The following is a 55358-nucleotide window of genomic DNA, read 5'->3' on the forward strand; positions in this document are numbered from 1 at the left end:
GCCGAGGCCTTCCTCGGCCGGCTGGAAGATCAGGTGTACTGTACCGTCGAAATTCTTCGTTTCGGCGAGGTAGCGCGCGGTGCCGAGCAGCATGGTGGTGTGGCCGTCATGGCCGCAGCCGTGGAAGCGACCGGGGATTTTCGAGCTCCATTTCAGATTGGTGTTCTCCTCCATCGGCAACGCGTCCATGTCGGCACGCAGGCCGATCCGCTTGCCGCCCGTACCCTTGCCCTTGATGACGCCGATCACGCCGGTGCCGCCGAGACCGCGATGCACCTCGATGCCCCAGCTCTTCAGCTTGTCGGCGACGATGCCGGAGGTGCGCACTTCTTCGAAGCCGATTTCCGGATGGGCGTGAAGGTCGCGCCTGATAGCTGTGAGTTCGTCGGCATAGCCGTCGATGCGGTCGATCGTGGGCATGTGTTCTGTCCAGTTAGCGTGAGGAAGGGATGAAAACCGGGCCGTTCGGCTTGATGCGAATGCCCGGCCGCAGGCGCGTCCACGGCAGCGTAGCAGTGTCAGCGGGCATCGCGCCGGGGGCAGCGCAGATCATCAGCTTTTCTGCGATCGGCTCGAAATCGGCGCGGAAGTGCACCGAGCTCTTGTTGACCAAAATCTTCTCTTCGGTCGGCTCGATGCCGACATAGCGGTACATAGCCTGATCGGCGAGCTGCGCCTTGTGCGAGGAGACGACGACGCGGACGTCGCCGATGCGAAGGCAGGCCGACGGGCCCATCTCCATCTCGCGGCCGCCATAATAGGGCCCGGGCGCAATGAAGCGGCCGTCGGAGAGTTTTTCGACCACGAAGGTCTCACGATAGGGCTCGTCGCCGGGAATGCCGGACTTGCCGCCGAGCGACAGCGTCACGCTGGCACCGACGCCGGCTGCATGCGCGGCCTTGGCCGATTCCGGATCGTAGATCGCGCCGGTCGCGGCGCTGGCCTTGTTGCGTACCAGCGCGCGTAGCATTCCGGTGGTGTCGGAATCGCCGCCGGCGCCGGGATTGTCCTGGGTGTCGGCGATGATGATCGGCTTGCTCGCGCCCTTCGAGAGTTCCATCGCGTGGCGCACGCCGTCATCGGGTGACCAGATCTTGCCGTCGAAATCGTCCTCGTGGCTTTCGATCAGCTTCACGATCGCATCCGCCGCGTGGTCGGCATCGGCTTGCGTCTTGCCATAGGCGAACACGCTCGGCCCGCAATCGCGGAAATCGGCGGCGGGGAAGCCGGGCGCGAAGGACAGCGTCGGAACCGCATCGCTCTCCAGTGCCGCAAGCTTTTCGTAGATGCCCTTGGTCGGCTGGTCGTTGGTGCACTGCCAGCTGATCGGGATCAAGAACGGCAATTGCCGGAAGGCCTTTGCGAAACGCCGCTTTGTCTTCAGAAGCAATGCGAGGTGTCGCGCGGAGGCGCGGCCGGTCTCGGCCATGTCGACATGGGGATAGGTGCGGTAGGCGATCAGCGCATCCGCATGCTCCATCATGTCGGGGGTGACGTTGGCGTGGAGATCGAGGCTGGTGACCAGTGGAATGTCCCTGCCGATGACACGGCGCACGCGCGCCAGGATCTCGCCTTCGCCATCGTCGAAATGTTCCGTGACCATCGCTCCGTGCAGATCGAGATAGACGGCGTCGATCGGGCCGGCGGCTGCGATGCCGTCGATCATCGCCTGGACGATACGCTCGAAGGCGTCCCTGGTGACATGCGCCGAGGGGCTCGCGCCGCAGGCAATCGTCGGAACGAGTTCCCAGCCGAGGGCTTCGGCGCTGTCGACGAAACCGGCGAGGCCGACATTGATTCGGCGCATCACCCTCAGCACGTCGGGACCTTGAGTCATCGCCGGCCAGCCGCCGCCGTGCTGGAAGTCCGCGAAAGTCGCCTTCGTCGGAGCGAAGGTGTTGGTCTCGTGCAGGAAGCCGCCGACGGCGATACGTGTCATCAACTCAAGTCCAGCAATTGAAAGTGCGCGACGTTAGCCCTGTGCTTGCGGCGAGAGCAAGCCGGGAAGCAATCGCGCCATGCATAGGGTCAAGTTGTTTTGGGAATACTGCGGATGCGGTGTTCGTTGGAGCCAAAGATGGCACCAAGCTCTCGGTGTCGTCCCGGCGAAGGCCGGGACCCATAACCCCAGGGAGCAGTTTGGCGAAGACGGGATGTTTGGGATTGGCGCCACACGCGATCGATAGATCGCGCGGTATGGGTCCCGGCCTTCGCCGGGACGACACCGAAGAGTGTTGCTACAGAGGGGCCGCCACGCCCTCGGCCACCGGCCGGAAGTTCGCAAAATCCCAGCCGCGGCCTGGCGCTGCCTCGAGCAAGGCTTTGGTGTACGCCTCCTTCGGATGCGTCAGCACTTCGGCGGCCGGGCCCTGCTCGACGACGCGGCCGTGCTGCATCACCACGACCTCGTCGCAGATCTGTGCTGCGACGCGCAGATCGTGAGTGATGAACAGGATGGCGATGCCGAGCCGCTTCTGGATCTCGTCGAACAGGTCCAGCACCTGCGCCTGCACGGAGACGTCGAGGGCGGAGACCGCCTCGTCCGCGACCAGCACGTCGGGATCGAGCGCGAGCGCGCGGGCGATCGCAATGCGCTGACGCTGGCCGCCGGAGAACTGGTGCGGATAGCGCGTGACCGCATCGGCGGGCAGGCCGACCAGCTCGAGCAATTCGCGGGCACGCTTCATTGCGTCGGCATGCAAGACGCCGTAATTGATCGGGCCTTCCGCGATGCTTTCGCCGACGGTGACGCGCGGGTTGAGCGAGCGGTAGGGGTCCTGGAACACGATCTGGATCTTCTTCCGATGCGGCTGCAAAAGCCGCCGCGAGATGTCCGAGATCTCGCGGCCGGAGAGGCGCACGCCGCCGGAGGTCGGATCGATCAGACGGACGATGCAGCGCGCCACGGTCGATTTGCCCGAGCCGCTCTCGCCGACGATGCCGAGCGTGCGGCCCTTGCGCAGCGTCAGCGTAACCTTGTCGGCGGCGACGACTTCGCGGCCCTTACCGAAGAACGAGCGCTCGCGGTAGACCTTGCCGAGTTCGTTGGCCTCCAGCACCACCGGTTCCTTGGTCTCGGGCCGTGCTGCGCGCGGCACCAGGCTCGGCACTGCGGAGAGCAGGTTGCGGGTGTACTCCATGGTCGGATTGCGCAGGATGGAGTCGAGCGTTCCGGTCTCGACCAGTCGGCCCTGCCGCATCACCGCGACGCGGTCGGCGATCTCGGCGACCACGCCCATGTCATGGGTGATGAACAACACGGCGGTTCCGTGATCGCGCTGGAGATCGCGGATCAGGGTCAAAATCTGCTTCTGCGTGGTGACGTCGAGCGCGGTGGTCGGCTCGTCCGCGATGAGCAACTTCGGTTCGAGCACGAGCGCCATCGCGATCATGATGCGCTGGCGCTGACCGCCGGAGAGTCGGTGAGGGTAGGAGGCGAAGATACGCTCAACCTGGGGCAGGCGCACCTGCTCCATCATGTCGAGGATGCGCTTCTTGCGCGCCTTCGCATCGAGTTTGGTGTGCGCGCGCAGAACCTCGTCGATCTGGCGGCCAACCGGCATCACCGGATTGAGCGCCGTCATCGGCTCCTGGAAGATCATCGCCATCCGCGTCGCGCGGAGCTGCCGCAGGCGGCGGTCGGTCGCGGTGAGAATCTCTTCGCCGACCAGCTTGACGCTGCCGCCGGTAGGAATCAGCGTGCCCTTCGGCAGCAGACCCATGGTGGTCAGCGAGGTCACCGACTTGCCCGAGCCGCTTTCGCCGACGAGGCACAGCGTCTCGCGCTCGTGCACCTGGATCGAGATGCCGTCGATGATGTTTGCAGCATTCGGCTTCTTGCCGACGGAGACGACGAGGTTGTTGATGTCGAGGATGGGGCTGGTCATCACTTGATCGGTCATCATTTGCCTTCCCGCTGCTTCATGCGCGGATCGAGTGCGTCGCGGGCGGCGTCGCCGATCAAATTGATGCTTAGGATGGCGATCGAGAGCAGCAGGCCCGGCCAGAAGATCAGCGTCGGCTTGAGCTGGAAGTACTGACGGCCCTCGGCCATGATGTTGCCCCAGGTCGGCGTTTCCGGCGAGATGCCGGCGCCGAGGAAGGAGAGGATAGCCTCGGTGAGGATCGCGGATGCGCAGACGTAACTGCCCTGCACGATGAGCGGTGCGATCGTGTTCGGCATCAAATGCCGCCACATGATCTTTGGCAGGGATGTGCCGACTGAGATCGCAGCTTCAACATAGGGCTCCTCGCGCGCCGATAGCACGACCGAGCGCACCAGGCGTGCCACGCGCGGAACTTCGGGAATGGTGATCGCGATCAGCACGGTCCAGAGGCTGGCGCCGGACAGCGACACCACGGCGATCGCCAGCAGGATGCTCGGCATTGCCATCAGGCCGTCCATGATCCGCATCATGACGGAATCGACCAGCTTGAAGAAGCCGGAGACGAGGCCGATCGCCAACCCGATGACGATCGACATGATCGCCGAGCCGATGCCGATCAGAAGCGAAATGCGTCCGCCATACATGACGCGCGACAACAGGTCCCGGCCATAGGCGTCGGTGCCGAGCAGGAATTGCGCCGAAGAGGGCTTCAGTCGCTGCGAGGGCGCAAGCTGGATCGGATCATACGGCGCGATCAACGGCGCCAGGATCGAGATCAGCACAACCAACGCCAGGCAGATGGTCGCTGCCGCGATGATCGGCGTCGAGGTCAGGAATCCGAAGCGCGGCCGTAGCGGCGACGTGATCGGGATGGACGACTGAGGAAGGGTATCGACCGACATTTTTGTTGTTATCCTTGCCTCAGTACCGGATCCGGGGATCGAGCAGCGTGTAGGCGACGTCGATCAGGAGATTGACGACGACATAGATCAACGACGTCAGCAAAATCATAGCCTGGATCACCGGATAGTCGCGCGCCAGCACCGCATCCACCGTGAGGCGGCCGATGCCGGGGATGTTGAACACGCTCTCGGTGACGACGACCCCGGAGATCAAAAGCGCAAAGCCGGTACCGATCACCGTGATCACGGGCACGGCGGCGTTGCGCAGCGCATGGCGCATCATCACGGCGACTTCGTTGATGCCTTTTGCGCGCGCGGTGCGGACGTAGTCCTCGCCGAGCACGTCGAGCATCGCCGCGCGCGTCATGCGCGCGATCAACGCGATGTAGATGAAGGACAGCGCGCAGGTGGGCAAGATGATACGCTCGAAGAATGGCCCAAACCCGTTCGAGATGCTGCGGAAGCCCTGCACCGGCACCCAGCGCAGGTCGATCGCGAAGACCTCGATCAGGATGTAGCCGACCACGAAAACCGGGACCGAGAAGCCGAGCACCGACAGGCCCATCACGAAGCGGTCGATCCAGGTGCCGTGCTTCCAGGCCGCGATGACGCCCAGGGGAACGGCGACGATGACGGCCAGGATGATGGTCGACAGCGCAATCGAGATCGACGGCTCGACCCGCTGGCCGATCATCTTCATCACCGGAAGGTTGGAGATGAGTGACGTTCCGAGGTCGCCATGCAGCAGCTTGTTCAGCCAGGTGATGAACTGCACGATCAGCGGCTCGTTGAGACCGAGCGAGGTGCGGATCCGCTCGAGCCGCTCCGGCGTGGCGTTGTCGCCGGCAAGAATCGCGGCGGGATCGCCCGGGGTGAGGCGGAGCAGGAGGAAGACGAATAGCGCCACTACGCCCATCACGGGCACGGCGGCGAGAATTCGGCGAAGGAGATATCCGAGCAAGTTGGATCCCGTCAGATTAGAGTCAAATCAGAGACAGCGGCTGGAGCCTGGGTTCTGCCACCAGCCTAACATTTCAGCAATTCCCATGCCATCCGAGCCGCAGTTTTTGCAGTGCGGTCACCTTGCTTTGGTGACTTGGCCCGGTTTTGGTGTCGTGGCCCGCCCTTTACTCGAGAGTCGCGAGCAGCCCCGCCATCAGCCGGCCGCGTTCGACCAGACTTTCGACCTCGATATACTCTTCGAGCGTGTGGCCGTTGCCGCCACGCACGCCCAGGCCGTCGAGAGTCGGGATGCCCATTGCGCCCGTGAAATTGCCGTCGGAGCCGCCGCCGGAGCTCGCATGCGGCAGTTCAGCGCCGAGCGACTTGGCGATCCCGCGCGCCTTTTCATAAAGCGCCATGGTGCCGGCATCAGGCTCCCATACCGGACGTGTCACGCCACGGGTCACCTTGAAGGTGACGTCATTGGTTGTACCGGAGAGCGCCAGCATCCTCTGGACGCCGCGATCGAGGTCGGCTTGGCGCTTGGCCATCGAGAGCGCTTCGCCGGTGGCGGTCGTGGCAACGCAATTGACCCATTGCCCCCCGTGCACGACGCCGACCGAAAACGTGCAGTCTTCGCCCGTCATCGCGTCGATGGCGAGGATTTGCCGCGCCATCTCGCGGATGGCCGAGCGGCCCGCCGACAAGGTCGCGCCGGCGTGGCTCGGTCGCCCGGTCGCCTCGAGATTGAACCGCGCGATGGCGTAACGTCCGGTGGTGACGCCGTTGTCGGCGCGGCCGGGCTCGGGCACCAGCACATATTTGTTGCGCGCGGCTTGCGCCTCGATGATATCGCGCGTGGAGGGTGTGCCGACTTCCTCGTCGGCCGTGAACAGCACGGTGATCGGCAGCGGCGTCGTGAACGAAGCGCGGGCCAGTTGGCGGATCGCTTCCAGCGAAAGATAATTGCCGCCCTTCATGTCGTAGATGCCGGGTCCGTAGCACTTGCTGCCCTCGCGACGCCATTTCAGCTTCTCGATGGTGCCCGTGGGGTGGACGGTATCCATATGTCCGGCAATCAGGATGCCCGGCTCGCCTTGCTTCGGATGCGGAAAGCGTGCGCGGATCACGCCGCCAAAACCCTGGCGACCGGCGATGCGCTCGATCGTCGCACCCATGATCGCCATCTCCCGCGCTGCGATATCGAGCATGCGGTTCACGGCGCTCGCATCCCAGGTCGGGCTTTCGCATTCCACCCAGCCGCGCAGGCCCTGGAGCATCGCTTCGGAATCGAAAGGAAGATTGGCTGGATTCATCTCAATGTCTCTCGGACTTCGGAACATGGAACGCGCATTGCATTGGCGTGGGGCAGGACAGGCGGAGAGCGTTGTAGAGCCAAACCGATCCTTGGGGAGCCCGTGCGCGCGCCGCTTGGGCTTGCAGCGAAACCGGATTGACGCGCTCGACACTGTCTGCAAGTCTCGAAAAGATAAAGGCATTGCATGAGGTTAGTTCGCCTAAAGAACGAACCGGATGCTCAATCAATAACCTGCCTTTGAACAGTTTCACGTCAGGAGAACTTTTATGTTTAAGTTGATGCGCCGGGGGCCTCGCGCGTTCGCCTCCAAACTTGCGCTGTCGGTCGTCGCGCTTTCGACCGCACTGGCCTCGCCGGTGCTTGCGGCCGGCAAGACCATCACGGCGGTGATGCACTCGGATCTGCGCATCATCGATCCGATCTTCACCACGGCCTACATCACGCGCGATCATGGCTACATGATCTACGACACGCTCTTGGCGCCCGATTCGAACTTCAAGATCCAGCCGCAGATGGCGGACTGGAAGATCTCCGACGACAAGCTCACCTATACGTTCACGCTGCGCGACGGCCTGAAGTGGCATGACGGTGCGCCGGTGACGGCGGAGGACTGCGTGGCCTCGCTCAAGCGCTGGGCCGCGGTCGACGGCATGGGCCAGAAGCTACTCGACTTCACCGCGAGCATCGAAGCGACCGATGCCAAGACCATCACGCTTAAGCTGAAGGAGCCCTACGGCCTCGTGCTCGACTCCATCGGCAAGCCGTCCTCCCGCGTTGCCTTCATGATGCCGAAGCGCCTCGCCGAGACGCCGCCGGACAAGCAGATCCCCGAGCAGATCGGCTCGGGTCCATTCAAGTTCGTGCAGTCGGAATTCCAGCCGGGCGTGAAGGCGGTCTACGTCAAGAACACCGATTACGTGCCGCGCAAGGAGCCGTCGAGCTGGACCTCCGGCGGCAAGGTGGTGAAGGTCGACCGAGTCGAGTGGATCACCATGCCGGACTCGCAGACCGCGGTGAACGCCTTGCAGTCGGGCGACATCGACTTCGTGGAAAATCTGCCTTACGACATGCTCCCGTTGCTGGAAGCGAACAAGGAGATCACGATCGAGGTCTCGAACAAGTTCGGTTTCCAGACGCTCGGCCGGATGAACTTCCTTTATCCGCCATTCGATAATGTCAAAGTGCGCCGTGCTGCCTTTCTGGCGATAAACCAGAAGGACGTTCTCGACGCGCTCGTCGGCAACGCCAAATATCAGAAGATCTGTGGCGCCTTCTTCGTGTGCGATACGCCGTTCGCGACAGAGGCCGGTGCCGAGACCCTGGTGAAGGGCAACGGCATGGCCGAAGCCAAGAAGGCGCTCGCCGAATCCGGCTATGACGGCACCCCGATCGTGATCATGGCCCCCGGCGATGTCACGACGCTGAAGGCGCAGCCGATCGTTGCGGCTCAGTTGCTGCGCGAGGCCGGCTTCAAAGTCGACCTGCAGGCGACCGATTGGCAGACGGTGGTGAGCCGCCGCGCCAGCCAGAAGCCTCCGAAGGAGGGCGGCTGGAACATGTTCTTCACCAACTGGGTCGCGGCCGACGTCTCCAACCCGATCGCCAATCTCTCGATCGGCGGCCAGGGCAAGAAGGGCTGGTTCGGCTGGGCCGAGAACGCCAAGATCGAAAAGCTCAAGGACGACTTCGTTCGTGCCGCCTCGCTCGACGATCAGAAGAAGATCGCCGCTGACATCCAGAAGGAAGCCTATGAGCAGGTGATTTACATCCCGCTGGGGCAGTACCTCCTGCCGAGCGGCTGGCGCAAATCGCTAACCGGCGTGCTCGACGGTCCCGCGACCCCGCTGTTCTGGAACGTCGACAAGTCGGAGTAGGGCGAAGGCTCTTCCTTTCGTCCGGATCATCATGCGGCGCCGCTGTCACCAGCGGCGCCGTTCACGAGGAGAGCTTCAATGGTCCAACTCATGCGCCGGGGACGTCGGTCGTTCGCCTCCATCCTTGCGCTGTCAGTCGTGGCGCTTCCGGCACTGGCCTCGTCGGTTCTTGCCGCAGGTAAGACCATTACCGCCGTAATGCATTCGGATCTGCGCATCCTCGATCCGATCTTCACCAGCGCCTACATCTCGCGTGATCATGGCTACATGGTCTACGACACGCTGATCACGACCGATTCGAACTTCAAGATCCAACCGCAGATGGCGGACTGGAAGATCTCCGACGACAAGCTGACCTACACCTTCACGCTGCGCGACGGCCTGAAGTGGCATGACGGTGCGTCGGTCACCGCGGAAGATTGCGTTGCTTCCCTGCAACGCTGGGCCGCCGTCGATGGCATGGGACAGCAGATGATGCTGTTCACCGCGAGCATCGAGGCGACCGACCCCAAGACCATCACGCTGAAGCTGAAAGAGCCGTACGCGCTCTTGCTGGAATCGATCGGCAAGCCGTCCTCCCGGGTCGCTTTCATGATGCCGAAGCGTCTCGCCGAGACGCCGGTGGACAAGCAGATCCCCGAGCAGATCGGGTCCGGCCCTTTCAAGTTCGTGCAGGGTGAATTCCAGCCAGGGGTGAAGTCAGTCTACATCAAGAACGCCGACTACGTGCCGCGCAAGGAGCCGGCGAACTGGACCGCCGGCGGCAAGGTGGTAAAGGTCGACCGCGTCGAATGGATCACGATGCCGGACGCCCAGACGGCGTTGAACGCGCTTCAGTCTGGTGACATCGATTTCATGGAAAATCCTGCCTTCGAAATGTTGCCCAGCATCGAAGCCGACAAGCAGCTCAAGCTCGAGACCCTGAACAAGTTCGGATTCCAGACGGGCGCACGGATGAACTTCCTCCATCCGCCATTCGACAACGTCAAGGTCCGTCGCGCAGCACTTCTGGCGGTCAACCAGAAGGATGTGCTCGATGCGCTGATCGGCAATCCCAAGTACTACAAGGCTTGCGCCGCGATCTTCATCTGCGATACGCCGTTCGCGACAGAGGTCGGCGGTGAGACCCTCGCGAAGGGCGGCGACATGGCTGCGGCCAGGAAGGCGCTCGCCGAGTCCGGTTACGACGGGACACCCGTCGTGCTCATGGCGCCTGGCGACGTGCTGACGCTAAAGGCTCAACCGATCGTGATAGCCCAGCAACTGCGCGAAGCCGGCTTCAAGGTCGACCTCCAGGCTACCGACTGGCAGACGGTGGTGAGTCGGCGTGCCAGCCAAAAGCCCCCGAAAGAGGGCGGCTGGAACATGTTCATCACGAACTGGGTCAGCGCCGACGTGGTCAACCCGATCTCCAACGTCGCTGTCGGCGGGCAGGGCAAGAAGGGGGGCTGGTTCGGCTGGGCGGAGGACGCCAAGGTCGAGCAGCTCAAGGACGCCTTCGTTCGCGCGGCCTCGGCGGAGGATCAGAAGAAGATCGCGACCGAGATCCAGAAGGAGGCCTATGATCAGGTGCTCTACATGCCGCTCGGCCAGTATCAGGCGCCGAGCGCGTGGCGGAAGTCGATCAGCGGTGTGATCGACGGCCCGGCGACGCCGGTGTTCTGGAACATGGACAAGTCGGAGTAGGGGAAGAGCCGCCTCTCGCACCCTTTTCCACCCATCACGCGGCGCCGCTGTTACCGGCGGCGCCTTTGTCGTTTGTCAGTTTGAGCAAGCCGTGGAAGTGAAGAGAAGAATTTGTGGCGGCGATGAGCGTCCGCGGGATGTCCTCGTTCTCTGGCGCCGGTGCGCAGCGCCCGGAGAGCGTCACGTCAACGCCAGCGGCTTGTTGCGGAGTATCGCTCGCGCTCAGCAGTGGCTGTCCCGCACCCGCTCGAGGCCTTCGCTTGCGAAAGGCACGGTGAACGTGGCCTGCTCAGGTTTCGGCTCAGAACGTTTCGGCTCCGTCGAAACTGAGGTCTGATGGTCTTTGCGAAGTTCCGGTTGCATTATGGCGACCTTTCGAATTGTTGCAGTACAACATCGAGAGCGACGCGAAGTTCCTCACCCGATGGTGCGATGATGCGGCTTGAACAGCCGTCCCCTCTCCACCACCAGCACGATCGCGAGCGCAGCGAGTGACGACACGAAGAAGCCGACCGAGAACGGCAGCAGCGTGCCGTCGAAGCTTTGTCCGATCGCCATGCCGACGGCGATGCCGATTAGCGTGGTGATCGAGCCGTAGAGCGAGGAGGCCGTGCCGGCGATGTGGCCCTGTGGCTCCATGGCGAGTGCGGTGAAGTTGGCGACCATCGTGCCGAACGAGAACATCATGAGCGCCGAGAGCACCATGAACAGGGGAAGCGGCAACGCGCCGAGGCTTTCGGTCAGCAGCATCACGCCCGCCACCGCGGTGTAGAGCGTCAGCGCGCCGTGCGAGATCACGCGCATGCCGAGGGTCCCGACGAATCTCGCATTGAGAAAGCCGGCAATGGCGGTGCCGGCCGCGATCGCCGCGAAAGCGAGCGGAAAATAATGGCCGAGGTGATAGATGCCGACAAAAACTTGCTGGGCCGAAAATACGTAGGCGAACAGCGCACCCATGACGCTGCCGGCGGCGAGCGCGTAGCCGAGAGTTTGGCGATGGGTCACGGTCTGCCAGTAGGCCGCGAGCACGTCGGACGGCGCAAGCGATCTGCGTTCGCTCTCAGGCAAGGTCTCAGGAAGCCGCAGCACGGACCATGCGAGTGCGAGCAGACCATAGAGCATCAACACGACGAAGATGCCGCGCCACGCCGTCACCAGCAGCACCGCCTGTCCGAACGAGGGGGCGATCACGGGAACGGCGATGAATATCATCATCGCAAGCGACATCACGCTCGCCATGCGGCGGCCGACGTAACAGTCACGCACGATCGAGGTCGCGATCACGCGCGTCGCCGAGGTGCCGAAGCCCTGCAGTGCTCGCGCCAGCAGCAGCGACTCGAACGAAGGCGCGGCGATCGCGAGCACGCTCGCCACCGCATAGACCGCCATCCCGCCGAGCAGCACCGGGCGGCGGCCGAAGCGGTCCGACAGCGGACCCATGACGAACTGGCCCGCGCCGAAGCCGATCAGGAAGGTCGACAGCACCAGCTGGAGATGGTTGGCGACGGGGATATTGAAGGCCGACCCGATATTGGGCAGCGCCGGGAGCATCATGTCCATCGCAAGCGGATTCAGCGCCATGATCGACGCGATCACGATGACAAATTCGGGGAAACCCATGGGCCGGTGTCCCGAGGACACCCAATCGTCGGCATTGACGTCGGACAAGAAGCACCTCTGATGTGAGGCCCTTATCTATCTTCAATGCTGCGTTGCACAAGCGACGTTTCGGGATGGCTGGCAGGCGGAGCATGAGCGGACAAGATTGATGAGGTATCAGCGCTCCGGGCCGCGGCGATTGGTGGGATCATCGGCGCAACTCTCGTGGTGCGGGCAGCCGGGGTCGAACCGGCACAGCGCTTGCGCGCCGAGGGATTTTAAGTCCCTTGCGTCTACCAATTCCGCCATGCCCGCTTGATCCAACGAGATCAATCACTTAAGGCCCTTGCCGGCCGTCTGGAATTGGCGTTTGCAGGCCGGAGGGGCGGTTCTTCCTTAGGCGAGCCGGCCGCACAAGGCAAAGCCTCAATCCGGACATCTGTTGTTGCTTTAGGCATTCTCAATCCACGGGGACTATTCATCCGGCATGGCTGCTTTGATCCGATATCGCTGGCGCACCTGCTGCATGGCCGTCACGCTGCTCGCGGCCGGCTTCGCGTTGTCCGGCTGCGCTGGCATGAGCGAGACGGTCGCTCCGGCCTTTGCCGACCCCGCCAGGTACGAATTGTACGATTGCAAGCAACTCGAAGGCGAGCGCAAGGGGCTCGCCAACCGCACCGCTGATTTGCAGAGGTTGATGGACAAGGCACAGACCGGCGCGGGCGGCGCCGTCGTGTCGGAGCTTGCCTATCGCAACGACTACGTCGCGGTACGCGGGCAGGCGCAGATGGCCGAGGACGCTTGGCGCCGCAACAGGTGCCGGGAAACGCCGCCCGAGGCGATGCCGGCCGCTGCGCCGGCGCCCGCAACCAATCCTGGCCCGATCAAGCCTGCCCCGAAATCGACAAGAGCAGTGCGCTGAAACCAGCGCCTCGCGTCACGGTCGCCAGCCGTAGATCCAGTCCTGCCGCGCCAGCATGCGTTCCGGGCCGAGGGCGCGGACCGCAAGATCACGTGCGTATGCGAGCGGCCCACTGAGATGATACATGCGGCCCTGTTGCCGCGCGGTCCGTTTCACCCGCCGCACGCGCGCCTGGCGCGTCCGGCCGTATTGTCTCAGCGCAGCCGTGATGCCCGCGGAGCTCTCGGCGACCTCAAGGCTCAAATGCTGCGCGAGCACCGCGGCATCCTCGATCGCCATGCCGGCGCCCTGGGCTGCAAACGGCAGCATCGCATGTACGGCGTCGCCGAGCAGCGCGACCGGGCCTTTGCTCCAGGGGCAGTCGTCAGGCACGCCGAACAGCGCCCATTTCCGCCAGCTATCGACCGTGGCGAGCATCATGCGCGCCGCTGGCGGCCAGCGGGGCGCGGCGAAGGCATCCATCACCTCGAGGGGATCGCCGGGCGTGCTCCAGCCCGGTCTGTTCCAGGTGCCCGGCAGCACCGCGACCACGTTGATCTGGCGTCCGCCCGCGATCGGGTAGGCGACGAGGTGGGCGTTCGGGCCCATCCAGAGCTGGACCCGGCGCGCGGTGTAGTCCTTAGGCAGTTGCGTGGCATCGAGCGTGCCGCGCCATGCGATCAGCCCGGAGAAGCGCGGCTGCACCTCGGGAAACAGATGCTGGCGCACCGTCGACCAGATGCCGTCGGCGCCGATCAGCGCGCTGGCGAGATCACTGCGCCGGATCGTGCCGCTGCGATGGACGACCGTCAGCCCCTTGGCGTGAGGCGCGACGTCTTCGAAGGTCGCGCCGAGTTTCAGGTCGATATCGGGGTGGTCGGAGACTGCGCCGGCGAGGGCGGATTGCAGGTCAGCACGGTGCACCACCCAATAGGGAGCGCCGGCGCGCGCGGCGGCGGCTTCTCCGAGCGGCATGCGCAATAGCTCGCCGCCGGCCCGCGCGCTCATGATCGAGACCGCCTCCGGGATCACGGCGCGCAGCTTGAGGCGCTCGGTGAGGCCGAGCTCGACCAGCACGCGGCTGGCATTGGGGGAGAGTTGCAGACCGGCGCCGACTTCCTCGAGCCGCTCGGCCTTTTCCAGCACGACGATGCGGAAGCCGCGGGCCGTGAGCGCAAGCGCAGCCGTCAGTCCACCGATGCCGGCACCCGCGATGACAATCGTTCGGGAGAGCGCCACCCCTGGCCGATGGAAGCGGTCAGGCCACCTTGTCCTTCAGGACGCATTCCGGCGGACGGGCTTCGCCCGCCTTCAGGTCGGCGGCGAAACGGTACAGCGTCGAGCAATAGGGGCAGATGATCTCGTTGTCATTGCCGAGGTCGAGGAAGACGTGCGGATGATCGAACGGAGGGTTGGCGCCCACGCACATGAACTCTTGCGAGCCGATCTCGATGACGGGGACACCGGCATCGTTGTGGAAGTGCGGGACGACATGGTCGGACATCGTACTCATCCTGGAGTGGCAATGGCGGCAGACACAATCACGACTGACGCGGCATTATTAAGGCGCCGCGGACCATACTGGTGGGTACAGATGATTGCTAGTCCAGCGGAACCGAAAGCTCCGCAATGCCCCATGCTCATTTGCTCATGCAAATTCGACACAATCTTGCGGCCTGAGAGAAGCCCTTCTTTCGTCGGGGACGTTGTGTCGCAATTTTGGCATACTATGTCTGTGGACGAGCGTAATTGCGACGAAAGACGAACCGTCAGGCGTCAACGATCTCAGGACCGTCCAGGCTCTCCGCATGAAATGGTTGCGAATCAGCACAGCGTTGACCGGTATCGCGGCATGCAGCTTCTTGCTCGCGCAGGTAGCACCGCATGCCCGCGAGGCTGGCGCGATTCTGGCCGCCCAGGACGATCCCGCCGCGCTCTCCGAAATCAAGCTCGACGCACTGCTGCGGCACAACGACCGCCTGATTCAGGACAACATCGAGGTCGCGCTCGCATCGGGCGATGCCGATCTCGCCGACAGTTTTGTCGCGCTGGCGCGCGACCGCAACATCGCGCTGCCTGACGACCTCCTGAGCCGTGTCGGCGACGCGGTCAAAGCCGAAAATTCCACCTCGCATGTCGCAAAGCGGTTTGCCACCGGTCTCGTCACCGGCAACGCGGACGATGTTGCGAGCCTGTCGGGGACCGTGGCCGGCGATCTCTTCGTCATCGGCGACATCCGGGACGTCGTCCGCGAGGGCAAGCACCTCGCCATGGGCGAGGAGACCGATCGCCTGGTGCTGGGCCTTGCGGCCGCGGGTCTCGCCGTCACGGCCGTGACCTACGTTTCCATCGGCGGTGCCGCGCCGGTTCGCGCCGGGCTGACGCTGGTGAAGGACGCGCGCAAGGTGGGCCGGCTCGGCGAGGGATTAGCGGCATGGGCCGGCCGGTCCGCGCGCGAGGTCGTCGATACGCCGATGCTCCAGAACGCGGTGGCCTCCGGCTCGGTGCTGCGGCCGGGCCAGACCTTGAGCGCGATCAAGGCCGCGTTCCGCGTCGAGAAGGCTGGTGCGCTGGTTCGGCTCGGCAAGGATGTCACGCGGGTCGTCGAGAAGACCGGCACGCGCGGCGCGATGGATAGCTTGCGCATCGCCGAAGGTCCCAAGGACGTGGCACGCGCGGTGCGGCTCGCGGAAGCGCAGGGCGGCAAGACGCGCGCGATCCTGAAGCTGCTCGGCCGCGGCGCGCTGCTGCTGATTGGCGGGGCGTTCAATCTTGCTCTCTGGCTGTTCGGTGCGGCCTTGACGCTGTTCGGCCTGTTGTCCTCGATCAAGGCGACGACGGAGCGCCTGACTCAGGCCTGGTGCGATCGCAGACGGGCGCGGCGACTTCGCCAGGCCCGGATCGACGCCGAAGCCGTTCTGGCAAGCGCTGCCGTCACGGCCTAAGATACCTCTTCCCCTCAAGATTGCGGAACTGATGATGCCGAGCTTTCACAACGGCGCCGTTGAAATTGCCTATCTCGACGAAGGCGAGGGCGATCCGATTATCCTGGTGCACGGCTTTGCTTCCAGCAAGAACGTGAACTGGGTCTATCCGACCTGGGTCTCGGAGCTGCGCAAGAACGGCCGCCGCGTCATTGCGCTCGACAATCGCGGCCATGGCGAAAGCGCAAAGCTCTACGAGCCCGCGCAGTACTCGATCCCGACCATGGCCGGCGACGTGCTCGCGCTGATGGATTACCTCGCTATCCCGCAGGCCGATCTCATGGGCTATTCGATGGGCGGACGAATGACGGCGTGGCTTTCCCTCAAGGAGCCGCAGCGCCTGCGTTCGGCAATCCTCGGCGGCATCGGCATCGGCGGCCTGATCGAGGGCACCGGGCCTGGTGAGAACGTGGCGAAGGCGCTGGAAGCGCCCTCGCTCGACGACGTGTCCGATCCCGTCGGACGCACTTTTCGTGCTTTTGCAGACCAAACCCGTTCCGACCGCAAGGCACTGGCCGCCTGCCTGCGCGGCACGCGCGATCTCATGACGAAGGACGAAGCCGCGCGCATCGACGTGCCGGTGCTGATCGCGGTCGGGAGCACCGACGACGTCGCGGGCTCGGCCAGCGCACTCGGTGCCATCATCCCGGGTTCGGAAGTGCTCGACATTCCGAACCGCGATCACATGCGCGCGGTCGGCGACAAGGTCTACAAGACCGGCGTGCTCGATTTCCTGTCACGCCGCAGCTGAGGTCTCGTCCGCCGGTTCGTCGTTGCTCCAGCGCCGCGCCAGTGCCATCAACGCCACGAAGGTGGCAACCCACACCATCCGCGCGCCATAGCGGTCGTGAGGCCCGGAAATCACGCCGCAGATGAAGGCGTTGCCGAGCAGCGCCAGCACGACGGTTGCCGCCAGCAGTGTGAGATCGTCGAGCCGGCGCTTTCGGAGCGACAGCGCGAGGAATACGACCAACGCCAGCATCGAGGCCAGCGCGACCGGAACGTGCAGCCAGTTGACGCCGTCGAAATTGACGGCCCAGTGCTGCTGGCGCGCCGCGCGCATCGGCGCGACCTGCGCCGGGATATAGCGCTCGATGATGCCGTAGGTGTGCGGGATCCAGCCATTGGTGCCTTCGCCGGTGGCCACATGCAGCAATTGCTGGCCCATGGCGCGCAAGGCCGCGCCGGCCTGCCACGCCGGATAGTCGGCGAGCGAACCCACGACGATGGTGCCCATCTCGTCGTTCATGCCCTTGAAGCGGCCGAGCGTGTTGAACATGCTCTTGCCCCACAGGAATTCGTCGGCGGTCGCCGGCAGTTGGTCGCGATAGGGGCAGAGCTTTAGTTTTTCGCGCGGGCAATGGTCATTGAGATAACGCGCGACGATGCCGTCCTGCATCATGCGGCCGAAGGCGACGCCGGTGCCGCCGGGCGTCCATGTCCATTTGCCCGACAACGCATGGTTCGCCGACACCAGCATCAGGCCGCCGGCGGCGATGGTGAGGCTCGCTTGAGCCAATCCGGCGATCGGAAGCCGGCGCCCCAGCAACGGCCGCGCCATCCAGCCGGCGACGCAGAGCCCGAGCAGCACGCCGAGCGTGGCGCTGTGGGTCGCGGCGGCAAAGGCGGTGAAAACGAACAGCGAGATTTTTTCGAGCGCCGAGGTCCGCTGCCCACCGATGACCAGCAGGAATAGCGACAGCACCGACAGGCCTGCAAAAATGTCGGTGAGCAGCATGCTCGCAAGCCAGGGTAGCGCAGTCGACAGGATCAGGAGCAGGCTGATCGCGACGAAACGGAGCGTCTGCATCAGGCAGAGTACGCGCAAGGTGAGCTGCAACAGCCACAGCGTCGCCAGCGACTGGACCGCGAGATTGATCCAGAAACCAGAACTCTCGCCATAGTGCAGATAGATGCCGAACACGGTGGAGCGGCTCGGGACGAGATAGCCCTCGTACCAGCGCGCCAGATAACCTCCGGTATCCCATTGCAACAGCGGATAGCCGTTCCAGAACGCCGGCGCGATCATCAGGAGCGGCAGGGCGACCGCGGCGAGCCGCAGCCATAGTGAGCCCGCGGCGCCCGCGCGCGCATGATCGGTGGTGATGGTCAAATCCGCTCCGTTCTCACTCGGACCATGCCCGCAATCACCGTTGAGGCGGAATTCACCAATAGTTTGACGCCGCCCGGCTTGAATTTGGCGAAACCCTGACCATTTTGAGCCGACCTTGCCGCCCGGGGGTGTAAGAAGAAACTGTTGTGATTCAACGCGTTGGCATGCCCTGGCGGAGCAACGCACTGTTCACTCTCAGGCAAGCCCGTCAGGACTTTGTCGCCTAGACTGTGTTATAGAAACAGCGAAACGAGCCAATTCGAAAGAGCAGATCTCATGGCAGTGCATCAGGTCAATCCGGGAGGAAAGCTCGCAACGCTCGATCCGATCTGGGATCGGATCCGCGGCGAAGCGGAGGACATCGTCCACCGCGAGCCGGAGCTTGCGACCTTCATCTATTCGACGGTGCTGCATCACAGCCGCCTGGAAGATGCGGTGATCCATCGTGTGGCCGATAGGCTCGATCACTCCGCGCTGTCGGGCGATCTCGTGCGCCAGACCTATGACGAGGCGCTGCGCGACGATCCAGATCTCGGCAACGCGTTCCGCGCCGATCTCGTCGCCGTCTACGACCGCGACCCCGCGACCTCGCGCTTCATCGATCCCTTGCTCTATTTCAAGGGCTTTCACGCCATCCAGACCCACCGCCTCGCGCATTGGCTCTATCTGAAGGGCCGCAAGGATTTTGCGTATTATCTGCAGAGCCGCGCGTCTGCGGTATTCCAGACTGACATCAATCCCGCCGCGCGCATCGGCCGCGGCATCTTCCTCGATCACGCCACCGGTTTCGTCTGCGGTGAGACGGCACTTATCGAGGACGACGTCTCGATCCTGCATGGCGTCACGCTCGGTGGCACCGGCAAGGAGAACGAGGACCGTCATCCGAAAATCCGTCACGGCGTCCTGATCGGCGCCGGCGCGAAGATCCTCGGCAATATCGAGATCGGCCATTGCGCGCGCATCGCGGCGGGCTCGGTCGTGGTCAAGCCCGTGCCGCACAACGTGACGGTCGCGGGCGTGCCCGCCAAGGTCGTCGGCGAAGCCGGCTGCGCCGAGCCGTCTCGCACCATGGATCAGATGATCAACGCTATGGGTCTCTGAGAGGGAACATCGAGCTTGTCGGAAGGGGCGGATTTTCCGCCCCTTCGTCCCCAAAAATTCTTTGGCAATTCATGCTGGCGGTTGGTCGCGTCTCGTCCTAAAACCCCGCCAACCCAGATTTCGATTGGAGACTTGCCGTGGACGTCAAGGAAGTTAGGAAGCTCGACGCGTATCTGAAGCGCGTATTCGGCAATTCCAAGATCCGCGTCGTACCGCGGCCGAAGAAGGATGATTCCGCCGAGGTCTATATCGGCGAGGAATTCATCGGTGTGCTCTTCGTCGACGACGAGGACGATGATCGCTCGTTCCAGTTCCAGATGGCGATCCTCGAGGACGACCTCGTCGATCAGGAATAGTTCGACGATCGTCTCGCTCATCGGGGCCGCGCGGACGCGGCTCGATGCCTTTACTTCCTTGCAAGAATACGCAGCCGCGCCGTGGCATCAGCGACGGTGATGCCCTCGGCATCAACGGGGTCGGCCTGCACGACCATGTCGCGATCCGTCCGCTCGATGGGAGGTTTGCTGCTGCGTCGTTCACATCGATCACCGCACCAGGGTTCGCATGGACCAAGAAGGCATGTATTTGCGAGGGCAAATGCTCAGCTCAGGTCGTGCAGGTCTTTTCCGAGGGGAGGTGTCAGACGAAACGCCGAGAATACGACTTCTAGCCCCGCCCGTTCGGGTGTGCAGGCCATCGGTCCCACAAGGTAGGAGTTTGCTTTAGGAAACGCCGCCAGCCGCATGAGGGGCCAGGATTTGCCGTCGGCCGAAACCTGCAGACGAAGGACACCGTTGGCGATGGTCGCGCGGACCCAGAAGTCGCTGGCACTATGCTCATAAGGTGCTGTCGCCCAGTCTGATTGCCCGTTTGTCAGCACGCTCGCGAGCATAGCGCGGCCATCCGACAGTTCGATTCCGGCCTTGACCCAATGATGCGCGTCGATGCGCACCATGATGCCCGCCTGATCGTAAAGCGCCCGGAAATCGCCCTGAACACGCAAATCTGCGGTGAATGCTTCGCCTGTCGGAAAGCCCAGGAAATGTCCGCTATCGCGATTGAAGCCGTAATGGGTTTCGCGCCAGAAATCGGTCGACTTGTCCGTGAGCATGCGCAGGTCATCACCCTCTGCCGCCCATCGCTCCGGTTCATTTAGCCACACACCGTCACTTCTGCCGAGAATCATATCTAACCTCGCAGCCAACTACCGTGCCTTCGTCCAGTTCGCATCTATCCGGATATGGCTGGCCGCCCGAAATGAGTCGATGGCCCAGCTTAAGGACAGAAGCGTGCCGCTCAGCCCTTCGCTCCCCGCAACTGCGCCGTAAGCCGGTCCATCGCTTCCGCCGCATCGCGCCATTGCGACAGCCAGTTCCGCGGAAAGCGGAAGGTGAGGTCGGCACCGCCGACGCGGCGTTCGGCGAGGCACATGCCGGGCGTCGGCCCATCGCGCGTGCAGCGCGCGGTCAGCGCGGGGCTTGCGGCAGAATAGAGATCCTCGCTGCCGTAAGGCGTGTCGGCGCGGAACGTCCGCATCGTCAGCCCGTCCTGCGGCATTGCTGCGGCCTGGTCGAGATAGCGCGGATAGATCGTGGCCGTCCGCTGCTCGGGCGAAAGCGCATCGCGATGCGCGGCGATCGACAGGAAGATGCGGTCGATCGGCAGCATCGCCGCATCCACGCTATCGGCGGTGACGTGCTTCGGCGCACCCGGCGGCTCCAGCGAAGGGTACAGGAAGTCGAGATCGATCCGCTCCTGCGGCCCGGAGTGGCGCTGGATCTTCATGCGGATCGCAGTGATCGGCAGGTTGAACAGCGTGCCGCCGACGCTCACCGGCAGCTTGTCCGGGCCGTTCGCGCCGCTCGGACCCCAGGTTGGCCACAACAAATAAGCGACGAGCGCGACGGCGCACACCGCGGCAGTACCGCCGAGCACGATCGGGACCACGTGGGCCCGGGTGCGCGTCCGGGGAGACTGAGGGGAGGTTGCCGAAAACACCGTCATGAGCCGCGAATGTACCGGAAGTCGGCCGATGGCCGACGAATCAGCGGCGAATATGCCACGCGGCGGCGATTTCGCGGAGCGTTCGCCGGCTGCAGGGAAGGGAGAGAGGCCTGCGTGGGACGGCTGGCGGCGTTAACCTTCCCTTAAGGATAATGTAGCGTTAACCGGCACTCTTTGTCACAGGAAGGCTCTGGCGTTGCGTAAGGGCGGACCGTTCCGATGACACCTGAAGCTCTCAATACATTCTTCTCGATCGGCATCGGTTTCGCGCTCGCGGGAGCGCTCGTGAGCGGATACCAGACGGTCGCACAGCGGCCCGCCGGCTTCGGCCTGTTGCAGGACGGTGTGGCGCCGAAGACCTTCGCGGCGGTTCCGTTCCTGGTCTTCGCGGCGCCTTTCATCATCATGCGCAACACCCTGCGCGGCAGGCAGGTGGAGAGCCGCCGCGTCGAATTCGTGATGATGGCGACCGTCATCGCCGGCTTCTGGAGCATGATGAGCGGCACCTTCTTCCTGATGACGCTCCGCGCGGCGGGCGTTCTGGTCTGATGCGCGCGCTTTAGGGCTGCCTGCGCGGCGGCCCTTTGCGTCAAGGCTGCCGTTTCGCTATGGCTGGGGTTGACCCGACAGGAGACCCTCATGGCGATCTACGAGCTCGACGGGCAGGCGCCCGACCTTCCCGCCGACGGCAACTACTTCATCGCGGAGACCGCCACCGTGATCGGCCGCGTGCGCCTGAGGCCTGGTGCCAGCGTCTGGTTCGGCGCGGTGCTGCGCGGCGACAATGAGTGGATCGAGATCGGCGAGGGCGCCAACGTGCAGGACGGCTCGACCTGCCACACGGATCTCGGTTTTCCGCTTAACATCGGCAGGGACTGTACGGTCGGCCACAACGTCATCCTGCACGGCTGCACCATCGAGGAGGGCGCACTCGTCGGCATGGGCTCCATCGTGATGAACGGCGCCAGGATCGGCCGCAACAGCATCGTCGGCGCCGGCTCCGTCATCACCGAGGGCAAGGAATTCCCCGAACGGTCCCTGATCATCGGTTCGCCGGCGCGGGTGATCCGCACGCTCGACGACGCCCAGGTCCAGAAGATGGGGAGTGCTGCGAAGTTCTACGTCGCCAACGGCCCGCGCTTCACGAAGGGCCTCAAGCGGATCGGGTGAGCTCAGCTTCCTTCGGACTCGCGCGCTTCTATTGCGCTTGCGACCTTCTCGTGCCCCGCGGACCATAGGGCATGCTCGTCGCTACCGTTTTGGTACGGATTGGCTTCCGCCGGAATGTTTTTATGCGCCGCGCGTTCGCCTTCTGCAAAAGCATCGCGATCGTTCATCGTGACTGCGCCTTTCTGTTCCAGAGCAGATCAGCTTGCGCGTGATCCTGCCCGCCTTCCCGGTTTCAAGCTGATGCGACGTCATTTGTTCCGGAACCGCTCATTGCTGCGGCGGTTGACCGGCGAAGGAGAATTTCAATGGCCAGATTGCCTACAGCCCGTTCAACCAAGTCCGTGATCGTGATCTTCGCCCTTGCCGCGATGCCGGCCGTATCGTTTGCGCAAGCCACCGGCGGCTCCGCAGGATCGGCCGGAGGTGTCGCCAATTCTCCGGCTTCCGCGCCTGGCACCAACAGTCTGGGTACCGCCCAATCGTCCGGTGCGAATGCTGCACCCGGAGTTACCACCGGCGCAGGCGGAGATAGGGGAACTGATGCCGCCGTCAACGCCGAGAACCGGCTGCTCGACAAGAAGCTGAAGAGCATCTGTCGCGGCTGCTGATGCTCGCGGGGAAGTGAGACAGTGAGGCTGTCAGGAATACCCCAAGGCGATTAGCTTGGTCCTGCTTTGGAGCGTGGAGCCTGTCCACGCAGAGGATCGAGTGATGTTACGCAAGATGATGATGGCGGCGCTGGCCGTCGCGGCAGTCGGACTGTCGGCTCCGCAAGCGGTACAGGCGCGGGGTTTCGGCCACGGGGGTGGCGGCTGGGGCCACGGCGGGGGCTGGGGTCACGGCGGCCATTGGCGCGGCGGCGGCTTCTGGCCGGGAATCGCCATCGGGGCGGGTCTCGCCGGCGCGGGTTATTACGGTGGCTATTACGGCTACGGCCAACCGTATTACGGCGATCCGTATTACTATGGTACCGGCTACGACGTTGGTGGCTATGGCGGCTGCTACGTCGTGCGCAAGCGCGTCATGACGCCGTCGGGCTGGCGTATCCGCCCCGTGGACGTCTGCGAATAGGCGGCGGTACCCGTTAAAAAACAAGGTCGTTGACGCAATATACCGTCAACGACCTTGCCAGCCCCGGACATTGAAATCGGCTCACGCCATCCGGTAACGGCGACCATCGCTCGGAATCATACGGGCGAATGTGATCCAGTTCACAAGTCGAAAAATTTAAGAGGGCGACGCCGGCTGCTCAGCCGCGCGAGCGCTTGCGTGCGCTGGCATGGACACGATGCCGTGCGGGCTTCCTGCGGGTAACCGAGGGGGTCTCCGCCTCGGTGGCGCGGGCGCTGGCAAAGGACTGCCGCAGGCCGTCGATGGACTCGTTGAGTGTCGTGACTTGCTCGGACAGACGCTTGGTGTCGGCTTGCTGGAATGCGAGCAAGCGCTTCACACTCTGGAGCTGGTCCTGAACGACCTGGAGCTGGTCAATCGATTCCTGCTGGGTTGCTTCCAGCCCCTTGGTCTTCTCGACCAGCTGCTCGGACGCCTGTGCGGTGCGAGCCTGAAGCTGCCGCGAGGCCACCACCCGGTCGGTCTCAGGGGCTGAGCCGGTATAGGCGCGCCAGATCGCGATCGAGGTCACGCCGGCGATCAGCAGGAGAAGGGCGGCGGCGGTCAGCGCGATGGGCTGGGCGCCTAGGCGAAGGAGGGGATGGGACCGTGTGTCCTCTGCGAGATCGATCATCGCTGACAAAACCCAAATTGAAACTTGGTGAGTGGCGAAGACCGGCAAGCCGAAAGCCGCCGGGGCGTCCCGAAAGCGTTACGTTTCGGCAAGGAATGGGACCAAAAAGAGGCTAAGAGCAAAAAAACCAGCAATCAGGAGGCCTTGAGCCTCCGAATGCCCGTCAGGAACAGAGATCAGGGCTGAAACGGCGAAAACGGACCGGAATAGGTCTTCGAGCGCGGCGCCGCGTAGGGCCCGAGCCGGGAGGTCTTCAGTCCCAGTCGCACCAGTGATTCTGCCAAGGCCACCGCCGCGGCGACGCCGTCGATCACGGGCAGGCCGTGCGTGGCGGCGAGTTCATTGGCGAGATCGGCCATGCCGGCGCAACCGAGCACGATGGCCTCTGCGCGGTCGTCGCGGATCGCGGCTGTGATCTCCGTGGAGATTTTTGCGAGCGCATCGGTGTTGCGCTCCTCCAGCGCGAGCACCGGCACTTCGGCGGCTCGGACGCGGGCGCAGCGTTCGGCGAGGCCGTATTTCCGCAAATTATGCTCGATCGGCACGATGGAGACACTGAGCGTCGTCACCACGGCGAAGCGCGCGGCGATCAGGCTTGCCATGTGGAAGCCGGCCTCGCCAATGCCGATGACGGGTGCCTTTGCCGCGGCGCGCGCGGCGTCGAGGCCCGTGTCGTCGAAGCAGGCGATGATATGCGCATCGGCGCCGTCGCGATCGGCCTCACGGATACAGCCGAGCATGCCCGGCACCGCGAACGCCTCGTCGTAAAATCCCTCGATCGAGACCGGGCCCATCGTGGGCTGTCGGGCATCGATCACCGTGTCGGGCAGGGCGACGCTTCGCGCCGCAGCGGCGATCTTCGCCGTCATCGACGCCGTGGTGTTGGGATTGACGACATGAAGCCGCATGGGATCAGACGAGCCCCTTCTCAGACAAGCCCCTTGCCGGCGTCCGAGCCTTTGGCCGCCTGTCGCTTGTTGAGCATGTGGATGGTGCCAAGCGCAAGCGTGATCACCGTGAACGAGACGGCAGAGATCACGGTGCCGAGCGCATAGATGTCGGGGTTGGTTACGGTGGTGGTGAGGCCCTGGAGATCGAGAGGCAGCGTGTTCACCGCGCCGATCGCCTGGCTGGAACGCGCGAGTTCGTCCCAGGACAGCGTGAAGCCGAACAGTCCAATGCCGATCACGGAGGGCAGGATGATCGGCAGCACGACATGACGGAAGGCCTGCCACGGCGTCGCACCGAGATCGCGCGCGGCTTCCTCGAGCCTGGGATCGAAGCGGTTGAAGATCGCGAACATGATGAGCAGGCCGAACGGCAGCGTCCAGGTCAGATGCGCGCCGAGGCCCGAGGTGAGCAGGCCCATCGAGGTCTCGAAATTCTCGTTCCAATGGGCCTTGATCAGATCGTCGATGATGCGGAATTCAAGCGAGATTCCGAGCGAGGTGATGATCGAGGGCACGATGAGGCTTGCGATCGCCGAGTAGAACAGGATGCTTTGCGCTTTGAACTTGCGGCGAAACGCCATGCCGGCCGCGACCGACAGCACGACGGTGACGATCATCACGATAATGCCAAGCAGCAGCGATCGGCGAAAGGCCGCGCCGAGATCGACGATGCCGGTGCCCTGGAACAGTTTTGCGATCCAGAAAGTCGACACCCCGTTCATCGGGAAGGTGAGGCCGCCCTGCGGCCCCTGGAACGACAGCACGTAGATCGCGATCATCGGGCCGTAGAGGAACAGCACATAGGCCGCGAAGAAGATCGCGAGCACGTAGAAAGAGCGCGGGCGTCCTTCCTTCATTGCTCTAGAGTTCCTTCTTGATGTCGACGATGCGCGACATCATGGTGATGATCAGGAACGTGATGACGAGCAGGATCACGGCGTTGGCCGCTGCGGCCGGGAATTGCAGCGCGTTGACCCGCGTCTCGATGATCTTGCCGGCGGCCGCGATCTGCTGCCCACCCATCACGCCAATGGTGATGAAGTCGCCCATCACGATGGTGATGACGAAGATCGAGCCGATCACGATGCCGGGCTTGGCGAGCGGGATGATGACGTTGACGAGCGTCTGGAAGCCGGTCGCGCCGGCGTCATAGGCGGCCTCGATCAACGATTTGTCGATGCGCACCATCGAGTTGAAGATCGGCACCACCATGAAGAAGGTGAAGAGGTGGACGAGCGCCAGCACCACGGAGAATTCGGAGAACAGCAGCCATTCAACGGGATGGTTGATCAGCCCCGTCTTCACCAAGCCTGAGTTGACAAGGCCATTGCGCCCGAGCAGCGGAATCCAGGCGATCATGCGGATCACGTTGGAGGTCCAGAACGGGATCGTGCAGAGCAGCGACAGTCCCATCTGCCAGGTTTTTGACTTGACGTGAAAGGCGAGGAAGTAGGCGACCCAGAAGCCGATGAAGAGTGTGATGACCCACACCAGAAAGCACAGCTTCAGCGTCTTCAGATAGGTCTTGGCGATGGTGCAGAGATCGGGGAGCTGCGCGATGCAGCCCTCGAACGTGTCGGTGTAGCCGCGGCCGGAGAAGGCCGGAAGCAATTGATATTCATTGTAATCCCAGAACGAGACGATGACGACGAACACCAGAGGGATCAGGAAGAAGGCGAGAAACACCAGCATCATCGGCCCGGCCTGAAGCCAGGAGACGAAGGACGGCGACAGCCGCGTCGGCTTTGCGGCGCGCGCTGTGCCCGACCCCGGGATCAATCCCGGGGATGCCTGTTGCAGGATGTCCTCTGACGTATCCATCACATTACGCTGCGATGAACTCGTTCCACTTGCGGACCATGTAGTCGTTCTCGTCCATCACCGCGTTCCAGCAGGCGACGCCGCCCATGCGGTCCTCGTAGGAGCCGCCGTCGCGCACGGCGCCGGCCTTCTCCAGCAGCGAGCCGTCGGGCGCCTTGATGTCCTTCTCGGCCGCCTTGCCTTCCATCCAGTAGGCCCACTCGTAAGGCTCCATATGCGCCTTCGCGGTGGAGAGCACGGCCGAGTAGTAGCCCTGCCGGTTGAGATAGGCGCCGGCGTAGCCAGACAGGAACCAGTTGACGAACTCGTAGGCCCATTCGAGCTTCGCACCCGAGACGCCCTTGGAGACGCAGAAGCCCGAGGCCCAGGAGCGATAGCCTTCCTTGAGCGGCTGGAAGGTGCAGGCAATGCCCATCGAGCGGACCTTCGTCACCGCCGGCGACCACATCGACTGGATCACTGTCTCGCCCGAGGCCATCAGGTTGACGCTCTCGTTGAAGTCTTTCCAGAAGGCGCGGAACTGACCGGCCTTCTTGGCCTCGGTCATCACCTTCATGGTGAGATCGATCTCTTCCTTGGTCATGTTGCCCTTGTCGGCATATTTGTACTTGCCGGAGGCTTCCACGACCATCGCGGCATCCATGATGCCGATCGAGGGGATGTTGAGGATCGAGGCCTTGCCCTTGAATTCGGGATTGAGCAGCTCCGCCCACGAGCTGATCGGACGCTTGATGATGTCGGGGCGGATCCCGAGCGTGTCGGCGTTGTAGACGGTCGGGATCAGCGTGACGAATTCGGTCGCCGACGTCGCGAACTTCTTGGAATCCTTGCCTTCGAGATAGAGCACCTTCCAGGGCGCGGTGCCCTGGCCGCCGATCTTCTTGCCGCCGGGGGTTTCGCCCTTGGTGAAGACCGGGGTGATGTTGTCGAATTCCTTGATCTTCCTGGCGTCGAGGGCAAGGATGTTGCCTGACGGCACGATCTTCTTCAGCGAGAAATATTCGGTATCCAGCACGTCGAAGGAATTCGGCTGGGTCATCACGCGCTTGGTGACGTCGTCGGTGGTCGCGGTGATGTATTCGATCTTGATGCCGGTGTCCTTCAGGCACTGCTTGGAGATGTCGTCGCCCTCGTTCACCGCGGTGCCGAGATAGCGCAGCACCTTCGGCTCGGCCGACATGACATAGGGAAAGCCGGTGATGGCGCCGGAGCCGGCGGCAAGGCCGGCGAGACCCGCGGTGCTCTTCAGTAGCGTGCGGCGGCTAAGGCCCTTCTTCCTGGTCGTTTCGGTCATATCAGTCACTCCTCTGTTGCGCATTCCGGTGATTGATCGGCGCTATTGCAGACGTTGCGCCTTGGCGGGATCCCAGGTGGCCAGCACGCGATCGCCCGGCCGGAACTGGTGGACGTCGAAGGCGGCCTCGGGAAGGTGGGAGAACAGGGCGGTCCCGTCTTCGAGGGTGAGCGAGACGGCGATGTAGGAGCCCTGGTACTCGGTCTGGGTCAGCAGCGCCGGCGCGCCGAACGCGCCGTCAGTGAACGGCGCGATGCCGAGCTGATCGGCGCGCACGGCGATGAGTTTGCCTGCGTCGCTGAGGACGTTGTGGCCGCCGATGAAGCGCGCCACGAATTCGGTGCGGGGATGATGGAAGATGTCGCGGGCACTTCCCTGCTGTTCGATCCTGCCCTGGTTCATCACCACGATGTGGTCGGCCAGCGCCATCGCTTCTTCCTGGCCGTGCGTGACCTGGACGAAGCTGATGCCGAGCTCGCGCTGCAGCCGCTTCAATTCGCCCCGCATCCTCACCCGCAGGAACGGGTCGAGTGCCGAGAGCGGCTCGTCGAGCAACAGGATCTGCGGCTCGGTGATCAGCGCGCGAGCGAGCGCGACGCGCTGCTGCTGGCCGCCGGACAGCTGTGCGGGGAGCCGGGCCGCGTAGGGGGTCATCGCCACCAGCTCGAGCAATTCGCCGGCGCGCTTGTGCCGCGTCGCCCGGTCGATGCCGCGCATTTTCAGGGCAAACGCCACGTTGTCGATCACGCTGAGGTGCGGAAACAGCGCGTAGGACTGGAACATCATCGCCGTGCCGCGCTTGGCGGGTTCGAGATCCGTGACGTTCTGCGGACCCAGGATGATGTCGCCTTCGCTGACGGCCTCGTGGCCGGCGATCATGCGCAAGGTCGAGGTCTTGCCGCAGCCGGAGGGGCCGAGCAGGCAACAATAGGTGCCGGCCGGGATCTTCAAATTGACGGTGTCGACCGCCAGCGTCGTGTCGTAGCGCTTGGTGACGGCGACCAGTTCGAGGGCGGCGGGAGTGGCCATGGCGTGTCCGGGACGAGGGCGATGCTACGCCTCTCTCCGCAAGGTCCATGCCAATCGCGCTTGAATCGTTCTCCGCCGGCCGAATTCCGAAACAGTGCAGCGAAGTCAGATCGTTAGATCGAATCACTTGGATCTGGCCGGCCCGTTGCCTTCGCAGTTGCGTGCACACAAAACAGGCGCGGATTGTATAAAGTTTCGCCTGTGATTGGATACAGCTCGTCGACTAGGATTCGACGCCATCTTCGACGATCGAGCCCTCACAATCATGGCTGCCAAGTCCCGACCGAAATCCGACGCGCCAGATGCGAGCGATCGCGTCAGTCGCATCCGGGAAGGCGTGACTGCGGCGATCCTCGAACATCGCCTGCTGCCCGGCACGAAACTCGGCGAGGACGAGATCGGCGAGATCTACGGTGCAAGCCGAACGCTGGTCCGCACCGCGCTTCAACAGCTCGCACATGAGGGCATCGTCAACATCGAGAAGAACCGCGGCGCCTTCGTCGCGCGGCCGACGCCTGCGGACGCGCGCGAAGTGTTCGAGGCGCGCCGCCTGATCGAGCCGACGATCGTCGATCACGCAGTTGATGCGGTGTCGCCGGCCTGGATCGGGCGTCTCCAGCGGCATCTTGCCGAGGAACGCGAAGCGGAGCAGCGTGGCGATGCGCGTGCTTCGGTCCGTCTCTCCGGCGACTTCCATCGGCTCGTCGCCGAGATGAGTGGCCACAGCATCTATCTCGGTTTTCTCAAGGAGCTGATCGCGCGCTCCTCGCTCATCATCCTGCTCTACCGCCGGCACGACACGCCGGCCTGCGGCACCGATCATCACGCCGGGATCGTCGCCGCGATCCGCAAATGCGACAGGGAGGCCGCGCGCGCGCAGATGTTGTCGCATCTGAACGAGATCGAGGCCGAGCTGTTCCTGAAGGATCCCGCCGCCGACGAGTTGCGGCTCGCGGACGTGCTCGGAGCGTAAGCCTGCGATCGCCTTCGCGTGTCTCGATCTTACCGCCGGTCGTCGTCCGACCTTGGTCTCCGTGAACCGGACGCAGAACTTCTCGGCTGGCATGAGTCAAGCTCGCTGACGCGTTCATCTCGGTTTCGGGAACCGTGAGATTCGCTAGTAATCCGATCGCTTCCTGTACGCGGCGGCAATTTAGTTCGTCAGCTGCGCCCAATTATGACAGTGCGTTGCGACGCAACGTTACTATTCCTCCCGGGCCGTACCGGCTATATGCTGACGTTCTGTCATTGAACTGTCATGTCACCGGCAATGTTGAAATCAGACGCTTCACCGGCTCGCAAAACCACGAGCGCGCCGGAGCGGAATCCTGTTGCGAAGGACAACAAGAGAACGCAAGTCGTCGCCGGCTTCTTCAGGCAGCGTCAGCCCGCCGAGCTCGTCGGGGAACCTGTGATCGTCGAGGGCGCTGTGATCGATCAGACGCCATCGCAAGATGCGGAACCGGCAACGGAACCGCTCCGATCCAACGCTGCCGCGCATGCCGCCGGTGAGATCGAGCTCAAGCTTCTCGTCGATGCCGGTCGCATGGCCCATTTCAACGCTGCGCCCGTCATCGCGGCGAACGCGCGAAACAAGGGCACGCGCAAACATCTCAAGTCCGCCTACTACGACACGCCGGAGCGGACGTTGCATCGCAACGGCTTGAGCTTGCGTGTTCGCCAGAGCGGCGCGCGCTTCGTGCAAACCGTGAAGACCGATGCGGTGCACGATCCGCTCCGCCGCGGTGAGTGGGAGGCGCGCGTGCCTTCGCTTGCGCCCGATCTCGCTTTGGCAATGCCGTTCATTCCCGAGAAGCTTCGCAGCTCTCTCGCAGCGCAGCCGCTCGAGGTCGTCTTCACCGCCGACATTCATCGTCATGCGCGGATGGTTGACCTGCCGTCCGGCACGGTCGAAATCGCCTTCGACCAGGGCGTGCTGACGGCGGGCGACCGGTCGCGACCGGTGAGCGAGATCGAACTTGAACTCAAGAGCGGCAGCGCCAGCACGATCTACGAGATCGCGTCGCGGCTTGCAGAGCACGGCGTCGTGAAGCCGTCCATCCGAACCAAATCGGCACGCGGATTCGATCTTGCCGCCGACAAGCCGCCCTCGGCGCGACGTCCGCGAAAACTTCGTCTCGATCCGTCGGTGACATTGGACGGGGCGTTCGCGACAATTCTGCGGTCCTGCTTCCTCCATTTGCTTCAGTCGCTGCCGGCGGCCGAGGACGGCCGCAATCCGGAAGGCGTCCATCAGCTGCGCGTTGCGCTACGCCGGCTTCGATCGGCCCTGGATCTGATGCGGTCGGTCGGCGCGCTCAGCAATCTAGATGCACTGCGGTCGGAAGCCAGATGGCTGGCCCAAGACCTCTCCGCCGCGCGCGACTGGGACGTGTTCCGGATCGCGACCTTGCCGACGATCGCAAAGGCCTGTCCGTCGGTCGCGGGCTTCGATGCGCTGGGCCGGGCTGCGGCCGGGCGTCAGTCCGACGCCTATCGCAGGGCGCATGGCGCGCTCGAAGATCGCCGCTGCGCCGTATTTCTGATCGGCCTCGGCAGCTGGATCGAGACGCGGGGCTGGCGCAACGACGTCGCCACTGAGGATCTCGGCCAGCTCGCCGAACCCGCCGTCAACTTCGCGCAGCGCATTTTGTCGGAGCAATATGCGAAGGTGCTCAGGCGCGGCCGCCGCTTCAAGTCGCTTCCCGCCGAAGGTCTGCACCGCGTGCGGCTCGCGACCAAGCGGTTGCGTTACGTCAGCGAGTTTCTGCTGCCGCTGTTCGCGGACGGCAAATCCGCGCGAAAATTCTCGCGCAGGCTCGCCGGCTTGCAGGAGCAGCTCGGCGCCTTCAACGACATGGCGGTCACGGCATCATTGCTCGACCGGCTTGGTGCCGAGCCCGACGGCGCCATCGCCGCGGCGGCGATCGCAGGCTGGCAGGCGCGCGCGTCGATCGGGGTGCAGCCCGCCTTGCAAGGCACGTGGCGCGATTTCACCGCCGCGCGCGTGCCCTGGTCGCGGCAGACGCCGCAGGACTGAGCGAAGTACATCCCCCAAAAAAGTTGCGGCCAGCCATTGGGGGATGGCTGGCCGCGCGCGAACCGGTCTGGGACGGGGAGGGGTGGGGATGTGACCGGGTCGCGTATCTCTTTCGTTTGTCTCTACTGATCTCTCGCGCTGGCGGTGGAGACCGCCGGCTTGGTGTCGCCGAGCGAGACCCAGACGTTGGGATCGCTCTGCGACTGGCGCTTGACGAAGCGATAGCCGGTCTCCGTCCAGGCAACGACGTTCTCGTTCTGATTGTCGAGAACGAATTCGCCCTTGTCGGTCTTCACCGTCAGCACCGCGTGTCCTTCGCCCTTCTTGTCGCGCACGACGGTGATGAGCAGGGCCTCGCGCGGCCATCCGGCATCGATCAGCATCTTGCGCTTCAACAGCACGTAGTCTTCACAGTCGCCGTAACCGTCCGACGGCAGCGACCACTTTTCGATCACGCCCCAGTGCTCCTGGTCGGTCAAAGGCTTGACGGTCTCGTTGACCCAGCGATTGACCTTGACGAGGTCGCGCCATGCAGCCTGCGACATCACGATGTCGCGCGGCTGCGTCGGTGCGCCCTGGCACTGAGCGGCGTTGTCCGCACAGAACTCGACCCAGCCGATCGGTGCACGCGTGGTGTCACCGAGGCTCGCGTAAAGCAGACGGCCTTCGCCGGCCTGCGCTGTCGCGCTCATTCCGAAAAGCATGGCGGCCAGCGCCAAACCTTTCCCCTGTCCCCTGAAGTCCAACATTGCGGCCCCCGTTTCTTGTTGGGACCACATTGCGCAGGGAGCTTTTGAGTTGCCGCTAAGTCAGTCAAGTCAAGTCGAGACGAATGCAAGTAAAACACGCGGCGAATTCGATCTATACTTGAGTCAAACTTGAATAAAATTCGATACGACTGCAATTGATTCAAATTTTATCGATTAACGCGGAAACGCTGGCGGAACCGCTGTTTGCACGCACCCACAGCGCCCGCGTTAACCCGCGCGAGGCAGGTCACGACCCATGAAAAAGGCGGCGTCCGCATCGCGGAGGCCGCCTTCAGTACTGGAAATGCAGTGGTTTTGGTGCCTTCGCGCTTTACCGCGCGGTAACGCTCTCTTCGAGAGTTTCAATTGGCTGCGAATGCATGAACTCGAGCGCGAAGCCGTCTTCGAGGTTTCGGACCACGCGGCCCTGCACGCGGCCGAGCAGAACCGTCGAATTCAGCGGCGGCCGGTTCTCTGCGGCGATGGCCGCGCCCGACAGCGAGAGGTCGATGATGCGGCAGGTCATCTTGGTGCCGTCCTCGAGCGTCAGCACCGCAATCGGGTTGCGCGGCACGATACGATCGTGGCGGCGGTCTTCCGGCAAATTGAGGATGTCGCGGTTGGCGAGCCAGGTCAGCTGGGCCGCGAGCTTGTCGCGCTTTCGCGGCGTCGCACCGACCGTCATGGCGAAGCCATTGTCGATGATGCGGGTGATCTTGCCCTCGACGCGGCCGATATGGTCGAGATAGGCGACCACGCGGTCGCCGACATTGCCGATGCCGGGGGCCAGCAGCGCCAGCCCGCCCGGCGACATGTTGATCACCTGGCAGGGGAATTCACGGCGGTCCGGCAGCATGTAGCGGCCGAGCAGGTGAACCTTCACCCGCTGGAAACGCCGACGTTCCTCGGCGGCCGGAAGAAATCTTTTGTGCGCCAACGCCATTTTCACAACCCGACCCCCCGCCTGGCGGAGTCCGGGACGACCCTAAGGTGCACAGGGTTAATGCCGCGTTAGGATCGGGCCCGGCGATGACGAACAGAAACAATGCGTTCGAAAAGCCACATCAGGGGCGGACAGGCCAGCACCGTCAGCGCGCCGAGGTCGAGCGCGACCGCGGCAGTGCCGGCCGATTTGGCGAGCCGGCCCGCCACCGCCGGCCCCAGCATCATCGCGGCATAGAAGAGAGTGTAGAACACGCCCATCCCGATCGCCCTGGTTTGCGGCACGAGCACGCGGGCGGTCAGGCTCATGATCGGCCCGGCCGGATGGCCGCCGATCAGGCCGATCAGGACGAGGATCGTGATCACGGCATCGGACCGGGTGAGCCAGGCCAGCAGGGCGGCCACCACCAGGCTGGCGGCGCTCGCCAGCACGAGGGGGCGCTTGAAGCGGTCGGCGAGATAGCCGCCTGCCGGCACCGAGATCACCGACAGCCACATCACGAGGCTGATCGCCGATCCCGCCGCGGCAATGCTCCAGCCGCGCTCGGCGAGCAGCGAGGGGCCGAACGAGAAGATCATGGCGAATCCGACATTATAGAGGCCCCAGATCGCGCCCGCGACGATCACTGCCAGAAGCGCAAGCGGATCAAGCCGCCCGGAGCCGGCCGCGCTGGCGGTCGCTCCCGGGGGCGACTGGTAGAACGTGATCAGCACAATGCCGATCGCGGTCAGCGCGCCGGCCACGAGGAACACGGCGCCCGCGCCATAGGCGGTGCCGATCGCCGGCAGCACCAGCAGCGAGATCGCAACGCCCGCCGGCCAGGAGTTGACGAAGATCGCCATCGCGGTGGCGATCTCCTTCCCCGCAAACCAGTCGGTGCCCATCTTGGTGAGCTGCACGGTCAGCAGCACGCCGCCGGCGCCGGAGGCGAGCCGGCCCGCCATCTGCCAGCCCCAGACGTCGGTGGTGGCCATGACGAGACTGCCCGCCGTCATCAGCAGCAGTGCCACAATCGTGGTGGGCTTGTCGCCGAGGGCGCGGCCGATCGCGCCGCCCGGCAGCGCCAGCACGATGCCCGGCGTGAAATAGAGCCCGATCAGGATGCCGATATCGGCGAGCCCGACGCCAAAAGTCTGTTGCAGCAGCGGCGCGACCGCGGCCACGCTCTGGAACTGGAACGCGATGGTGAGGCGAACGACGAACAGGATCGCAAGAATGCCCCAGCGATTGTGCAACGTCTCATCTCCCCAAGCCCTGTATCGAGGGTGCGGTGGAGAGAGGCCGGAGTCAACCGCAAGCTCTGAGCCTACGCCTTCCTCACCGCGCGCTGATAGAGGAAACACAACAGCGCCAACAGCACTGCGGCCGAGAGCCCGAGCGACCAGTGAATGCCGATCGCCGCACCGAACAAGCCGACGGTAATGCCGCTGAACGCCCGCATGCCGAGCCCCGCCATGTTGTAGAGGCCGACGACGCGGCCGCGAATGTCGGACGGCGCGTTCAACTGCACCAGCGCCTGCGCCATGGTGTTGAACGACAGCTCGAAGAAGCCTGCAAAGAACAACAGCACGATCGCGACCGGATAGATCCGCACCGAGGCGAAGCCGAGCAGCGCCACGCTCCACAACATGGCGAGCATGATCGCGGTGCGCGGCGTGCCCTTGAGCCGTCCCCAGGATTCCAGCGCGATGCCCGCGAGCAGCGCGCCGGCCGCATCAGCCGCGAGCAGCACGCTGTAGGAGATTCCGGGATCGCCATGGCCGAGATCGCCGGCAAAGCCCGGCATCTGGGCGTGATAGGCGTTGCCGATCATGAAGGAGGTGAGGCCGGCAAGCCATGTCATCGCCGTCAGCACCGGTTGCGTGCCGATGGCGCGGATGGTCAGCATGATATCGGCAAGGCCACGCACGGCGAAGCGCCGCACGGCCACGCTGTTGTCGCGCACCGGCGCCCAGAACAGCCACAGCAGCATCGGCAGATAGAACAGCGTGTTGAAAATGATGCCATGCGAGGTGCCGAGCGTGAGCATGATGATTCCGCCGACGGCAGGACCGACCAGAATGCCGAGATAGCGCGCCATCGCGTTCAGTCGCACCGCGCTCGGAAGATCGGCCGGGCCGACGAGATCATAGAGCAGCAGCTGGTTCGGCGTCTGCCACAACACGCCGGCGCAGCCATGGATCACCAGCAGCAGCATCGCATACCACATCTCGATGGTGTCGGTGATGAAGAAGAAACCCCATCCAGCCGAGGCAACAATAAACAGCAGCATGCCGCACTGGATGATGCGGCGCGGATCGACCCGGTCGGCGAGCCCGCCAACCGCGACCGAGAACAGCAGGAACGGTAGCCAGTGCGACAGCACCGCAAAGCCCGCCAGCGCCGGCGAATGGAATTTCTGGAACACCACCCAATAGCTGATCACATGCTCGATATTGTCCGCCATCATCGCCAGCACGTAAGCGATGAACTGCAGTCGGTACGGCACCGACTTCATCGCCGCGAACGAGCCGGACGCGACCACGGGATTTTGGGGGAGGGGGTTCAAGGGGGCACCTGGGTCGGACTGGGTTCGTCCCTACACGTTCAATCGTGAGCGCTCAAGACACTTGGGTGTGCTCGAACATCAGCCATGCATTGCGGCCACACACTCCGCCGTCATCCCCGCGCACCTCAGGATGACGGCGGTGGTTGTGGCAGGCGCTGTAGCCCGGATGAGCGAAGCGATATCCGGGAATGCTGGCCCTGCATGTCGCTTCGCTCCTGCGGGCTACGAGACCGCGGCTTGGCACCAGCGCGCATCTCACATACGCTTCGCCTCAGCCCGCACCAATCAATCATAACAAGCGGGCAGCGAGGAAACCTCCATGGACCAGATCCGCGTCTGCACCCACGCAGGGCCGGGCAGCGAGCCTGTCATCCGCACCGTGCCGTGGCCGAAGGTCGGCCGGAAGGGCGCGCTGATCAAGGTCGGCGCGTGCGGCGTCTGCGGCACGGACCTGCACATTCTGAAAGGGCATTGGCCGAAGCCGCTGCCGTGGCCGTTCACGCTCGGTCACGAGCTCGGCGGAATCATCGTCGAATGCGGCGACGAATTCACCGAGGACTTCATGAGCAAGCCGCTCGAGGTCGGATCAAAGGTGATGATCCCGCCGCTGATGCCCTGCGGCCGCTGCTATTACTGCATCCATTATCCCCTGACCGCCAACAAATGCCTGACGCCGGTCTATTACGGCCGCTATCTCGGCTTCGACAAGGCGCCGCACATGTGGGGCGGCTGGGCCGAATATGTCTATGTCGACCTCGACATGCTGCCGGGCACCAAGATCTACAAATTGCCTGACGACATGTCGCTGCGGCTGGGTGCGCTGTCGGAGCCGCTGACCTCCTGCATCCGCGCCTTCAACCGCGCCAGCCGCGCCGGCGGTTTTTCCTGGGGCGACACAGTGGTGATCCAGGGCTCGGGCCCGATCGGCATTCTCGCGGTCGCTGCCGCGCAGGAGATGGGAGCCGGGCGCGTGATCTGCGTCGGTGCGCCGGAGGAGCCGCGGCTCAAGCTCGCGCGCGAGTTCGGCGCCGAGGCGACGGTGAACATCGACGAGCTGAAGTCACCACAAGACCGCATCGCCCGCGTGCGTGACATTGTCGGCGGTTTCGGCGCCGATCTGGTGATGGATTGCTCGGGCCACCCCTCAGCCGGCCCCGAAGGCATCGAGATGCTGCGTGACGGCGGCACCTATGTCGAGATGGGCCAGTTCACCGACGCCGGCTCGACCGAGACCTCATGGCACCGCATCTGCACCAAGGATCTCAATGTGTTGGGCTCCTGGGGTTTTACCGGCAACGATCTGCCGCTCGGCGTCGACATGCTCTATCGCACGGCGGGCAAATATCCCTGGCTGAAGATGCAGACGATCTATCCGTTCACGGAGGCGGGCGTCGCGCAGGCGGTGAGGGACGCGATGGCGATGAAGACCGTGAAGTCCACCATCGTGCCGTGGCCGGAGCTGGTGGAGTGAGAAATTCGTAGCCTGGATGGAGCGCAGCGCAATCCGGAATTCTCGCCTGTGGCTTCCCGTATTCCGCTACGCTCCATACGGGCTACGAGTCGGAGTTTGGAATGAAGGACGAGATGACAACCGAACCAACCGAACGCACCCACTCGCCCTTCAGCGCCATCCGTGCGATCGACTACACCGTCATCTTCGTGCGCGACATGGCGGCGATGCGCCGCTTCTACGAGGAGGTTCTGGCGTTTCCGTTGCTGCGTGAGTTGTCGCCGAACTGGATCGAGTACGGCCTGGGCCCCAACACGCTGGCCTTGGCAAGGCCGAGCCGGACCGCGACTGACGCGCCGACGCCAGCGGGCAGTGCCGCGCTGCAACTGGCCTTCAAGGTGTCCGCGGCCGAAGTCGATGCGTGTGCCGAAGAACTCGTACGGCACGGCGTTGCGCTGCTGTCGCCGCCGACGAACCAGTCGTTTGGGCATCGGACGCTGTTCTTTCGCGACCCCGACGGCAATCTCTTGGAGGTCTATGCCGAGATCTGAAACGCGGGAGCGGCGGGCCTGCGCGCGAAAAGTTCCATTGAAAATCCGCGAGTTATTCACGCGAGGGTGAAACTAAGGCCCGGGTTCCGGCTTTCAGTTCACGGGAGAGTTCATCGTGAAGCGAATCCTGAAGCCCCTGACCTACATCGCGGCGGCCATCTACTTCTTGGTGGATGCGGTCTTCATGGCCGTGGCGAGACCAATCTCGCGCTGGATCGAGCGGCATTTCGAATTCTGGCGATTGCGCGCCTGGATCAGGTCGCTGTCGCCTTATTGCTCGCTCGCCTTGTTTTCCGTGCCCGTCATTATCCTGGAGCCGGTCAAGCCCGTCGCGGCCTATCTCGCGGCAACCGGCCAGGTCGTAAGCGGGGCCGTAACTTTCATCGTCGGCGAGCTGCTCAAGCTCGTGCTGGTCGAGCGCCTGTTCCAGCTCACGCGTGACAAGCTGATGCGGATTCCGGCTTTTGCCTGGGTCTACGGCAAGTTCACAGACGTCAAGGCATGGCTGCAGGCGACCGAAGCCTGGCGCGCGGTCCGCGCCTTGGGCCGCGCGGCGAGGGACACCGTTGCGCGGGCCAGAGCCAGGCTGGCCGGCGGCTTCAGTAGCCCGGTGACCTCCAGGGATTAGGGCTGCAGGGATTCGGGCAGCGCCGCGCGAGCTACCCGCTATGCGAGCTTGCGGGCCGCGGCGGTGGCCTTGTCGCCCGTGTTCGGCGTGCTGGTCGGCTCGATCAGCAGGAGATGAACTTCCTCGCGCGCGACCGGGCGATGCTCAACACCTTTGGGCACGACATAGAGTTCGCCCGGAGCAAGCGTCACCGTGCGATCCCGCAATTCGATGTCCAAACTGCCTTTCAGGACGAGAAAGAAATCGTCGGTGTCCTCGTGCTTGTGCCAGGTGAACTCTCCCTTCACCTTCACCACCATCACGTCGCAATCGTTGAAGGTCGTGACCGTGCGCGGCGACCAGAAATCCCCGAAGGTCGCGAGTTTGTCGGCAAGCGATATGCCGTCGGCCATGTGTCACCCTTGTTTTGCTTCCTCGTGAGACGATTTGGGGTCGACGCGCTGGGGCGACAAGACTTGCGTTTCGATGGGTTATGGTCTCGTCGCAAGGCGTGCGGTCGCCACCCAAGCCGTTCGACCGAGAGAGGCCATGTGCACATCCCGGCACCCCGCCAATGGCGTGCAATTTGAGCCGGGTGGCCGCGGAAATCCTCTGCTTCGGCGCAAACTCCTGCTATATGCAGCAAAACGGCTCGAAAACGCTGGATGTAGTGGGTCGAGCCGACCGGTAAGCTTATTCTCGGCATCACCAAAGCCATGCGTCATAAGCATGGTGATTTGCCCGCACTTGGCGTAAAGAGCGTCCAAATCAAATCACCACGCGTGCGGCTGGACCATTTGCCGCCTACGCAGCTTCAGGTCGCGCGGCTCGACGTTCCGCGCCTGGACCAACCAAGGTTTATCCCGTGTCTTTTCCGACCATGAGTCCGCCGCTCGCCCGAGCTTTGGCCGAGCGCAACTACGACCGTCCGACCCCCGTTCAGCTCGCCGTGCTCACGGACGAGGCCGCTGACCGCGACCTGCTGGTTTCGGCCCAGACCGGCTCCGGCAAGACCCTGGCCTACGGGCTGGCCATGGCCAAGGACCTGTTGGGCGACGCCGAGCGGTTCGAGCGGGCGGGTGCACCGCTTGCCCTGATCGTGGCGCCGACCCGCGAGCTTGCCTTGCAGGTCCATCGCGAACTTGCCTGGCTGTACGAGCATGCGAGCGGGCGCGTCGTCTCCTGCGTCGGCGGCATGGATCCCCGGCGCGAGCAGCGCGAGCTTGCGGCCGGCGCTCATATCGTCGTCGGCACGCCCGGCCGGTTGTGCGATCATTTGCGCCGCGGCCGTCTCGACATCTCCGAATTGAAGGTGGTCGTGCTCGACGAGGCCGACGAGATGCTCAATCTCGGCTTTCGCGAGGACATGGAGTTCATCCTCAAGACCACGCCGGACACGCGTCGCACCCTGATGTTCTCGGCGACGTTCCCGCGCGGCATCGTCGCGCTGGCCAAGCAGTATCAGCAGCGGGCGTTCCGGATCGAGGTCGCCGGCGACGAAGGCGGTCACGCCGATATCGAGTACCGCGCGATCCGGATCGCGCCCGGCGATGCCGAGCACGCGGTCGTCAACGTGCTGCGCTTCTACGAGGCGCCGAGCGCGCTGGTATTCTGCAGCACGCGCGATGGCGTCCGGCATTTGCAGGCGGCGCTGCTGGAGCGCGGCTTCTCCGTGGTCGCTCTGTCAGGCGAATTGACGCAGAACGAACGAACCACGGCGCTGCAGTCGCTGCGGGACGGACGCACGCGCGTCTGCGTGGCGACCGACGTCGCCGCGCGCGGCATCGATCTGCCGAGCCTCGATCTCGTCATTCATGCGGACCTGCCCAACGACGCCGAGGTCATGCAGCATCGCTCCGGCCGCACCGGCCGCGCGGGCCGTAAGGGGACGAGCATCCTGCTGGTACCGCCCGTGCGGCGGCGGCGTGCGGAAATGCTGCTGAATGTTTCGGGGATCGACGCGGTCTGGGGGACGGCGCCGCAGCCGGATGAGATCCGCAAGCTCGATCACGAGCGCATGAAGGACGTGCTTTTCACGGAGGAGACCACCGCCGACGATCTGGCGTTGGCGCAAGCGCTGTTGGCCGAGCGGTCGGCTGAGGAGATCGCAGCGTCACTCGCACGGCTCTATCGCGCGCGGCTGCCGTCGCCCGAAGACATCATGGATCCCGGCGAACGGAGCAGCCGGCCGCGCGACGATCGCGGTCGGAACGATACGCGCGCGCCGCGCGACGATGTCCGCGCTCCGCGTGGCGACGATCGGCCCGAAAGGGCTCGACCCAAAGCGGGAAAATCGTCGTCGAAACATGGCATGGCGGATGGCAGCGTCTGGTTCCGGGCCAACATCGGACGAAAAAAGAATGCGGAAGCGCGCTGGCTGTTGCCCATGATCTGCCGCCGTGGCGGCATCGACAAGAACGATATCGGCGCGATCAAGATCATGGACACCACGACCGAGTTCGAAATTTCCGAGCGGGTCGCGGAATCCTTCGCCGTGAAGATCAAGCGTCCGGACAAGGAAGACAATATCCGCCTCGAGCCGCTGGCGGATGCGCCGCAGCGGCAAGCGGCTTCGGAAGAGCGGACCCATGCGCCGCGGCGTGAGAGCGGCGACAGCGATCATCGTGAACGCCAGGGCGAACGCGCGCGCGAGCCGAACGGGTTCAAACCTCAAGGCAAGCCACGCGGCAAACCGTACGAAAAGCCATACGGCGAGCGCACACCGAAATTCGACGATGCTCCTTCCTTCGCAAAGAAGAAAAAGCACAAGAACAAGCCGGGCCAAGCTGAGCCTTCGGTCACGTCGTGGTCTGAGAAGGGCGCTCCCGGAAAGAAGCCGAAGACGAAAAAGAAGCATCGCGCCTGACTGCCGTCCTCCGGCGTCGACGGGGAGGGGCGTTACGTCGCGGCGAGGTCGCGCAACATATAGGTTGCGCTGTCGCCGTAGGTCGCGAGCTTTGCTCGCAGCTCCGCATCAGCCGTGACGGGCCGAAAGCCGAGATGCTCCCACATCGGACGCGTGGCGTAGACCGACACCAATGCGAGCGTCGCGATCCCTGACACGCGCGCGAGCTGTTCGATCGCAACGACATAGTCGCGCGCCGCGCCGCCGCGAAAGTCGGGCAGCACCGCGACATCGTGCAAATAGAGGCAATCCGCATCGCCGGGCAGTTGTTCGAGCAAGCCGTCGAGCGGCGGAATCCGGTGCTGCATCCAGGGATGCGCGAGACCGTAGCCGACGATCCCGTCGCCCGCGGCAAGCACGCGGCAGCCATCAGGATAGAGCCGCATCTTTTCCGCGAACACCTCAGGTCGCTCAGGCAGATCGGGATGGATCCGCACTGCGATCGCGCCGATCGCCGGCAGATCGGAGACGTGCGCGGGACGCCAATGCGGCTTGCTCATGTCGATCCGTCGTTCCGTCTCAATCATCCCAGTTTATTCCGATGCGGCAATGCATGCAGCGAAAAATATCTTTGTCGCCATCTCAGGAATACGACGGCTCGCGCGGCGTCCTACCCCATGCAAGCCATTGCATGACAGGAGAGACCATGACGACATCCTCGATCCGCCTCGCGCTCACGCTCGCAATATCGCTGGCGCTGGTTCCCGTTGCTTTCGCGGCGCCGCCGACCAAGACCGGCAAGACCGACAAGGGCAACGTGCTCACCGACGCCAAGGGCATGTCGCTCTATACTTTCGACAAGGACGCCGACGGCAAGTCGGCCTGTAATGGTCCGTGTGCGACCAACTGGCCGGTGCTGAAGGCCGAGGCGAGCGATGCCGCCGCCGACGGCTACACCGTCATCACGCGCGACGACGGCTCGAAGCAGTGGGCCTACAAGGGCAAGCCGCTCTACACCTTCGCCAAGGACACCAAGCCCGGCGACGTCACCGGCGACGGCTTTCTGAACGGCGCCTGGCATCTGGCGATGCCGTGAGCAGGGTGCACTCCTAGCGCAACCCCTCATACACCATCAGCCCGCGTGCGATCTGCAGCTTGCGGATCGCGCGCGGCAGCAGTTTTTCCGGCTGGTGCAGATAGCGCCAGGAGGTGAGGGCGAACGGGCCAAGCGCGCCGCATTCGTCGTCGAACGGCGCGAGCACGCCGGTCACGCTCACCGGTGTATGCGGGCGGGCGTTGAATGGCAGCAGCAGCAGCTCGAGATGTGCCTTGCTGCCGTCCTCGCGCACGGCGGTGACGCCGGCGATTGCGCCGAGGCTCTCGTCGGCGACGATGGTCGTGATCTCCTCGATCTCGCGGCGGCTGGCCTCGTTGAACAGCGCTGCAAAGCTCGAGTCCTTGAGGTCGCACCCTGCAAGCGCGCAGACGCGCGTGCCGGCGACGCGGAACGGGAAGCCGAGATGCGGCTCGCAGGACAGAACGAAGATGTCGCCGAGCAGGCCGCGCACGGCGGCCGGATCGATATCGGCCCGGTCGGGCGCCCGCGCAGTGCCGCGCTTCGTGTTCCAATATGCGAAGAACTCGCGGCTCGACGGATGTTTCATGACTGAACGCTTACCCCGGGGCGCAACCTCGCGGGACAAACCTGTCCCGCTTCAGTGCAGCCGCGATCCCTGTGTTGTTGTGCAGGAGGGGCTTTGCAGCGTCCATGCCGCAGCGGCGTTTTCGGCATCCCTGGCGCTGCCTTTGCGTCGTTAACGTTAAATTAACTATGCGCTTTCCGTGCGCCGCCCCGCTGCTATGGTGACCGCGGTCGCAAGCCTCGCCGCTTTTCTCCAGGTTCTCGGCGAGGCCTGTACACAGGCGTCAAACAGTTTGGTCACCGGCCGCGGGGAGGGGTGGGGATACTCCCGTCTCTCTGGGTACCGGAAGTCCGACACGGATAGGCAGGGCTTTCCCAGGGCCCTGCCTTTTCCTTTTGTGCACTTGCGCAGAACGGGCAAAGGCGACTATCTCCAAGGCCTGTCGTCAAGCCTGTCGCTCCGATCGCGCCTGAAAGCGAAGTCGCCTTGGATTCCCCGCCAAATTCTCCGCCGCAAGATCCTCCGTCGCAAGATGCTTCGCTGGGGGTGCCGGCCGTCGTTGAGGGGGCTCCGCGCGAGCCGATCCTGACGCTGCCGTTCGCGCTGACCGCCTATATCCTTTTGCTCGCGGTGATCCATCTGCGGGTGCTGCTGCCGCCGGAGCTCGAGAACTGGACCATCGACGTCTTCGGCTTCATCCCCAAGCGCTACGATTCCTCGCTGCTCAACCTGGAGATTCCCGGAGGGGCCGGCGCCAAGGTCTGGACCTTCGTCACCTACTCGCTGCTGCACGCCAATCTCACCCATCTCGGCTTCAACGTGCTGTGGCTGTTGCCGTTCGGCAGCGCGCTGGCGCGGCGCTTTGGCGCCATCAGGTTCTTCCTGTTCCTCGCGGTGACGGCGGCGGCTGGCGCGCTCGCCCATCTCGTCACCCATGAGCACGCGGTGGCGCCGATGATCGGCGCCTCGGCCTCGGTGTCCGGCGCGATGGCGGCGGCGATCCGCTTCGCCTTCGTTCGCGGCAGCTTCCTGTCGTTCAGCCGATCGGATGCCGATACCGCCGCCAGAGTTCCGGCGCTGCCGCTGTCGCGCGCGCTGCGCGACGGGCGGGTGCTCGGTTTTCTCGCGGTGTGGTTCGGCGTCAACATCGTCTTCGGCGTCGGCGCGATCGGCGTCGATAGCGAGACCACGAGCGTTGCCTGGCAGGCGCATATCGGCGGCTTCCTTGCCGGCCTGTTGCTTTTCACGCTGTTCGATCCGGTGCCGCGCGTGCGAAGCGATGCTGCGGATGCGTCATCACAGGACATTTCGGACGGTATTTGAAGCGGCGCTTGCGGCGCCGCCCGAATTCATCCATCATTCCCGCGAAGAATGTTCCGAAGCGACAGGCCGTTCCCGGCGATGCTTCGCAAAGCGCACGAGCGTGAAACCGGCGCTGACCACTGTTAGTTGAAGACTCGAAGAACAAGTCCGGACCGCGAACAGCGGACGGTTCCGATTCAGGGAGGCGACAATGACGGTACGTTCGATCCTCAACACCAAGGGCCACCAGATCATGAGCGTCGAGCCGGACGCGAAGCTGGCGGTCGCGGTCAAACTGCTCGGTGAAAAGAAGATCGGCGCGGTGCTGGTGATGAACCAGAGCCGGCTGGAAGGCATCCTGTCGGAGCGCGACATCGTGCGGGTGATCGGCGAGCGCGGCGCCGGCGCGCTGGAGGAGCCGGTCTCTCAGGTCATGACCCGCAAGGTGGTCACCTGCAAGGAGGCCGACACGGTCGCCGAGCTCATGGAAATGATGACCACCGGCAAGTTCCGCCATCTGCCCGTGGTCGACAGCGGCAAGGTGGTCGGCCTGATCTCGATCGGCGACATCGTCAAGCGCCGGGTGCAGGAATACGAGTCGGAGCAGGAAGCCCTGCGCGACTACATCAAGACCGCCTGATCAGTAAGACGGCCCGATCATTCCTGCTGGTCGGCTTTGGGCGCAGTGCCCTCGGGCGCCGGAGCCAGCTCGTGGATTGCCTCCTTAATGGACTCCAGCGCACGCTCGGCCGCGCGGGTGCCCAGGGCGATGAGGTCCTCCGAGCGGTGGAAATCGAACCAGCCGAATTGGCCGATCCGCGGTGTGATCAGCATATCGGGCGGATCGCCGGCCAGGCGGGCGCGGGTGATGCGGTCCTGCATGATATTGAAGGCGTCGACCATCACCGAAGAGAGGCCGGGCCGGGCGCTGCCGCCGCCGAAGAACTCGCGCTTTACCGTCTTCTCGGGCGAGAAGAATCTCGGGAAGCGCCGCTTTGACGTCGGCTCTTCGGCCGCGGGAATCTCCGATTCAGGCATTGCGCCGTGCGAATAGACCGTCGTCGAATAGGTGAAGATGTCGCTGGAAAGATTTGCGGCGATGACGATTTCCGCGCCGAGCGCGCGCGCGGCCGAGACTGGCACCGGGTTCACCAATGCGCCGTCGACCAGCCAGCGATCGCCGATCAGGACCGGAGAGAAGATGCCGGGCAGCGCGTAGGAGGCGCGCATCGCGTCGACCACGCGGCCGCGCGTCAACCAGATTTCGTGGCCGGTGCGGACCTCGGTCGCGACGGCCGCAAACTTGATGGGTAAGTCCTCGATCAGGGCTTGGCCGACCGCGTCCTCGAGCCGGGTCGCGAGCTTCTCGCCGCCGATCAGGCCGGAGCCGTTGAGGCGGATGTCGAGATAGCCGAGGATGTTGCGCATGCCTTGCAGGCTGCGGCCCCATTCTTCCAGCGTGTCGAGCCGGCCGGCCGCATAGAGGCCGCCGACCACGGCGCCGATCGAGGTGCCGACCACCACGTCGGGCACGATGCCGTTGGCAATCAGGGTTCTCACGATCCCGATATGGGCAAAGCCACGGGCAGCGCCGCCGCCAAGGGCGAGGCCGATGATCGGCCGGCGGATGCTACCGAGGCCGACCTTCTCGCCGTTCGAGCCGTTCGCACCGCGGCCCTTCAAGATGTCCAGCACCAAAACTCTCCTACGCCTGGCCAGCCTACGCCACCAGATTAGGCACCGCATTTGCGCTCCGCCATATCATGGGCGAAGCATGGTTTATGCCGCTTTGGAGAGGGCGCTGGGCAGGAGTATGGCGAGCGGCGGTCGCCTCAGGTCTAATCACGCAGGCGTCAACCGGGTTCCAATAGACATATCGGGCCCGTATTTCCTAGGGTATCAAAGGCTTGAATTTGCCGCGTTTTCGGTGAAGAGCAAGTGGCATGACTCTCGGGGGTGACGGCATCATCGGATGGCGGCGCAGCGCATCGCTGCTGCCGGCGCTGATGCTTGCCGCGGGCCTCGTGATATCGGGCCAAGGTGCTGCGCAGGCGCAGCTTTTCTCCGATCGTCCGCCGCCGGTTCCCCCCGCCTCGGTGCCCGATCCCGGCGGTGCGATCAATCTGGCGCCGCCTTCCGGGCCGGGCGCCGGCCCCCCAAGCCTGCCGCCGACCCTGTTGCAGCCGACCACGCCCAGCATGCCGCCGCCCGCGGTCACGACCGTGCCGTCCGCCGCGCCGCTCAACGCGGCTGTGCCCGGACAGGGCGTGCTGTCGCTGACGGCGAAATACGGCAAGGACACCCCGCCGATCACCAGCGGCCTGGTCTGGCGCGTGTTTGCCGATCGTCCCGACGAGAACGGCACCTTCAAGCTGATCCGCGAGGACCGCAACGCCACGCCGAACATCGTGCTGCCGCCGGGCAATTACGTCGTGCACGTCGCCTTTGGCCTCGTCAGCGCGGTGCGCACCGTCAGCCTGAAGGCCGAGACCGATCGCGAGTCCTTCGTGCTGCCCGCCGGCGGCTTGCGCATCGAGGGCCGCGTCGGCACCAGCCGCATTCCGCAGAACCAGATCTCGTTCGCGATCTACAAGGGCAGCCAGTTCGAATCCGGCGAGCGCGCCTCCTTGGTGCCGAACGTCGCGGCCGGTGACGTCGTGCTGCTGCCGGAGGGCACCTATTACATCATCTCGAATTACGGCGACGCCAATTCGGTGGTGCGCTCGGACATCCGGGTCCAGGCCAGCAAGCTCACCGACGTCACCATCACCCACCGCGCCGCCGTCATCACGCTCAAGCTCGTCAGCGACAGGGGCGGCGAGGCGCTCGCCAACACCGCCTGGTCGGTGCTGACCCCCGGCGGCGACGTCATCAAGGAATCGATCGGCGCCTTCCCGCGCGTCGTGCTCTCCGAAGGCGAATACCGTGCTATCGCCAAGAACGAGGGCAAGGTCTACGAGCGCGGCTTCAACGTCGTCAACGGCGTCGACGGCGAAGTGGAAGTGGTCGCCCGCTAGTGCTTGAGCGGTGATGCCGGATGCGGCCCGACGTGGGTCTTCGTGCCTGGTGAACACTTCTCATTCAGCGCACGGATATCCCATATCTTATTACCGCCAGCCCCCGTCAGGTGTGCGAAAGCAGATGCGCTCCGCTGCTCCGTTTGGTGTTGCGATTTGAACAGCTCTGGCAGCGCTACCAAGCAGGATTGATCAACACCGGCACCGCCGGCTTATTCCAGAGCCGCCGCAACTTCGTCAAAGCCGGTGCAAGATACCTTTTTCCGATAATCAATTTTATTCTCTTTCCATCCTGCTGCGTTATATGTCGGGCATCTCTCCAAAGGAGGAGGCCGGAGCAGGCTTGTGCGTCTGCGAGACCGGCAAGGAGCAGGGGCCAAGCTCGTCGGCATGTTCGAAGTGATCCTCACCAGGCGTAAGCGGTTCGGCTGGCGGTGGCAGGTGTGCGACCAATCCGGCAAGAAATTTGCCGATGGCTTCGAGCGCACCCGGCCGTCCGCCAAATATCACGGCGAGCGCGCATTGTTCTTTCTGTTGTCGCAGGCCCATCTGCGCAATCGCTCCGCGGCCCCCAGCGAGGACTAGTGGCGGCTGCGTGTGCGGGTTTCCACGTCCCGGCTTGCGGCTTCGCTCATCCGGCGACGAGACTTCTCTGCGAGCGCCGTCAGATATCCACGACGAGCTTGCCTTGCGTCGCGCGATCGCGGATCAGCGCATAGGCATCGCCGACGTTCTCCAGCGTGAAGTGCCGGGCATCGAGCGTAGGCACGAGCTTGCCTGCCTCAATCAGGCGCGTAGCTTCCGTCATGATCTCTCCGTGATGGGTGCGGCCTTCGCCTGACAGCAGTGGCAGCAGCGTAAACACGCCGGAATAGGTGGCGGCGCGGAACGAAAGCGGCGCAAGCGCATGCGTCCCCCATCCGAGCGCACTCACGACATGGCCGAAGCGGCGCACCGCTTCGAAGGAGGCGTCGAGTACCTTGCCGCCGACGGTGTCGTAGACGACGTCGAACCCGCTGCCGCCGGTATGTTCTGCAACATAAGTCGCGACGGCGGTATCGCGATCGATGAAGGTCGCGCCAAAGCCTTCGACGGTGGCGCGCTGCGATGCCGAGCCGGTCGCGAACACATCTGCTCCGAACGCGCGCGCGATCTGGATCGCGACGTGGCCGACGCCGCCTGCGCCGCCATGGATCAGCACCTTCTGGCCGGCCTTCAGCGCCGCGCGGTCAATCAGTCCTTCCCAGGCCGTGATGAAGATGAGGGGCAGGGCGGCTGCCTCCCGCATGCTGAGATTGGCAGGCTTCAACGCCAGCAGGTCGGCGTCGACAGCGGCGAGTTCGGCGAGCGATCCTTGCACACCGCCGACGCCTCCCGTCATGCCATAGACCTCGTCGCCCGGCTTGAACCGCGAGACCTCACGCCCGGTCTGTTCGATCACGCCGGCGAGATCCAGCCCGAGAATCGCAGGCAGCGGATGGCGCGCATGCGGCGCGGCGCCGGCGTGGATTTTGGTGTCGAGCGGATTGACCCCGCTCGCGCGGATTCGCACCAGCACCTCGCGCGGGCCGATCTCCGGCGTGGAGATCGTTGAGAGGCGCAGCGGCACGTTGTGGGCCTCCATGACGGCCGCGCGCATCGTCGATTGTCTCGTCATGATCATCTTGCTCCGTTTTCGGCCTCCAATATGCCCATTATTTTTTGCATGGGAATGAATGAGAATGTACGATTGCCGTGCGTTTTTGTATGAGGAGGCCAGCTCGATGGACTGGAGCGATCTGCGCATCTTCCTGGCGATCGCGCGCGAAGGCACGCTCGGTGCGGCCGCGCGGAAGATCGGCCAGACCCAGCCGACGATGGGGCGGCGACTTCGCGCGCTCGAACAGTCGCTCGGACAGACGCTATTCCAGCGCACGGCGGATGGTTTCGTGCTGACCGACGAGGGCACGGCCGTGCTGGGCCACGCCGAGCGGATTGAAGAGGAGGCGCTCGCTTTGGAGCGGCGTGCGTCCGGCGCGGAGACGCAGCTCGACGGCTTGCTGCGTCTGTCGTCGTCGGACTGGTTCGGGACAGTGATACTCTCGCCGGTGATTGCCGCCTTCGGCAAGCGCCATCCCAAAGTGACGGTCGAGCTTCTGACCGATGCGCGCCTCTACAGCCTGCCGCGCCGCGAGGCCGATCTCGTCTTCCGCATCAAACCGTTCGACGAGCCTGAAGTGATCTCCCGGAAGCTGCTCCACATTCCCTACGCCCTCTACGGCAAGAAAGGCAGCAAGCCGCCACGCGCCGGCGACGGTAGCGGTGTCCGCGTTGTGACCATGAATGCTGAATTCGCCGACATGCCCGATGCCCTGTGGCTGAAGCGCACGCTGCCGAATATGGAAATCGCCTCGCGCAGCAACAACCGGCAGGCGCAGGCGGAGCTTTGCGCGAGCGGCGGCGGGCTCGCGGTGCTGCCGCGTCCGCTCGGCGATCGCGACCGCCGGCTGGTCGCGCTCGACATCGGCGCGACGCCACCCGGCCGCGACACTTTTGTGGGTTATCATCGCGATCTCAGGCGCCTCGCCCGCCTGCGCGCGCTGCTCGATCTCGTGATCGAGCGATTGGCAGGGTAGCCCGGGTGAGCGAATACCCGGGACGGCTCGTGGTAGGAATCCCGGATGTCGCTTCGCTCATCCGGGCTACAAGACCTTGTGTTGCCTGTCGGCAAAACACCCAAGCTGTCAGTCAACGCGCGCCACCAAAAATATTCCACTTTACCGAAATTCGGAAACGGCGTATGTGTCGCCGCAACCCGGCCCAAGGAAGAGGGGCGTATCGCGATCGTCACGAACGCGGGCCGGGCGGCGGTGGACGTTAGTCACATCGGCGCGAACGGCTTCGCAGGGCGGGCAACCGTGAGTGAAGGCCTCGCGCACACGACCGGTGTGATCGGCGTACGGCGAAATCGTGTGGTCCTGACGCCCGGGGTCTGTGCGTCAAGTGTTTGCGGTGATGTGGTTGCCTAACCGGGCACACGCCTCAGCCATCCGCAAGGCGACGGGGGCAATAGTGCATCGCTCCCCGGGGAGAGCACGACATAAGCCGTAAAGCCACTGCGCAGGGATATGCACAGGCAAAAAAATCATTGCACATCAACGCCCAAGGCCGGTGGCGTATGCTCGGTGTCAAAAAGTGCTGCAAGTCCTGCATACCTCGCAGGAAGGCCGTACAGGCGCATTGAACCGCGCCCCGCCCCTTTCCGCGCCGCCGCGCCAAAAACGCATTACGGACTCGCGCTCGCGATCTTGCGGCCCTCTGACGGCGGCCGCTCCCTTACGGGCACATAATCCGCCACAGTGGTTTTCCGTGCTCGGCCAACGCCTCGCTTTATGCACGTCCGCGGGCTTATGGTTCCACTAAGTCCTTAATGAATATCACCATTTTAAGCTGCGATCGGCGACGCGGCCGTCGATGCAGAACAGCGCAAAATCGGGATAGCCTTTCCGTACGCCCATTCTTGCCAACCTGCCGGCAGTGGCGGCGCTTCTGTGCTCGCCGAACGGCAGATGCACCCATTCCCAGGACGGCAGCGCCCAGCGCCGCAGGATGTCGGCGATCGTGACATGCAGTTGAAATTCGCCCGGCGCCGGCAGTGCCTGGCCGCGCTGCTTGCGCGATCGGAAGAGGTGCAATTGCCGTTCGGTCACCGCTACGCCATGCCGCTCTGGTCATTCCCCCACCGCCCGCGGCCACGCCCCGCTGCGCCGCTCCAACTCGGCCTCAAGCTCGGTGACGCGCGCTTTCAACCGTTTGTTTTCCCCCGTCCAGGACACGGCGCGTCTCGCCGCCGCAACTTGCCGCTTGTGTTCGCGTGCGATCCAGGCGTCGCATTCAACATGCAAGGTGCGCACGGAGCGAATTCGGTCAGCCAGCGCAACGAAGAATTCCGTCCGCATGGTGTTGCGGCGGCCGGCGTCGTTGTCCATGCTCGACAAGATGATCGCCGACAACGACGGCCAGAACGAGGTCAGGCTGATGTCGCTTAGTTCACGATCACATTGTCCGGCATAGTCGGCGAGCAGCTTACCGAGGTCGCCGACCGTCTCGACGACGCGGCGGGGAAAGTCGCCCTGGCGTGCACGCTGATCGAGGCACCTCGTCAACAGCGGCTCGCCGGCCGCATCTCGCGGAATGTCGGTTGTCATGGCAGCCTCACCAGTTCACGCCGGTCATCCACGCGACGCTGCCGGTCCTGCGCAAATTCCGATTGATGTCGAGCAAGCTTCTCAATGCGAGCGTCGCGGTTTGAAATAGCGACTGCGCCGGCGCACTGATCGCGTTCGGGCTGCCAGCGACGCCGATCTGAGCCGGCGTGTCGGACATGTGGATCAGAGCTTCCTCGGTGCTCGATAGGTCGATCGTTCCAACGATCGAGGCGAACGCCGCGCAATCGATCGCGATCACCGTGCGATTGGGCAGGAAAGGCGCCCTGATCGCCGGTGTTGGCAGGAGCATGTTTCCTAATGTGACGCTCTGCGGCGTGGCGACGATCAACGCCGGCTTGATCGCGGGCTTGATAGCGTTGAGCAGCGCCTCGACGTCCGCGACCGCTCTGTCGAATGTGTTGCCGGTGCCGGCGGCCGTCGGCGTCAAGCCGGCGATGCCGGCGCGCAGGCCAGGCGGCCGGATCGCGTCGCCGGCGACGTTGTCGAGCAAGATGTTGTCGACCGCGAGCGTCAAGTCCTCACGCAGGATCGTTTCGAGCGAGGTCTCGACGGAGGCGGCCGAGCCTTGCAGCGTTTCTTTCGTCAACGCGACAATGCTCGCGGCCTTTCTCGGCGGCAGGTTCGTGCTGTTGATCAGCAACGCGCCGACGCCGACGGCCGCGCCTTCGGCGACGAAGTTGCCGGATGGCACCGGCTGCACGCTCGGCACGCGGGTGACGGAATTGCCGCTGAATGTGTATTGCAAACCCATCGCGCGCAGTTGGCTGAAAACCGACTGCGGCAGCATTCTGTCGGCGATGTCGGCGACCATGACGCCGATCAGTTCCGCGCTCCAACCGGCAGTGTCGGTGCGAGCCGGTCCAGTCGCGGCTTTGAGTTCGAGGTCATACGGCCACAGTTGCTGCGCGACAGCCGCGGCCGACCGTTTCGTGACGCGGCTGATGAGTGCGCAAGCGGCCGTGCGAGCGGTCAAACAGCCGTTGCGGATTGAGGTGCTGTTGGCGGCGGCGAGCCGTGCGGTTTTGTGGTCCACGCGGTTCACGACGCTGCGCACGTCTCGCAGTTCGGATCGCATCAGGCCGAGGGTGTGTGTAAGATCATTCATGGCAACATCAGTTCCTGCGGCCCAAGGCCGTTGATGGGAAATCTGGCTGCCAGTGCCCGTGGCGTCAGCGTCGGCGTCCCGACGCGCGCTTGTTCGCGAGCATCGCCATGGTGGACCGCGACGCAGGCGGGATCAAGCGCGAATGTGTTACGGTCGCGGCCATGCCGATTTCAGCACGCCAATGTCACCGCCTCATCGTGGACGATCGATCGTTTGACCCGGTAGCAATTGCTAAGACGGCGCGCGATGTGCTCGGCGAGAACCCGCAACTCACGCTGCTCGACGTCGAGGTCGCACTACGCGATGCGCGCTGTTGGGCATTCGTGATCGCGGCGCCTGGCGGGTTCGAGGTCGTCGGCGGCGTCCTGGCTCACCGCGCTCGGCTCGCCGCGCTCGATCGATCCTAGGAAGCGAACCGCAAGACGCTGGCGGCATGGCGGGCGGCGACGACAGCGGCGATGGTCGGGTGATGCGAGGTCGGGCGGCGCCATGGCACAAACTGCATAGACGCCCGCTCGTGGCGGGCGCATCATACTACCCGGTTGGCGTGTATCGGGGGACACCATGATCAGCTTGACCCGGGTTTTCGACATCGCCGTGATCGCGATTGGCACGTTCAACGTGGTGCTGGTGGGAATGCTCATCCTTTCCTTCTGATGTGCTCGCTGGCCGTCGCGTGTTGGCGAGTAGCCCGCGCTCTGCGCGCCTCAATTCTACCATCCGACTCAGGCCGTGGTTGCATTCGTTGCCGGCGGGCCGCGTGTTGAGGCGCTGCTATCTTGCCGGAGGCGCGAGGCGACGGAAGCGGACAGACAGGGCGCCCGGTTTGCGACTTCGAAGGCGGCGCGAACTAGGGCATGTGAAGCGTATTGGGGGAACACCGCGGGCGCGCCGCTCTGCGTCTTCGACCAGACCTCGAAGATATTCCAATTCTGAGAGCTGAGAAGTGAGTTCGCCAAGTCGTTCGACGTAAAGGATTGCGCGAGAGCCTCGCATAAATCTCCTCCCGAGCACAAAAAACACTCTCCGGACAGCGTCAGAGCAAATAGCGTGAGTAGTAAAAGTAAAAGACTACCACCATCAAATAGCGGATTTCAATATGTCAGGCGTACTGCCTCAGGTTGTTGCTGCTTCAGCGCGGTTAACGCACGCCGCTCCCTCAGGGGCAGCGCGATGTCCTGGAGTCCGCTTAGGGGTCACAAGCCGACTTTGGCGAGCGGCCACGCCAGGTCCGCTTCCGGGGATGCAAGGGCGAACACCTCAAGCCAACAGCGACCTGAATTTTTGGGTTGCGACGGATTGGCGCCAAGTTACCCGCGGTTTGGCGGCGTTTCTGGACGATCAGTCCATAAAAATGGATGCAGAAAATTCAGCGCGCCGCCGGGGAAGTTGAACCGGCTCAAGGCGTTGAGGCCCCCGTCAATCATTGCCGAGCAAGAACCACGGATGATCCTCTGACAACGGCTTGCCGTCGACGTCGCAGCCAAACTTGGGCGTGCCGGTCCTTGGTTCAACGATGTTGTGGCACGGTGGGCAGAGCACTGAGAAGTTCAGCGGCTCGAACGCGAGCGCGATCGACCTCGCCACCGGCTTGCGATGATGCACGTGCAGTTCGCCCTTGCCAGGCAGGAAGCGGCCGCACCGCTCGCAGGTATGACGCGCCGCGATCCTGGCGACGCGGCGAGCCTTCTGCCAAGCGTAGCTCGAATGGAAGTCCGTCACCGCGGCAATCTCCTCAATGCCGTGCCTTGCCGTCCGGTGCAGGAGCGTGCCGCTCGCTTTGCTTGGCGATATAGCCGAGCGCGGCGCGCATGTCGCCAGGTGCCAGTTCGTGCGCGGCGATCAGGCCGGCGTGTAACAGCAAGGTACGGGCAACGCAGCACGGGCAAAAGCCGAGCGCCACCCACTTGTCGGCCTCGGCCTCCATCCGGTCCAGCATGCGCTCTGCCGCGTCCGGGGACATTTGCAACGGCCTGTTTGTGGTCATAGCGTTTTCACCGCGGTTGCGCGTCGAGCCAGCAAGCGTCCCGT

The 55358-nt window shown here is 64.1% G+C and carries 58 protein-coding genes and 1 tRNA gene (1 of these 59 running past the window's edge); 25 read left to right on the forward strand and 34 right to left on the reverse strand.

Translation table 11 applies throughout. The features are described 5' to 3' along the window. From C7G41_RS22470 to C7G41_RS22495, 6 genes are all read right to left on the reverse strand, one after another. Window positions 1-420: the 5' portion of a M20 aminoacylase family protein gene (locus C7G41_RS22470; RefSeq protein WP_106944567.1), read on the reverse strand. 753 nt of this gene lie to the left of the window's left edge; the window shows 420 of its 1173 coding nt (coding positions 1-420); the start codon lies at window positions 418-420; the stop codon falls past the left edge of the window. Between the two features lie 13 nt (window positions 421-433). Continuing rightward, entirely contained in the window at window positions 434-1939 is a 1506-nt protein-coding gene (locus tag C7G41_RS22475; protein WP_106944568.1) for a M81 family metallopeptidase, read from the reverse strand. 298 nt (window positions 1940-2237) lie between these two features. Continuing rightward, window positions 2238-3887 carry an ABC transporter ATP-binding protein gene (locus C7G41_RS22480; RefSeq protein WP_106944674.1) on the reverse strand — a complete coding sequence of 550 codons (1650 nt, stop codon included), beginning with the start codon at window positions 3885-3887 and terminating at the stop codon, window positions 2238-2240. Between the two features lie 14 nt (window positions 3888-3901). Next, entirely contained in the window at window positions 3902-4789 is an 888-nt protein-coding gene (locus C7G41_RS22485) for an ABC transporter permease (protein ID WP_007611875.1), read from the reverse strand. 19 nt (window positions 4790-4808) lie between these two features. Further along, a complete protein-coding gene (locus tag C7G41_RS22490) occupies window positions 4809-5750 on the reverse strand; it encodes an ABC transporter permease (RefSeq protein ID WP_007602533.1) in 942 nt (313 codons plus the stop codon). A 166-nt stretch (window positions 5751-5916) separates the two neighbouring features. After that, a complete protein-coding gene (locus C7G41_RS22495; RefSeq protein ID WP_106944569.1) occupies window positions 5917-7047 on the reverse strand; it encodes a M20/M25/M40 family metallo-hydrolase in 1131 nt (376 codons plus the stop codon). Window positions 7048-7315: 268 nt separating this feature from the next. On the opposite strand from C7G41_RS22495, the gene C7G41_RS22500 reads away from it, so the two are divergent. Then, window positions 7316-8923 (forward strand): ABC transporter substrate-binding protein, encoded by a 1608-nt coding sequence (locus C7G41_RS22500; RefSeq protein ID WP_106944570.1) that lies wholly within the window; start codon window positions 7316-7318, stop codon window positions 8921-8923. A 78-nt stretch (window positions 8924-9001) separates the two neighbouring features. Continuing rightward, window positions 9002-10609, forward strand: a complete 1608-nt coding sequence (locus C7G41_RS22505; RefSeq protein ID WP_106944571.1) for an ABC transporter substrate-binding protein — start codon at window positions 9002-9004, stop codon at window positions 10607-10609. 417 nt (window positions 10610-11026) lie between these two features. Here the strand turns inward: C7G41_RS22505 and C7G41_RS22510 are convergent, their stop codons facing one another. Next, entirely contained in the window at window positions 11027-12277 is a 1251-nt protein-coding gene (locus tag C7G41_RS22510; protein WP_106944572.1) for a multidrug effflux MFS transporter, read from the reverse strand. Window positions 12278-12434: 157 nt separating this feature from the next. Continuing rightward, window positions 12435-12523: transfer RNA gene (locus C7G41_RS22515), tRNA-Leu, on the reverse strand. A gap of 172 nt (window positions 12524-12695) precedes the next feature. Between C7G41_RS22515 and C7G41_RS22520 the strand changes: the two genes are divergently transcribed. Then, on the forward strand, window positions 12696-13130 hold the full coding sequence (locus tag C7G41_RS22520) for a twin-arginine translocation pathway signal (RefSeq protein WP_106944573.1): 435 nt from the start codon (window positions 12696-12698) through the stop codon (window positions 13128-13130). A 15-nt stretch (window positions 13131-13145) separates the two neighbouring features. On the opposite strand, the gene C7G41_RS22525 is transcribed toward C7G41_RS22520, so the two are convergent. Together C7G41_RS22525 and C7G41_RS22530 are read right to left on the reverse strand one after the other, a co-directional pair. Further along, the gene (locus C7G41_RS22525) at window positions 13146-14348 is read right to left on the reverse strand and encodes an FAD-dependent monooxygenase (RefSeq protein ID WP_106944574.1); all 1203 of its coding nucleotides are present in this window, start codon (window positions 14346-14348) and stop codon (window positions 13146-13148) included. A gap of 19 nt (window positions 14349-14367) precedes the next feature. Beyond that, a complete protein-coding gene (locus C7G41_RS22530; RefSeq protein ID WP_007602543.1) occupies window positions 14368-14613 on the reverse strand; it encodes a zinc-finger domain-containing protein in 246 nt (81 codons plus the stop codon). Window positions 14614-14917: 304 nt separating this feature from the next. Between C7G41_RS22530 and C7G41_RS22535 the strand changes: the two genes are divergently transcribed. Together C7G41_RS22535 and C7G41_RS22540 are read left to right on the forward strand one after the other, a co-directional pair. After that, on the forward strand, window positions 14918-16054 hold the full coding sequence (locus C7G41_RS22535; protein ID WP_106944575.1) for a hypothetical protein: 1137 nt from the start codon (window positions 14918-14920) through the stop codon (window positions 16052-16054). 34 nt (window positions 16055-16088) lie between these two features. Beyond that, window positions 16089-16844, forward strand: coding sequence for an alpha/beta fold hydrolase (locus tag C7G41_RS22540; protein ID WP_106944675.1), 756 nt, complete (start codon window positions 16089-16091; stop codon window positions 16842-16844). On the opposite strand, the gene C7G41_RS22545 is transcribed toward C7G41_RS22540, so the two are convergent. Then, complete coding sequence (locus C7G41_RS22545; RefSeq protein ID WP_199198539.1) at window positions 16830-18206, reverse strand: hypothetical protein; 1377 nt, start codon at window positions 18204-18206, stop codon at window positions 16830-16832. The two genes, C7G41_RS22540 and C7G41_RS22545, sit on opposite strands and share 15 nt — an antisense overlap. Window positions 18207-18482: 276 nt before the next feature. Between C7G41_RS22545 and cysE the strand changes: the two genes are divergently transcribed. Further along, entirely contained in the window at window positions 18483-19307 is an 825-nt protein-coding gene (gene cysE, locus C7G41_RS22550) for a serine O-acetyltransferase (protein ID WP_007602549.1), read from the forward strand. 137 nt (window positions 19308-19444) lie between these two features. Beyond that, window positions 19445-19663 carry a DUF3126 family protein gene (locus C7G41_RS22555; protein WP_027567779.1) on the forward strand — a complete coding sequence of 73 codons (219 nt, stop codon included), beginning with the start codon at window positions 19445-19447 and terminating at the stop codon, window positions 19661-19663. Window positions 19664-19908: 245 nt separating this feature from the next. On the opposite strand, the gene C7G41_RS22565 is transcribed toward C7G41_RS22555, so the two are convergent. Both C7G41_RS22565 and C7G41_RS22570 read right to left on the reverse strand, forming a co-directional pair. Beyond that, on the reverse strand, window positions 19909-20493 hold the full coding sequence (locus tag C7G41_RS22565; protein ID WP_106944576.1) for a DUF1349 domain-containing protein: 585 nt from the start codon (window positions 20491-20493) through the stop codon (window positions 19909-19911). A 110-nt stretch (window positions 20494-20603) separates the two neighbouring features. After that, window positions 20604-21311 carry a hypothetical protein gene (locus C7G41_RS22570; RefSeq protein ID WP_106944577.1) on the reverse strand — a complete coding sequence of 236 codons (708 nt, stop codon included), beginning with the start codon at window positions 21309-21311 and terminating at the stop codon, window positions 20604-20606. A gap of 219 nt (window positions 21312-21530) precedes the next feature. Here C7G41_RS22570 and C7G41_RS22575 point away from each other — a divergent pair, with 219 nt between their 5' ends. Together C7G41_RS22575 and C7G41_RS22580 are read left to right on the forward strand one after the other, a co-directional pair. After that, a complete protein-coding gene (locus tag C7G41_RS22575; RefSeq protein WP_007602553.1) occupies window positions 21531-21860 on the forward strand; it encodes a hypothetical protein in 330 nt (109 codons plus the stop codon). Window positions 21861-21950: 90 nt separating this feature from the next. Beyond that, window positions 21951-22481 (forward strand): gamma carbonic anhydrase family protein, encoded by a 531-nt coding sequence (locus tag C7G41_RS22580; RefSeq protein ID WP_106944578.1) that lies wholly within the window; start codon window positions 21951-21953, stop codon window positions 22479-22481. Between the two features lie 2 nt (window positions 22482-22483). Here C7G41_RS22580 and C7G41_RS37895 read toward each other — a convergent pair whose 3' ends face one another. Next, a complete protein-coding gene (locus tag C7G41_RS37895; RefSeq protein WP_199198540.1) occupies window positions 22484-22648 on the reverse strand; it encodes a hypothetical protein in 165 nt (54 codons plus the stop codon). A gap of 138 nt (window positions 22649-22786) precedes the next feature. Here C7G41_RS37895 and C7G41_RS22585 point away from each other — a divergent pair, with 138 nt between their 5' ends. Both C7G41_RS22585 and C7G41_RS22590 read left to right on the forward strand, forming a co-directional pair. Next, window positions 22787-23089, forward strand: a complete 303-nt coding sequence (locus tag C7G41_RS22585) for a hypothetical protein (RefSeq protein ID WP_106944579.1) — start codon at window positions 22787-22789, stop codon at window positions 23087-23089. Window positions 23090-23192: 103 nt separating this feature from the next. Further along, a complete protein-coding gene (locus C7G41_RS22590) occupies window positions 23193-23552 on the forward strand; it encodes a hypothetical protein (protein ID WP_106944580.1) in 360 nt (119 codons plus the stop codon). Window positions 23553-23730: 178 nt separating this feature from the next. Here the strand turns inward: C7G41_RS22590 and C7G41_RS22595 are convergent, their stop codons facing one another. From C7G41_RS22595 to C7G41_RS22620, 6 genes are all read right to left on the reverse strand, one after another. Next, complete coding sequence (locus tag C7G41_RS22595) at window positions 23731-24225, reverse strand: hypothetical protein (protein ID WP_106944581.1); 495 nt, start codon at window positions 24223-24225, stop codon at window positions 23731-23733. A gap of 176 nt (window positions 24226-24401) precedes the next feature. Then, window positions 24402-25133: an aspartate/glutamate racemase family protein gene (locus C7G41_RS22600; protein ID WP_106944582.1), complete on the reverse strand. Its 732-nt coding sequence runs from the start codon at window positions 25131-25133 to the stop codon at window positions 24402-24404. Window positions 25134-25153: 20 nt separating this feature from the next. Then, entirely contained in the window at window positions 25154-26032 is an 879-nt protein-coding gene (locus C7G41_RS22605) for an ABC transporter permease (RefSeq protein WP_106944583.1), read from the reverse strand. Between the two features lie 4 nt (window positions 26033-26036). Next, complete coding sequence (locus tag C7G41_RS22610; protein WP_106944584.1) at window positions 26037-26996, reverse strand: ABC transporter permease; 960 nt, start codon at window positions 26994-26996, stop codon at window positions 26037-26039. Between the two features lie 4 nt (window positions 26997-27000). Beyond that, a complete protein-coding gene (locus tag C7G41_RS22615; protein ID WP_199198541.1) occupies window positions 27001-28290 on the reverse strand; it encodes a PotD/PotF family extracellular solute-binding protein in 1290 nt (429 codons plus the stop codon). Between the two features lie 42 nt (window positions 28291-28332). Continuing rightward, a complete protein-coding gene (locus C7G41_RS22620; protein WP_106944586.1) occupies window positions 28333-29319 on the reverse strand; it encodes an ABC transporter ATP-binding protein in 987 nt (328 codons plus the stop codon). Between the two features lie 265 nt (window positions 29320-29584). Here C7G41_RS22620 and C7G41_RS22625 point away from each other — a divergent pair, with 265 nt between their 5' ends. Beyond that, complete coding sequence (locus C7G41_RS22625; protein WP_106944587.1) at window positions 29585-30292, forward strand: GntR family transcriptional regulator; 708 nt, start codon at window positions 29585-29587, stop codon at window positions 30290-30292. 297 nt (window positions 30293-30589) lie between these two features. Beyond that, window positions 30590-32359, forward strand: coding sequence for a CYTH and CHAD domain-containing protein (locus C7G41_RS22630; protein ID WP_106944588.1), 1770 nt, complete (start codon window positions 30590-30592; stop codon window positions 32357-32359). Window positions 32360-32481: 122 nt separating this feature from the next. Here the strand turns inward: C7G41_RS22630 and C7G41_RS22635 are convergent, their stop codons facing one another. From C7G41_RS22635 to C7G41_RS22650, 4 genes are all read right to left on the reverse strand, one after another. Then, entirely contained in the window at window positions 32482-33108 is a 627-nt protein-coding gene (locus tag C7G41_RS22635) for a transglutaminase-like cysteine peptidase (protein WP_199198542.1), read from the reverse strand. Between the two features lie 331 nt (window positions 33109-33439). Then, the gene (locus C7G41_RS22640) at window positions 33440-34051 is read right to left on the reverse strand and encodes a PilZ domain-containing protein (RefSeq protein ID WP_106944590.1); all 612 of its coding nucleotides are present in this window, start codon (window positions 34049-34051) and stop codon (window positions 33440-33442) included. A gap of 68 nt (window positions 34052-34119) precedes the next feature. Further along, window positions 34120-35286 (reverse strand): CynX/NimT family MFS transporter, encoded by a 1167-nt coding sequence (locus C7G41_RS22645; protein WP_106944591.1) that lies wholly within the window; start codon window positions 35284-35286, stop codon window positions 34120-34122. 71 nt (window positions 35287-35357) lie between these two features. Further along, window positions 35358-36599, reverse strand: coding sequence for an MFS transporter (locus tag C7G41_RS22650; protein WP_306768048.1), 1242 nt, complete (start codon window positions 36597-36599; stop codon window positions 35358-35360). A gap of 319 nt (window positions 36600-36918) precedes the next feature. Here C7G41_RS22650 and C7G41_RS22655 point away from each other — a divergent pair, with 319 nt between their 5' ends. The 3 genes from C7G41_RS22655 (at window position 36919) to C7G41_RS22665 (ending at window position 39228) form a co-directional block, all read left to right on the forward strand. Next, complete coding sequence (locus C7G41_RS22655) at window positions 36919-38070, forward strand: zinc-binding dehydrogenase (protein WP_106944593.1); 1152 nt, start codon at window positions 36919-36921, stop codon at window positions 38068-38070. Window positions 38071-38171: 101 nt separating this feature from the next. Further along, a complete protein-coding gene (locus tag C7G41_RS22660) occupies window positions 38172-38600 on the forward strand; it encodes a VOC family protein (RefSeq protein WP_106944594.1) in 429 nt (142 codons plus the stop codon). Window positions 38601-38715: 115 nt separating this feature from the next. Beyond that, window positions 38716-39228 carry a hypothetical protein gene (locus tag C7G41_RS22665; protein WP_106944595.1) on the forward strand — a complete coding sequence of 171 codons (513 nt, stop codon included), beginning with the start codon at window positions 38716-38718 and terminating at the stop codon, window positions 39226-39228. Window positions 39229-39266: 38 nt separating this feature from the next. Here the strand turns inward: C7G41_RS22665 and C7G41_RS22670 are convergent, their stop codons facing one another. After that, window positions 39267-39620 (reverse strand): cupin domain-containing protein, encoded by a 354-nt coding sequence (locus tag C7G41_RS22670; protein ID WP_106944596.1) that lies wholly within the window; start codon window positions 39618-39620, stop codon window positions 39267-39269. 467 nt (window positions 39621-40087) lie between these two features. Between C7G41_RS22670 and C7G41_RS22675 the strand changes: the two genes are divergently transcribed. Further along, window positions 40088-42073, forward strand: a complete 1986-nt coding sequence (locus C7G41_RS22675) for a DEAD/DEAH box helicase (protein WP_199198558.1) — start codon at window positions 40088-40090, stop codon at window positions 42071-42073. Window positions 42074-42105: 32 nt separating this feature from the next. Here the strand turns inward: C7G41_RS22675 and C7G41_RS22680 are convergent, their stop codons facing one another. Next, entirely contained in the window at window positions 42106-42612 is a 507-nt protein-coding gene (locus C7G41_RS22680) for a GNAT family N-acetyltransferase (RefSeq protein WP_106944677.1), read from the reverse strand. A 146-nt stretch (window positions 42613-42758) separates the two neighbouring features. Between C7G41_RS22680 and C7G41_RS22685 the strand changes: the two genes are divergently transcribed. Further along, window positions 42759-43148, forward strand: coding sequence for a hypothetical protein (locus tag C7G41_RS22685; RefSeq protein ID WP_199198543.1), 390 nt, complete (start codon window positions 42759-42761; stop codon window positions 43146-43148). A gap of 13 nt (window positions 43149-43161) precedes the next feature. Here the strand turns inward: C7G41_RS22685 and C7G41_RS22690 are convergent, their stop codons facing one another. Continuing rightward, window positions 43162-43716 carry a PAS domain-containing protein gene (locus C7G41_RS22690; protein WP_106944599.1) on the reverse strand — a complete coding sequence of 185 codons (555 nt, stop codon included), beginning with the start codon at window positions 43714-43716 and terminating at the stop codon, window positions 43162-43164. A gap of 465 nt (window positions 43717-44181) precedes the next feature. Here C7G41_RS22690 and C7G41_RS22695 point away from each other — a divergent pair, with 465 nt between their 5' ends. Continuing rightward, a complete protein-coding gene (locus C7G41_RS22695) occupies window positions 44182-45018 on the forward strand; it encodes a rhomboid family intramembrane serine protease (protein WP_106944600.1) in 837 nt (278 codons plus the stop codon). Window positions 45019-45208: 190 nt separating this feature from the next. Continuing rightward, entirely contained in the window at window positions 45209-45637 is a 429-nt protein-coding gene (locus C7G41_RS22700) for a CBS domain-containing protein (RefSeq protein WP_106944601.1), read from the forward strand. A gap of 17 nt (window positions 45638-45654) precedes the next feature. Here the strand turns inward: C7G41_RS22700 and C7G41_RS22705 are convergent, their stop codons facing one another. After that, the gene (locus C7G41_RS22705) at window positions 45655-46692 is read right to left on the reverse strand and encodes a patatin-like phospholipase family protein (protein WP_106944678.1); all 1038 of its coding nucleotides are present in this window, start codon (window positions 46690-46692) and stop codon (window positions 45655-45657) included. Between the two features lie 248 nt (window positions 46693-46940). Between C7G41_RS22705 and C7G41_RS22710 the strand changes: the two genes are divergently transcribed. Continuing rightward, the gene (locus C7G41_RS22710) at window positions 46941-48014 is read left to right on the forward strand and encodes a hypothetical protein (RefSeq protein WP_106944602.1); all 1074 of its coding nucleotides are present in this window, start codon (window positions 46941-46943) and stop codon (window positions 48012-48014) included. A gap of 345 nt (window positions 48015-48359) precedes the next feature. Then, window positions 48360-48599, forward strand: a complete 240-nt coding sequence (locus tag C7G41_RS37900) for a hypothetical protein (protein WP_245446624.1) — start codon at window positions 48360-48362, stop codon at window positions 48597-48599. A gap of 79 nt (window positions 48600-48678) precedes the next feature. Here C7G41_RS37900 and C7G41_RS22720 read toward each other — a convergent pair whose 3' ends face one another. Next, window positions 48679-49671: a zinc-dependent alcohol dehydrogenase family protein gene (locus C7G41_RS22720; RefSeq protein WP_245446626.1), complete on the reverse strand. Its 993-nt coding sequence runs from the start codon at window positions 49669-49671 to the stop codon at window positions 48679-48681. A 106-nt stretch (window positions 49672-49777) separates the two neighbouring features. Here C7G41_RS22720 and C7G41_RS22725 point away from each other — a divergent pair, with 106 nt between their 5' ends. Further along, window positions 49778-50629, forward strand: coding sequence for a LysR family transcriptional regulator (locus tag C7G41_RS22725; RefSeq protein WP_106944680.1), 852 nt, complete (start codon window positions 49778-49780; stop codon window positions 50627-50629). Window positions 50630-50674: 45 nt separating this feature from the next. Continuing rightward, the gene (locus tag C7G41_RS38320) at window positions 50675-51022 is read left to right on the forward strand and encodes a hypothetical protein (RefSeq protein ID WP_245446628.1); all 348 of its coding nucleotides are present in this window, start codon (window positions 50675-50677) and stop codon (window positions 51020-51022) included. Window positions 51023-51430: 408 nt separating this feature from the next. Here C7G41_RS38320 and C7G41_RS22735 read toward each other — a convergent pair whose 3' ends face one another. Genes C7G41_RS22735 through C7G41_RS22745 form a run of 3 tightly spaced genes read right to left on the reverse strand, consistent with a single transcriptional unit; the run spans window position 51431 to window position 53327 of the window. After that, on the reverse strand, window positions 51431-51703 hold the full coding sequence (locus C7G41_RS22735) for a hypothetical protein (protein WP_106944603.1): 273 nt from the start codon (window positions 51701-51703) through the stop codon (window positions 51431-51433). 21 nt (window positions 51704-51724) lie between these two features. Beyond that, window positions 51725-52201, reverse strand: a complete 477-nt coding sequence (locus C7G41_RS22740) for a hypothetical protein (RefSeq protein WP_106944604.1) — start codon at window positions 52199-52201, stop codon at window positions 51725-51727. Between the two features lie 7 nt (window positions 52202-52208). Further along, the gene (locus tag C7G41_RS22745; protein WP_106944605.1) at window positions 52209-53327 is read right to left on the reverse strand and encodes a phage major capsid protein; all 1119 of its coding nucleotides are present in this window, start codon (window positions 53325-53327) and stop codon (window positions 52209-52211) included. A gap of 107 nt (window positions 53328-53434) precedes the next feature. Between C7G41_RS22745 and C7G41_RS22750 the strand changes: the two genes are divergently transcribed. Next, the gene (locus C7G41_RS22750; RefSeq protein WP_106944606.1) at window positions 53435-53734 is read left to right on the forward strand and encodes a hypothetical protein; all 300 of its coding nucleotides are present in this window, start codon (window positions 53435-53437) and stop codon (window positions 53732-53734) included. A 1012-nt stretch (window positions 53735-54746) separates the two neighbouring features. On the opposite strand, the gene C7G41_RS22755 is transcribed toward C7G41_RS22750, so the two are convergent. Together C7G41_RS22755 and C7G41_RS22760 are read right to left on the reverse strand one after the other, a co-directional pair. Beyond that, window positions 54747-55049, reverse strand: coding sequence for an HNH endonuclease (locus C7G41_RS22755; protein ID WP_158268023.1), 303 nt, complete (start codon window positions 55047-55049; stop codon window positions 54747-54749). Window positions 55050-55062: 13 nt separating this feature from the next. Continuing rightward, on the reverse strand, window positions 55063-55314 hold the full coding sequence (locus tag C7G41_RS22760; RefSeq protein WP_106944608.1) for a hypothetical protein: 252 nt from the start codon (window positions 55312-55314) through the stop codon (window positions 55063-55065). Window positions 55315-55358 lie beyond the last annotated feature (44 nt).

The organism is Bradyrhizobium sp. MOS002, assembly GCF_003020115.1.
Classification (GTDB): domain Bacteria; phylum Pseudomonadota; class Alphaproteobacteria; order Rhizobiales; family Xanthobacteraceae; genus Bradyrhizobium.

Excerpts from the sequence above, each read along its gene's own strand:
- C7G41_RS22475 (WP_106944568.1), bottom strand. The coding sequence starts at position 1,939 with ATGACACGTATCGCCGTCGGCGGCTTCCTGCACGAGACCAACACCTTC.
- C7G41_RS22480 (WP_106944674.1), bottom strand. The coding sequence starts at position 3,887 with ATGACCAGCCCCATCCTCGACATCAACAACCTCGTCGTCTCCGTCGGC.
- C7G41_RS22485 (WP_007611875.1), bottom strand. The coding sequence starts at position 4,789 with ATGTCGGTCGATACCCTTCCTCAGTCGTCCATCCCGATCACGTCGCCG.
- C7G41_RS22495 (WP_106944569.1), bottom strand. The coding sequence starts at position 7,047 with ATGAATCCAGCCAATCTTCCTTTCGATTCCGAAGCGATGCTCCAGGGC.
- C7G41_RS22500 (WP_106944570.1), top strand. The coding sequence starts at position 7,316 with ATGTTTAAGTTGATGCGCCGGGGGCCTCGCGCGTTCGCCTCCAAACTT.
- C7G41_RS22505 (WP_106944571.1), top strand. The coding sequence starts at position 9,002 with ATGGTCCAACTCATGCGCCGGGGACGTCGGTCGTTCGCCTCCATCCTT.
- C7G41_RS22520 (WP_106944573.1), top strand. The coding sequence starts at position 12,696 with ATGGCTGCTTTGATCCGATATCGCTGGCGCACCTGCTGCATGGCCGTC.
- C7G41_RS22530 (WP_007602543.1), bottom strand. The coding sequence starts at position 14,613 with ATGTCCGACCATGTCGTCCCGCACTTCCACAACGATGCCGGTGTCCCC.
- C7G41_RS22535 (WP_106944575.1), top strand. The coding sequence starts at position 14,918 with ATGAAATGGTTGCGAATCAGCACAGCGTTGACCGGTATCGCGGCATGC.
- C7G41_RS22540 (WP_106944675.1), top strand. The coding sequence starts at position 16,089 with ATGCCGAGCTTTCACAACGGCGCCGTTGAAATTGCCTATCTCGACGAA.
- cysE (WP_007602549.1), top strand. The coding sequence starts at position 18,483 with ATGGCAGTGCATCAGGTCAATCCGGGAGGAAAGCTCGCAACGCTCGAT.
- C7G41_RS22565 (WP_106944576.1), bottom strand. The coding sequence starts at position 20,493 with ATGATTCTCGGCAGAAGTGACGGTGTGTGGCTAAATGAACCGGAGCGA.
- C7G41_RS22570 (WP_106944577.1), bottom strand. The coding sequence starts at position 21,311 with ATGACGGTGTTTTCGGCAACCTCCCCTCAGTCTCCCCGGACGCGCACC.
- C7G41_RS22575 (WP_007602553.1), top strand. The coding sequence starts at position 21,531 with ATGACACCTGAAGCTCTCAATACATTCTTCTCGATCGGCATCGGTTTC.
- C7G41_RS22580 (WP_106944578.1), top strand. The coding sequence starts at position 21,951 with ATGGCGATCTACGAGCTCGACGGGCAGGCGCCCGACCTTCCCGCCGAC.
- C7G41_RS37895 (WP_199198540.1), bottom strand. The coding sequence starts at position 22,648 with ATGAACGATCGCGATGCTTTTGCAGAAGGCGAACGCGCGGCGCATAAA.
- C7G41_RS22585 (WP_106944579.1), top strand. The coding sequence starts at position 22,787 with ATGGCCAGATTGCCTACAGCCCGTTCAACCAAGTCCGTGATCGTGATC.
- C7G41_RS22590 (WP_106944580.1), top strand. The coding sequence starts at position 23,193 with ATGTTACGCAAGATGATGATGGCGGCGCTGGCCGTCGCGGCAGTCGGA.
- C7G41_RS22595 (WP_106944581.1), bottom strand. The coding sequence starts at position 24,225 with ATGATCGATCTCGCAGAGGACACACGGTCCCATCCCCTCCTTCGCCTA.
- C7G41_RS22600 (WP_106944582.1), bottom strand. The coding sequence starts at position 25,133 with ATGCGGCTTCATGTCGTCAATCCCAACACCACGGCGTCGATGACGGCG.
- C7G41_RS22605 (WP_106944583.1), bottom strand. The coding sequence starts at position 26,032 with ATGAAGGAAGGACGCCCGCGCTCTTTCTACGTGCTCGCGATCTTCTTC.
- C7G41_RS22610 (WP_106944584.1), bottom strand. The coding sequence starts at position 26,996 with ATGGATACGTCAGAGGACATCCTGCAACAGGCATCCCCGGGATTGATC.
- C7G41_RS22615 (WP_199198541.1), bottom strand. The coding sequence starts at position 28,290 with ATGACCGAAACGACCAGGAAGAAGGGCCTTAGCCGCCGCACGCTACTG.
- C7G41_RS22620 (WP_106944586.1), bottom strand. The coding sequence starts at position 29,319 with ATGGCCACTCCCGCCGCCCTCGAACTGGTCGCCGTCACCAAGCGCTAC.
- C7G41_RS22625 (WP_106944587.1), top strand. The coding sequence starts at position 29,585 with ATGGCTGCCAAGTCCCGACCGAAATCCGACGCGCCAGATGCGAGCGAT.
- C7G41_RS22630 (WP_106944588.1), top strand. The coding sequence starts at position 30,590 with ATGTTGAAATCAGACGCTTCACCGGCTCGCAAAACCACGAGCGCGCCG.
- C7G41_RS22635 (WP_199198542.1), bottom strand. The coding sequence starts at position 33,108 with ATGTTGGACTTCAGGGGACAGGGGAAAGGTTTGGCGCTGGCCGCCATG.
- C7G41_RS22640 (WP_106944590.1), bottom strand. The coding sequence starts at position 34,051 with ATGGCGTTGGCGCACAAAAGATTTCTTCCGGCCGCCGAGGAACGTCGG.
- C7G41_RS22655 (WP_106944593.1), top strand. The coding sequence starts at position 36,919 with ATGGACCAGATCCGCGTCTGCACCCACGCAGGGCCGGGCAGCGAGCCT.
- C7G41_RS22660 (WP_106944594.1), top strand. The coding sequence starts at position 38,172 with ATGAAGGACGAGATGACAACCGAACCAACCGAACGCACCCACTCGCCC.
- C7G41_RS22670 (WP_106944596.1), bottom strand. The coding sequence starts at position 39,620 with ATGGCCGACGGCATATCGCTTGCCGACAAACTCGCGACCTTCGGGGAT.
- C7G41_RS22675 (WP_199198558.1), top strand. The coding sequence starts at position 40,088 with ATGAGTCCGCCGCTCGCCCGAGCTTTGGCCGAGCGCAACTACGACCGT.
- C7G41_RS22680 (WP_106944677.1), bottom strand. The coding sequence starts at position 42,612 with ATGAGCAAGCCGCATTGGCGTCCCGCGCACGTCTCCGATCTGCCGGCG.
- C7G41_RS22685 (WP_199198543.1), top strand. The coding sequence starts at position 42,759 with ATGACGACATCCTCGATCCGCCTCGCGCTCACGCTCGCAATATCGCTG.
- C7G41_RS22690 (WP_106944599.1), bottom strand. The coding sequence starts at position 43,716 with ATGAAACATCCGTCGAGCCGCGAGTTCTTCGCATATTGGAACACGAAG.
- C7G41_RS22700 (WP_106944601.1), top strand. The coding sequence starts at position 45,209 with ATGACGGTACGTTCGATCCTCAACACCAAGGGCCACCAGATCATGAGC.
- C7G41_RS22710 (WP_106944602.1), top strand. The coding sequence starts at position 46,941 with ATGACTCTCGGGGGTGACGGCATCATCGGATGGCGGCGCAGCGCATCG.
- C7G41_RS22720 (WP_245446626.1), bottom strand. The coding sequence starts at position 49,671 with ATGACGAGACAATCGACGATGCGCGCGGCCGTCATGGAGGCCCACAAC.
- C7G41_RS22725 (WP_106944680.1), top strand. The coding sequence starts at position 49,778 with ATGGACTGGAGCGATCTGCGCATCTTCCTGGCGATCGCGCGCGAAGGC.
- C7G41_RS38320 (WP_245446628.1), top strand. The coding sequence starts at position 50,675 with ATGTCGCTTCGCTCATCCGGGCTACAAGACCTTGTGTTGCCTGTCGGC.
- C7G41_RS22740 (WP_106944604.1), bottom strand. The coding sequence starts at position 52,201 with ATGACAACCGACATTCCGCGAGATGCGGCCGGCGAGCCGCTGTTGACG.
- C7G41_RS22745 (WP_106944605.1), bottom strand. The coding sequence starts at position 53,327 with ATGAATGATCTTACACACACCCTCGGCCTGATGCGATCCGAACTGCGA.
- C7G41_RS22750 (WP_106944606.1), top strand. The coding sequence starts at position 53,435 with ATGGTGGACCGCGACGCAGGCGGGATCAAGCGCGAATGTGTTACGGTC.
- C7G41_RS22760 (WP_106944608.1), bottom strand. The coding sequence starts at position 55,314 with ATGACCACAAACAGGCCGTTGCAAATGTCCCCGGACGCGGCAGAGCGC.